56 protein-coding genes (2 of these 56 running past the window's edge) are annotated in these 56,309 nt (G+C 70.7%); 23 read left to right on the top strand and 33 right to left on the bottom strand.

The features are described 5' to 3' along the window. The 15 genes from ACZ69I_RS13565 to ACZ69I_RS13495 form a co-directional block, all read right to left on the bottom strand. Positions 1-180, bottom strand: the 5' portion of a protein-coding gene (locus ACZ69I_RS13565; RefSeq protein WP_470832207.1) for a BTAD domain-containing putative transcriptional regulator. It extends 2,889 nt beyond the left edge of the window; only the first 180 of its 3,069 coding nucleotides appear in the window; it begins with the start codon at positions 178-180; the stop codon falls past the left edge of the window. A 223-nt stretch (positions 181-403) separates the two neighbouring features. Further along, positions 404-1,183 carry a hypothetical protein gene (locus ACZ69I_RS13560; protein ID WP_470832205.1) on the bottom strand — a complete coding sequence of 260 codons (780 nt, stop codon included), beginning with the start codon at positions 1,181-1,183 and terminating at the stop codon, positions 404-406. 788 nt (positions 1,184-1,971) lie between these two features. Continuing rightward, the gene (locus tag ACZ69I_RS13555; RefSeq protein ID WP_470832204.1) at positions 1,972-3,345 is read right to left on the bottom strand and encodes a hypothetical protein; all 1,374 of its coding nucleotides are present in this window, start codon (positions 3,343-3,345) and stop codon (positions 1,972-1,974) included. Next, entirely contained in the window at positions 3,342-3,671 is a 330-nt protein-coding gene (locus ACZ69I_RS13550) for a hypothetical protein (protein ID WP_470832202.1), read from the bottom strand. The genes ACZ69I_RS13555 and ACZ69I_RS13550 overlap by 4 nt, the downstream gene beginning before the upstream one ends. Positions 3,672-3,701: 30 nt before the next feature. Next, positions 3,702-4,808, bottom strand: a complete 1,107-nt coding sequence (locus ACZ69I_RS13545; RefSeq protein WP_470832444.1) for a hypothetical protein — start codon at positions 4,806-4,808, stop codon at positions 3,702-3,704. Continuing rightward, positions 4,808-5,440: a hypothetical protein gene (locus ACZ69I_RS13540; protein ID WP_470832200.1), complete on the bottom strand. Its 633-nt coding sequence runs from the start codon at positions 5,438-5,440 to the stop codon at positions 4,808-4,810. Before ACZ69I_RS13540 ends, ACZ69I_RS13545 begins: the two co-directional genes overlap by 1 nt. Before the next feature lie 332 nt (positions 5,441-5,772). Then, positions 5,773-6,237: a TadE/TadG family type IV pilus assembly protein gene (locus tag ACZ69I_RS13535; protein ID WP_467670587.1), complete on the bottom strand. Its 465-nt coding sequence runs from the start codon at positions 6,235-6,237 to the stop codon at positions 5,773-5,775. Continuing rightward, positions 6,234-6,674, bottom strand: a complete 441-nt coding sequence (locus ACZ69I_RS13530; protein ID WP_389714918.1) for a TadE/TadG family type IV pilus assembly protein — start codon at positions 6,672-6,674, stop codon at positions 6,234-6,236. The genes ACZ69I_RS13535 and ACZ69I_RS13530 overlap by 4 nt, the downstream gene beginning before the upstream one ends. Continuing rightward, positions 6,674-7,108, bottom strand: a complete 435-nt coding sequence (locus tag ACZ69I_RS13525) for a TadE/TadG family type IV pilus assembly protein (RefSeq protein WP_467670589.1) — start codon at positions 7,106-7,108, stop codon at positions 6,674-6,676. Before ACZ69I_RS13525 ends, ACZ69I_RS13530 begins: the two co-directional genes overlap by 1 nt. An 84-nt stretch (positions 7,109-7,192) precedes the next feature. Further along, positions 7,193-7,438 carry a hypothetical protein gene (locus ACZ69I_RS13520; protein WP_361716953.1) on the bottom strand — a complete coding sequence of 82 codons (246 nt, stop codon included), beginning with the start codon at positions 7,436-7,438 and terminating at the stop codon, positions 7,193-7,195. Between the two features lie 102 nt (positions 7,439-7,540). Beyond that, positions 7,541-8,470: a type II secretion system F family protein gene (locus ACZ69I_RS13515; protein WP_470832197.1), complete on the bottom strand. Its 930-nt coding sequence runs from the start codon at positions 8,468-8,470 to the stop codon at positions 7,541-7,543. Beyond that, positions 8,467-9,516: a type II secretion system F family protein gene (locus ACZ69I_RS13510; RefSeq protein ID WP_467670593.1), complete on the bottom strand. Its 1,050-nt coding sequence runs from the start codon at positions 9,514-9,516 to the stop codon at positions 8,467-8,469. Before ACZ69I_RS13510 ends, ACZ69I_RS13515 begins: the two co-directional genes overlap by 4 nt. A gap of 7 nt (positions 9,517-9,523) precedes the next feature. Continuing rightward, entirely contained in the window at positions 9,524-10,834 is a 1,311-nt protein-coding gene (locus ACZ69I_RS13505; RefSeq protein WP_467670595.1) for a CpaF family protein, read from the bottom strand. Further along, complete coding sequence (locus ACZ69I_RS13500; RefSeq protein ID WP_470832194.1) at positions 10,831-11,667, bottom strand: hypothetical protein; 837 nt, start codon at positions 11,665-11,667, stop codon at positions 10,831-10,833. Before ACZ69I_RS13500 ends, ACZ69I_RS13505 begins: the two co-directional genes overlap by 4 nt. Before the next feature lie 17 nt (positions 11,668-11,684). Beyond that, positions 11,685-12,407, bottom strand: a complete 723-nt coding sequence (locus ACZ69I_RS13495; RefSeq protein ID WP_467670599.1) for a hypothetical protein — start codon at positions 12,405-12,407, stop codon at positions 11,685-11,687. Between the two features lie 817 nt (positions 12,408-13,224). Here ACZ69I_RS13495 and ACZ69I_RS13490 point away from each other — a divergent pair. Further along, a complete protein-coding gene (locus ACZ69I_RS13490; protein WP_470832193.1) occupies positions 13,225-14,103 on the top strand; it encodes a S1 family peptidase in 879 nt (292 codons plus the stop codon). A gap of 63 nt (positions 14,104-14,166) precedes the next feature. On the opposite strand, the gene ACZ69I_RS13485 is transcribed toward ACZ69I_RS13490, so the two are convergent. Further along, on the bottom strand, positions 14,167-14,673 hold the full coding sequence (locus tag ACZ69I_RS13485; protein ID WP_470832191.1) for a DinB family protein: 507 nt from the start codon (positions 14,671-14,673) through the stop codon (positions 14,167-14,169). Between the two features lie 325 nt (positions 14,674-14,998). Between ACZ69I_RS13485 and ACZ69I_RS13480 the strand changes: the two genes are divergently transcribed. The 10 genes from ACZ69I_RS13480 to ACZ69I_RS13435 all read left to right on the top strand — a co-directional run bounded on the left by ACZ69I_RS13480 (position 14,999) and on the right by ACZ69I_RS13435 (position 22,668). Then, on the top strand, positions 14,999-15,775 hold the full coding sequence (locus ACZ69I_RS13480) for a hypothetical protein (RefSeq protein ID WP_470832189.1): 777 nt from the start codon (positions 14,999-15,001) through the stop codon (positions 15,773-15,775). Between the two features lie 141 nt (positions 15,776-15,916). After that, positions 15,917-16,591 (top strand): hypothetical protein, encoded by a 675-nt coding sequence (locus tag ACZ69I_RS13475; RefSeq protein WP_470832187.1) that lies wholly within the window; start codon positions 15,917-15,919, stop codon positions 16,589-16,591. Next, a complete protein-coding gene (locus ACZ69I_RS13470; protein WP_470832186.1) occupies positions 16,588-17,694 on the top strand; it encodes a hypothetical protein in 1,107 nt (368 codons plus the stop codon). The genes ACZ69I_RS13475 and ACZ69I_RS13470 overlap by 4 nt, the downstream gene beginning before the upstream one ends. Before the next feature lie 269 nt (positions 17,695-17,963). Beyond that, positions 17,964-18,278 (top strand): hypothetical protein, encoded by a 315-nt coding sequence (locus ACZ69I_RS13465; RefSeq protein ID WP_467670611.1) that lies wholly within the window; start codon positions 17,964-17,966, stop codon positions 18,276-18,278. Further along, a complete protein-coding gene (locus tag ACZ69I_RS13460; RefSeq protein WP_470832183.1) occupies positions 18,275-19,498 on the top strand; it encodes a hypothetical protein in 1,224 nt (407 codons plus the stop codon). Before ACZ69I_RS13465 ends, ACZ69I_RS13460 begins: the two co-directional genes overlap by 4 nt. Positions 19,499-19,523: 25 nt before the next feature. After that, positions 19,524-20,108, top strand: a complete 585-nt coding sequence (locus ACZ69I_RS13455) for a hypothetical protein (protein ID WP_470832182.1) — start codon at positions 19,524-19,526, stop codon at positions 20,106-20,108. Beyond that, entirely contained in the window at positions 20,108-20,815 is a 708-nt protein-coding gene (locus tag ACZ69I_RS13450) for a hypothetical protein (RefSeq protein WP_470832180.1), read from the top strand. Before ACZ69I_RS13455 ends, ACZ69I_RS13450 begins: the two co-directional genes overlap by 1 nt. Further along, complete coding sequence (locus ACZ69I_RS13445) at positions 20,812-21,378, top strand: hypothetical protein (protein ID WP_470832178.1); 567 nt, start codon at positions 20,812-20,814, stop codon at positions 21,376-21,378. The genes ACZ69I_RS13450 and ACZ69I_RS13445 overlap by 4 nt, the downstream gene beginning before the upstream one ends. A gap of 95 nt (positions 21,379-21,473) precedes the next feature. Further along, entirely contained in the window at positions 21,474-22,079 is a 606-nt protein-coding gene (locus ACZ69I_RS13440; RefSeq protein WP_470832176.1) for a hypothetical protein, read from the top strand. A gap of 34 nt (positions 22,080-22,113) precedes the next feature. Beyond that, a complete protein-coding gene (locus tag ACZ69I_RS13435; protein WP_470832174.1) occupies positions 22,114-22,668 on the top strand; it encodes a hypothetical protein in 555 nt (184 codons plus the stop codon). 505 nt (positions 22,669-23,173) lie between these two features. Here the strand turns inward: ACZ69I_RS13435 and ACZ69I_RS13430 are convergent. The 5 genes from ACZ69I_RS13430 to ACZ69I_RS13410 form a co-directional block, all read right to left on the bottom strand. Further along, entirely contained in the window at positions 23,174-23,770 is a 597-nt protein-coding gene (locus ACZ69I_RS13430) for a hypothetical protein (protein ID WP_470832172.1), read from the bottom strand. Position 23,771: 1 nt separating this feature from the next. After that, entirely contained in the window at positions 23,772-24,455 is a 684-nt protein-coding gene (locus ACZ69I_RS13425) for a hypothetical protein (protein ID WP_470832170.1), read from the bottom strand. Further along, entirely contained in the window at positions 24,455-25,825 is a 1,371-nt protein-coding gene (locus tag ACZ69I_RS13420) for a hypothetical protein (RefSeq protein ID WP_470832168.1), read from the bottom strand. Before ACZ69I_RS13420 ends, ACZ69I_RS13425 begins: the two co-directional genes overlap by 1 nt. Further along, positions 25,825-26,130 carry a hypothetical protein gene (locus tag ACZ69I_RS13415; RefSeq protein ID WP_470832166.1) on the bottom strand — a complete coding sequence of 102 codons (306 nt, stop codon included), beginning with the start codon at positions 26,128-26,130 and terminating at the stop codon, positions 25,825-25,827. Before ACZ69I_RS13415 ends, ACZ69I_RS13420 begins: the two co-directional genes overlap by 1 nt. Before the next feature lie 145 nt (positions 26,131-26,275). Further along, on the bottom strand, positions 26,276-26,575 hold the full coding sequence (locus ACZ69I_RS13410) for a WXG100 family type VII secretion target (RefSeq protein ID WP_150185642.1): 300 nt from the start codon (positions 26,573-26,575) through the stop codon (positions 26,276-26,278). 269 nt (positions 26,576-26,844) lie between these two features. Here ACZ69I_RS13410 and ACZ69I_RS13405 point away from each other — a divergent pair, with 269 nt between their 5' ends. Together ACZ69I_RS13405 and ACZ69I_RS13400 are read left to right on the top strand one after the other, a co-directional pair. Beyond that, positions 26,845-31,593, top strand: coding sequence for an FtsK/SpoIIIE domain-containing protein (locus ACZ69I_RS13405; protein WP_470832163.1), 4,749 nt, complete (start codon positions 26,845-26,847; stop codon positions 31,591-31,593). A 99-nt stretch (positions 31,594-31,692) separates the two neighbouring features. Then, complete coding sequence (locus ACZ69I_RS13400; RefSeq protein WP_470832161.1) at positions 31,693-32,391, top strand: hypothetical protein; 699 nt, start codon at positions 31,693-31,695, stop codon at positions 32,389-32,391. Here the strand turns inward: ACZ69I_RS13400 and ACZ69I_RS13395 are convergent. After that, on the bottom strand, positions 32,375-34,078 hold the full coding sequence (locus ACZ69I_RS13395; RefSeq protein WP_470832160.1) for a serine/threonine-protein kinase: 1,704 nt from the start codon (positions 34,076-34,078) through the stop codon (positions 32,375-32,377). The genes ACZ69I_RS13400 and ACZ69I_RS13395 overlap by 17 nt on opposite strands. A gap of 366 nt (positions 34,079-34,444) precedes the next feature. Next, entirely contained in the window at positions 34,445-35,347 is a 903-nt protein-coding gene (locus ACZ69I_RS13390; RefSeq protein WP_470832158.1) for a menaquinone biosynthetic enzyme MqnA/MqnD family protein, read from the bottom strand. A 290-nt stretch (positions 35,348-35,637) separates the two neighbouring features. On the opposite strand from ACZ69I_RS13390, the gene ACZ69I_RS13385 reads away from it, so the two are divergent. Continuing rightward, entirely contained in the window at positions 35,638-35,841 is a 204-nt protein-coding gene (locus tag ACZ69I_RS13385) for a cold-shock protein (protein WP_006138897.1), read from the top strand. Positions 35,842-36,061: 220 nt separating this feature from the next. On the opposite strand, the gene ACZ69I_RS13380 is transcribed toward ACZ69I_RS13385, so the two are convergent. Then, complete coding sequence (locus ACZ69I_RS13380; protein WP_467670649.1) at positions 36,062-36,622, bottom strand: helix-turn-helix domain-containing protein; 561 nt, start codon at positions 36,620-36,622, stop codon at positions 36,062-36,064. Positions 36,623-36,718: 96 nt separating this feature from the next. Here ACZ69I_RS13380 and ACZ69I_RS13375 point away from each other — a divergent pair, with 96 nt between their 5' ends. Then, positions 36,719-37,492, top strand: a complete 774-nt coding sequence (locus ACZ69I_RS13375) for an AzlC family ABC transporter permease (protein ID WP_470832155.1) — start codon at positions 36,719-36,721, stop codon at positions 37,490-37,492. After that, a complete protein-coding gene (locus ACZ69I_RS13370; protein WP_467670653.1) occupies positions 37,489-37,803 on the top strand; it encodes an AzlD domain-containing protein in 315 nt (104 codons plus the stop codon). The genes ACZ69I_RS13375 and ACZ69I_RS13370 overlap by 4 nt, the downstream gene beginning before the upstream one ends. On the opposite strand, the gene ACZ69I_RS13365 is transcribed toward ACZ69I_RS13370, so the two are convergent. Continuing rightward, positions 37,769-39,586 carry an AMP-dependent synthetase/ligase gene (locus ACZ69I_RS13365; protein WP_470832153.1) on the bottom strand — a complete coding sequence of 606 codons (1,818 nt, stop codon included), beginning with the start codon at positions 39,584-39,586 and terminating at the stop codon, positions 37,769-37,771. The genes ACZ69I_RS13370 and ACZ69I_RS13365 overlap by 35 nt on opposite strands. Before the next feature lie 142 nt (positions 39,587-39,728). On the opposite strand from ACZ69I_RS13365, the gene ACZ69I_RS13360 reads away from it, so the two are divergent. Then, entirely contained in the window at positions 39,729-40,910 is a 1,182-nt protein-coding gene (locus ACZ69I_RS13360; protein WP_470832151.1) for an AraC family transcriptional regulator, read from the top strand. Here the strand turns inward: ACZ69I_RS13360 and ACZ69I_RS13355 are convergent. After that, positions 40,844-41,650: a tetratricopeptide repeat protein gene (locus ACZ69I_RS13355; RefSeq protein WP_470832149.1), complete on the bottom strand. Its 807-nt coding sequence runs from the start codon at positions 41,648-41,650 to the stop codon at positions 40,844-40,846. The two genes, ACZ69I_RS13360 and ACZ69I_RS13355, sit on opposite strands and share 67 nt — an antisense overlap. A 342-nt stretch (positions 41,651-41,992) precedes the next feature. Here ACZ69I_RS13355 and ACZ69I_RS13350 point away from each other — a divergent pair, with 342 nt between their 5' ends. The 3 genes from ACZ69I_RS13350 (at position 41,993) to ACZ69I_RS13340 (ending at position 44,516) form a co-directional block, all read left to right on the top strand. Then, positions 41,993-43,159 carry a lipase family protein gene (locus ACZ69I_RS13350; protein ID WP_470832147.1) on the top strand — a complete coding sequence of 389 codons (1,167 nt, stop codon included), beginning with the start codon at positions 41,993-41,995 and terminating at the stop codon, positions 43,157-43,159. 194 nt (positions 43,160-43,353) lie between these two features. Beyond that, positions 43,354-43,491, top strand: coding sequence for a hypothetical protein (locus ACZ69I_RS13345; protein ID WP_470832145.1), 138 nt, complete (start codon positions 43,354-43,356; stop codon positions 43,489-43,491). Continuing rightward, positions 43,488-44,516: a molybdopterin-dependent oxidoreductase gene (locus ACZ69I_RS13340; protein ID WP_470832144.1), complete on the top strand. Its 1,029-nt coding sequence runs from the start codon at positions 43,488-43,490 to the stop codon at positions 44,514-44,516. The genes ACZ69I_RS13345 and ACZ69I_RS13340 overlap by 4 nt, the downstream gene beginning before the upstream one ends. Here the strand turns inward: ACZ69I_RS13340 and ACZ69I_RS13335 are convergent. Beyond that, positions 44,503-45,963, bottom strand: coding sequence for an MFS transporter (locus tag ACZ69I_RS13335; RefSeq protein WP_470832142.1), 1,461 nt, complete (start codon positions 45,961-45,963; stop codon positions 44,503-44,505). The two genes, ACZ69I_RS13340 and ACZ69I_RS13335, sit on opposite strands and share 14 nt — an antisense overlap. Before the next feature lie 428 nt (positions 45,964-46,391). Here ACZ69I_RS13335 and ACZ69I_RS13330 point away from each other — a divergent pair, with 428 nt between their 5' ends. Next, positions 46,392-47,258, top strand: coding sequence for a helix-turn-helix transcriptional regulator (locus ACZ69I_RS13330; protein ID WP_470832141.1), 867 nt, complete (start codon positions 46,392-46,394; stop codon positions 47,256-47,258). A gap of 34 nt (positions 47,259-47,292) precedes the next feature. On the opposite strand, the gene ACZ69I_RS13325 is transcribed toward ACZ69I_RS13330, so the two are convergent. Both ACZ69I_RS13325 and ACZ69I_RS13320 read right to left on the bottom strand, forming a co-directional pair. Continuing rightward, positions 47,293-48,897, bottom strand: a complete 1,605-nt coding sequence (locus ACZ69I_RS13325) for an alpha/beta hydrolase (RefSeq protein ID WP_470832140.1) — start codon at positions 48,895-48,897, stop codon at positions 47,293-47,295. A gap of 118 nt (positions 48,898-49,015) precedes the next feature. Continuing rightward, positions 49,016-50,293 (bottom strand): acetyl-CoA C-acetyltransferase, encoded by a 1,278-nt coding sequence (locus ACZ69I_RS13320; RefSeq protein WP_470832138.1) that lies wholly within the window; start codon positions 50,291-50,293, stop codon positions 49,016-49,018. A 72-nt stretch (positions 50,294-50,365) separates the two neighbouring features. On the opposite strand from ACZ69I_RS13320, the gene ACZ69I_RS13315 reads away from it, so the two are divergent. Both ACZ69I_RS13315 and ACZ69I_RS13310 read left to right on the top strand, forming a co-directional pair. After that, entirely contained in the window at positions 50,366-51,679 is a 1,314-nt protein-coding gene (locus tag ACZ69I_RS13315; protein ID WP_470832137.1) for a 3-oxoacyl-ACP reductase, read from the top strand. A 185-nt stretch (positions 51,680-51,864) separates the two neighbouring features. Next, positions 51,865-52,764 (top strand): MaoC family dehydratase, encoded by a 900-nt coding sequence (locus ACZ69I_RS13310; protein WP_470832136.1) that lies wholly within the window; start codon positions 51,865-51,867, stop codon positions 52,762-52,764. Here ACZ69I_RS13310 and ACZ69I_RS13305 read toward each other — a convergent pair. The 4 genes from ACZ69I_RS13305 to mqnE all read right to left on the bottom strand — a co-directional run. After that, a complete protein-coding gene (locus ACZ69I_RS13305) occupies positions 52,700-53,326 on the bottom strand; it encodes a TetR/AcrR family transcriptional regulator (protein ID WP_470832442.1) in 627 nt (208 codons plus the stop codon). The genes ACZ69I_RS13310 and ACZ69I_RS13305 overlap by 65 nt on opposite strands. 170 nt (positions 53,327-53,496) lie before the next feature. Further along, the gene (locus ACZ69I_RS13300; RefSeq protein ID WP_470832135.1) at positions 53,497-54,876 is read right to left on the bottom strand and encodes a dicarboxylate/amino acid:cation symporter; all 1,380 of its coding nucleotides are present in this window, start codon (positions 54,874-54,876) and stop codon (positions 53,497-53,499) included. Between the two features lie 415 nt (positions 54,877-55,291). Further along, entirely contained in the window at positions 55,292-55,609 is a 318-nt protein-coding gene (locus ACZ69I_RS13295; protein WP_467670681.1) for a DUF4229 domain-containing protein, read from the bottom strand. A gap of 130 nt (positions 55,610-55,739) precedes the next feature. Continuing rightward, a protein-coding gene (mqnE, locus tag ACZ69I_RS13290) for an aminofutalosine synthase MqnE (RefSeq protein ID WP_467670683.1) crosses the window boundary here: on the bottom strand, positions 55,740-56,309 show its 3' end. It continues 594 nt past the right edge of the window; only the last 570 of its 1,164 coding nucleotides appear in the window; its start codon lies beyond the right edge, outside the window; its stop codon occupies positions 55,740-55,742.

The raw sequence follows: 56,309 nt of genomic DNA, 5'->3' as shown, positions 1-56,309 counted from the left end.
CACGAAGACCACGAGGGCCCCGGGCACGCCGACGAGGAGCACGGCCAGCGCGACGAAGGCGAGGAAGGCCTTGACGAAGTCCGCGAGACTGCGCCGCCGCCGGGGCAACGGCTGCGGCGTACGGTTCCGCGGGCCCTGCGGGTTCGGCGGGCTCGTCGAGCGTGAAGGGGTGCGCGCCATGGCGGGTGTCCTGGTGTCCTGTGGGGAGGAGTGGGTGGGGAGAGGGGTCGGTTGTGCGTACTGGGGTGATGTTACGGAAGGGGCCGAAGCACAAACAGAGGCGGACGCCAACCCCCCGCCCGGTTAGGCCCACCCCACCCCAAAGGCCCGTTTCACCCCCTGCAAGTCGGGGCCCGTCGCCGAGCCGTCCGAGCCCTGGGGTTACTTGGATCGGGGGGTGGCGTCACAGTTGCGGTACGGATGGGGACGGGCCCCCATCCGTACCGGTAAACGGGTCCTCGAAGCTGACCAGTTCGACAATGCCACGCAAGATGCGGCGGTAGTCCTCCCGGCGATGCACAGCCTGGGTGCTCAGAGTCTTCACAGCGAGACGTTCGCCGTCCGGATGAGGCAGGTGGGCATGGATCTGGAGCAGGGGGGCCACCGCAAGCCCGTCGGCCGCCACAGGCGTCCGTACGGACTCGGTCAGACTGACCGGCCCACAGGGGGCGTTTTCGATGTACTCGACGTGCCTGGGTTCATCCCCCTCGGGGGACGAGGCTGCCCGTGCTGCCGTGACGAACGGTGGAGCGATGGCGATGTCACGCCACGAGAGGGTCAGGAAGGACAGCAACAGAGGCTCACCCGTGCCCCTTGCTTCGGCCCTGCGGCCCTGCACGCCTCCGTCACTCCCAGGCAGGGCCCCGTCGCCGGTTTCGATGTCGATGTCGTCACGGTGCAAACCGATCGCGCAGTAGACGGTCCTCAACTCGCACAATATCGCCAGCATTTGTTGCGCCGATCCGATGTGCGCCATAAGAAGTTGCCGAGCCAGTTCATCGGGTGCCGTGTCCAGAATCGGGGCCAGCGCGGCATGGACTGAGCTGCTCCCGGACGTGTCCGAAAGGTTCCGCAGAGCATCCAGCGGAATGGCGGTGAATCCGGCGGGCTCACCGAACCAGATGTCGGCCTTCGGATCCCGGGCGGATGCATCGATAACGAAAAGCGAGGAGGTGTCCTGCACGCGGATTTCCCATACATGCGAGAGGAGGCGCCGAAGTCGCGCGACCCGGCGGCACGGTCCCGCACAGGCAGCGACTCTCAGTTCAGGGGGACGGAGCAGGCGGTGCCGCCGGCCCCGGCACCCGGGCACCTGCGTGACGAGCCCGCGCCAGGGCACCGGGACTGGCGTTCCAGTCCACTGGTGCAGCACGCCGGTCCACGGCATTCGTTTGGTACAAGAGGTGCAGGCGACGGGGCGCCGAGCCGCCGCGGCCCACGGCGACCACAGCGAGGAACCGAGGGTCACCTGCGAACCACAGAGGTTCGATCTCCGCCTTGCGCTCGGGCTTCGTATGGGGAGCACCGATCCGCCTGAACCACCAGTGGCTCCGATACGCGGATACAAAGGTCAGGGGGATGTTCTCCGTGACGGCGTCGGGGTTGGGGAGTTCGAACCACATGCGTTTGTCGGAGGCAGCCGGGTGCGGTGCAATACCCTTCGGCACGTCCCCGAGAAGTTGCCATTGATACGCTCTCAGCACTTTCCGCATACGCATCGAGGCGCGAAGAAAGGAACACTCCACCAGGGCCCGGAAGGGTGCATACAGCAGCACAGGGAACAGAACCCAGCCGACGGACACAGGAAGCCCGACGATCGCGAAGAGAGCCCCGAGTGCGAAACACACCCACCCCAACAATCTGAGCGCTCCCGCAATTATATTGCGATTCCAGGCCTTCCGAGTCTCCACCTGGCCCCATGCCACTTGATGTTCTGCCGCATGCATATCAACGGGTCCTTCCCGTGAGGGCCTATCGTCCAAAGACATGGCGAGCGACATCGATGATCCCGCCGCCATCGACACCGAGACGCGTGCCGTCAATACCGGTCACGGTTCCGCCCTTGATTCCATCGTCATCCGCGTCCATCATCTTCATCGCGAGGCCGAATCCGGCTGTCCCCACACCCAGCGACGCGGAAGTCATCTGGACGGCCTTGATGACGGGCTCGGCTCTGGCGCCTCTGACGGTCGTGGCGAGAAGCGAATTCCCCAGCCCTGTAAGGACCTTCGCCTCGTCCACCGCGCACGAGCCGACCTGAGCGATACGCCGCCCCAAAGGCATGATTTCCCCGGCTTCGCCGACAGCCTGGAAGGCAGTCCGAGACCCCTTCCACACCGCCCCCACTCCGGGGGCCGTCCCCAGCACGTCGCCGCCCACCGTCACCAGATTGCTCCAGAAGTCCTGGTCGAGCTCCCCTTTGATGACGCCGTCCCAGAGCGACGCCCGCAGTTCCGCGTCACCGAACACCCGCAACGCCAGAGCCCCCGCGCTGAGCACGGCGGCCGTCAGCAACAACACGGCTGCAGCTGTCCCTCCCGACACCACGAACAGTGCCACCAGCCCCACACCGGCCGAGACCGTGCCAAGGATGTCGGGGAGGTTTTCCTCGACCCAGGCCATCGCCCTTTCCAGCCAGCCCGACTCCTGCGGGGCGAGCCTGTCCGTGGCGTCGCGAATCCTCGAGGCCCGACGGCCCGCCTTCTCTTCATGCTCGAAGGCCAGTTGCCTCGCCCTGCCAAGAATGTGTTCGAGTGCGGCCTCTGCGTCCTCGACCCGGGCGTTGGCGCGGGTCATGGCCTTCTTCGCGGCTTCGTGCTCCGGTCCCTTCTTGTCGGCCGGATGCGGGGCATCCTCGGACGCTCGTGCCGCGCCTTCCGCCTTGCGCAGGGCTTCGCGTGCGTCCTTCGCGTCGCGTTCCAGTCGCTTCGCACGGCGCCGGAAGTCCTCCAGGTCGCCGTGCCAACGGTCGAGTTGGCGAGCCGCCTTGGTGATCGATCGGGCAGCATTCTGCAGGTTCTTCGCCAGCGGCCCGTCCTGCAACTGCTCGCGCCAGGCAACAGCCGCGTCGCCCTCCCAATAGCTGCCGGCCATCAGCTCGGTGACGGTTCCGTGCGTGTCGTCCAAGACCTTCGCGCAGCGGACCAGCTTCTTGTGCAGAGCTCTGACCACGTCGCAGTCCCCGGGGGCCGGATTGAAGCCCAGAGCCGGGTAGTCCGGATTTTTGACGTCCCCGCCCGGGGCGGGCACTGCTGGAGGAGACTTCAGGCCTTCCGGCAGCCGGGCATTTCTGGCGGCAGGAGAGTGCGCGAACGAGCCTTCTTCCTGGCCCGGTGTCATCGTCATCTCTCGACCCTGCCGCTCTTCCGCTCGGCCCTCTCACGGGACTTCCTCATCGTCTCTTCGAGTGCCATGTCGACCTCGAAGTAGCTCTCCTTGTTCTTTCTGATGATCTTTGCGAGGTCCTCGGCCTGCTCGCCGATCTGTTCCGTCCCGTACTTCCAGTTGTCCTGGAATTCCGCACACGCACTGTCCAGGTCATCCGTCCCCAGGCCCGACACCGTGGCTTCGGACAACGCTTTTCGCAGACCCTTCAGCGCGTCGTTCGACTTGCTCAGCAACCTGACGAACGTGTCCAGTTCGGTCCCGTCGACCCTCAGTCGCTCCGCCATACACCCCTCGATCTCAGCCTGGAGTCGTCGTCATCGGTTGACGGTCTGGATCTCCTGAACATGAATGCTTCGAGAGTTCTCGAACGTGCCGTCCGGGAGGTCGCCCTTCGCTCCCCCTGAACCGGCCCAGGAAATGTCCCAGGTAACGGACGCCTTCAGCTCGTACGGCCGACCGGCCGTCGCGCGGAGATACGCGACCCCACAGGGCGGATCCTGATGCGAAGCGCCCTTCACGTACGGCATTCCGATGCTGCCGTCGCCACCGATCTGGCAGTCTCCGGAGGCCGGATATCTCTCCGCTTCCGCGGTGCCCGGCTCAAGATGCAGGGCGACCGGCTTGGCCGTGGTCACCGCCCACAGGCCGGTTCCGGGGAGGTCGGCACGGACCGTGACGGTCTTGAACGTGCCCTTGTCCAACCACATCCAAGTGGGCAGGTTAACCGTCGACTTGCGCTCCGGCTTCACCTTGATCTCGGTGCCCGGAACCTTGATCTTGTCGTACGCGAAAGCGGCGAGGGTTTCGGGCGTGGGGGCGTTCTCGTCCTCGGGAATCGTGCCCGCCTTCTGCCAGAACATGATGCGGCCGCAATCCCATGCCTCGGAATCCTGGTATCTGCCCTTGCGGACCGTGCTGCGCCAGAACATGCCCTGTTTACCCAGGTTGTAGTTCTTGTACCCGCCCGCTCCGGCGCCTTCGGTTCTGTTCAGGCTCAGGCCAGAGGTGCCGTTCGACGATTTCGCCTTCTCGTAGTGGTCCACCCACAGCCCATTGCTCCACCACGTGTGGGCGTTCACCAGCCCGCCTTGTCCCGACGTGACGGCGTCCTTGAGCTGCTTCGGAGAGAACACGGGCTCGTACCAGCACGCCGGGGGCCGCCAATGGGGATCGACCGGCTTGAGCCCGCCCGGTGACGCCTTCGCCGTGCGGCCGCCTGAATAGGCGAGCCTGATTCTCGTGTCGGACACCGACGCCATCAGCTCTCCGTCCGCGGCCTTCCCACTGGGGCCGGGCCGCGGTGTACTCGACTGCTTGTCCTCGTCACCGCCCCAGGCATGGGCCGCCGGAGTCATGAAAGCCATCGCGAACAACGGCGTCGCCAGAAGTCCGGTCGTCCCACGAAGACGGCGCCCTGTCATCAGCACGCGCCCCGCTCCGTCTCAGCCGTCGTCGTCTTCCACACGCCTTGCTCTGTCTTGTCGAGGCGCGTCCGGTATTGGAGACGAGGGTTGGTGCCCTGCGGGGTGCCGGCTTCCTTACCGGTCTTCCGGTCCCTGGTGCGGCCGTGGCTCTCGTCGACGCAGTAGAAGAGGACCCCGAATCCCTCATTACTGATGTGTACCTGAGGGTTGAATACCCGGCCCCTGCCCACGAGCGTGTGGCCCTCGTCCACGAAGCCCCGGATCCACTTGCGTGCCGACTTCAGGGAAGCACCCGAGTTGTAGAACTCGACGGCATCCGAGTCGGGGTCGCCTGCGACGATCGCGGCGTACTCGGCGCGAAGCTCTTCCTTGCCGTCATCCAGGATTCTCTGCAGCTCGGGATCACTGTTCATCCAGCCCTCGAAGCTGACCTGGAAGGACTCGGGGAGATTGATCACCGGCCGCTCGGCCCCACCGCGCGACGACGGAGACGCCGACGCACCACCACCCTCATCAGCCCCCACAATCCCCCCACCCCCACCCGAACCACCCGACCCACCACAAGCCACCACTATCGAAGCCGCAGAAACAGTGAGGGCGGCCATGGCAATGCGGGCGCGGCGGATCACTCGGGCTCCTGATGAGGTGTAGGCGCTGGAGGCGAGGCCAAGCTATCCACACCAGGCCCACCGGGCAGGGGCGTCCGGGCCCTTGCGGCGGCCCCCGTGCTGTCGGAGCGAGAGCGTGAGGCGTCTCAGGAGGGGAGGCACAGGTGGGGTACAGCCGTCGCTCCGCGGGCCGTGGTGGCCCGGTGGCCTCCCTGGCATACGCGAAAACCCATCATCAATACGTGTGATGAGCCGAGCGGCCCGAGACCGTCCCCCAGGAGGGAGGGGGGAGAAGAAGGAGAGGGGAAGAGGGGAAGAGGGGAAGAGGGGAAGGAGCGGGAGGAGACACGAGGTCACCCCACCTCGTTCTCCGCCACCGCCCTCCCCTTCACCGTCACGTCGCCCCCGTAGAACAACCCCGTGAACACCGGGCTGTACGTCATCTGCACCTCGACCTCGACCTCCTGCGGATTCGCCCGCACGCAGCGCGTGTTTCCGACGTCCGCGCCCTTCAGGCCCGCCTCTTCCACGTAGGCCCGTACCCGGGCTCCGCAGTTCTCGAAGTTGATGGGGGCGCCCTTCGCGCCGTCGTAGATGTCCTCGAGTTCCAGGTCCTGCGCGGCGTAGCGCGCGGCCTGTTCCGCGATGTCGGCGGCGCGTTCCCGTTTGGAGATGGAGAGGCCGCCGTCGATGACGAACGCCGCGAGGGCGAGGAAGACGATCGCGAAGATGATGACCGCGCCGGCGCCCGAGCCCCGGTCGTCGAGGCGGGCGCGGCGGGACGCGATCCAGGCGCGTACGACGGAGTGACGTCTCACGCCGACCTCCGGTACGGGTCGAGCGGCGAGCTGAAGGAGGCCTCCAGCGTCGTCGGGATGTCGAGGCCGAGCATGGCGAGGCCCCTGACCTCGCAGCTGACCTCGACGGTGAAGAAGGGGTCGACCTTCTCGTTGAATCCGTCGCTCTTCTGGACGACGTGGACCGGGCCCGAGCAGACGTCGGCCAGGTCGGCCCGCGCGGCCTTGCGCGCCTCGGACATCGCCGTGCCGTGGTCCTTCTGGATCGAGCCCGCGCGGGCGGCGTCGCGCGCCGCCCCGTCGATGGCGCCCCGGCCGTCGACGAGCTGGCCGAAGGCGACCAGGACCAGGATGAACAGGATCATCACCGGCGCGAGGATCACCACCTCGACGGTCGACAGACCGCGGTCGTCGCGGCGTCGGGCGCCGGTGGGCGCTGCGCCCCGTACGTTCCGCATCAGCCGTTGTCCTCCACGAACCGCTCCACCGGCCCCGACGACCGCGCGTGCACGGTCAGGTCGAGTCCCGGGAAGACCGTGGGGACCCGCGCCTCAATCTCCACGCCGACCGTGTTCTGCTCCGGCTGGATGGTCTTCACGTCCGGTCCGAGCACCAGCTTCGGGCCGAGCTGGCGGATGTACGCGTCGGCCACGTCACGGGCCTCGCCCCGCCAGCCGCCCGCGTTCTCGTCGGCGGTGGCGCGCGCCTTGCGCGCGCCCGCCTGAGCGGCGGCCTGGGCGACATGGTCCGCGAAGAAGTACAGCGCGAACTGCACCGTCGCGAAGATCATGAAGAACAGCACCGGCGTGAGCAGCACGAACTCGATCGCGGTCATGCCGGATTCGCCGCGGGCGGAGGCGGCCTCCACCCTGCGGCGTACGAATCCACGCATTCCCCGCACCCGAACCCCGTCGCCTTTCACCGTGTCGCAAGCCGCCGACCGTCAGTTGTCAGTCACCCGTCCTCCCCGAGGAGGTCAGCAGGTGCTGCCCGCGTCCGCGCCCTCGATGCAGTCGCTCACCTTGTCGGCGCCGCCCTTCAGCGCGGCGTTGATGACGGCCGCCACCACGCCGACGATCGCCACGACGACCGCCGAGATGATGACCCATTCGACCGCCGACGCACCGCGGTCGAGCTCGCCGGAGCGGGCGCGCTGGACGCGGCCCTTCAGGAAGGTCACGAGGAAGTCGACAGCCGGGTGACTGAAGTTCCGTCCGTTCATGATGAGTTGTCCTCTCAGAAGTGGTGGGGGGAGGAGGCGCCGGGCCCCGTTTCGTCCGGCGCCGTCGGAGCGCTCGCCGCGCCCGGAGCAGGCGCGGCGCCGCTAGACCTGGAACACACGCATCGCCGCCGGGAAGATGAGGAAGACCAGGAAGCCCGCGCACAGCAGCAGCTGCGCGACCAGCATCGACTGGGACTTCTCGCCCGCACTGCCCTCGATCTCGGCCAGTTCGCGGTGTCGCATCGTCTCCGCGCGGGAGGCGAGGGACTCGCGCACCTTCGCGCCGTCGTCCGCCACCAGCGCCAGGGACGCCGACAGGTCCTTCAGCTCTTCCACGCCCAGTTCCTCACCGAGCGAGCCGAGGGCCTGCCACTGGCTGACGCCGGTGATGCGGGCGTCGGCCAGAGCGCTTCGGATGCGTTGCGTCGCCCATCCGTCGGAGACTTCCGCCGCCGCCATGAGCGCCTCGGGCAGACCGCGGCCGCCCGCAAGGCTCATCGACACCAGGTCCAGATAGGCGCCGATGACACGGCGCAGGTCGCGCCGCTTCTCCGCCGCGTCCCTGCGTACTTCCAGGTCGGGCAGGAAGAAGAAGAGCACGCCGAACATCAGCGCGAGCCACACCGGGATGATCGGGCTGCGGCCGACGCCGAGCGTGTAGATGATCGCGAAGAGGAACGGGCCGAAGAACACACCCGCCGCGGCGAGCAGCACCTTCGTGGCGAGGAACTTCTCCCAGCTGCGGTCGAGGACCGCGAGGTCGGCCCGGAGCGAGCCCTGCTCCCAGCCCTGCTGGAGGTAGAAGTCGGCGACGCGCGCGCCCACGCGGGAGCGCATCGAGCCGAGCCTGCCGGGGCGCTCGGTGTCCGTGGTGGCCCGCTGCGACTCGTACGCGGCGCCGCGCGCCCGCATCGCGTCGATGCGCGCGACCGTCGCGACGGCGCTGCGCTTCGACGGCATCAGGGCGCGTACGAGGGCGAAGACGCCGAGGCCGAGGATGGCGCCGATCAGTACCGGCATCGTCAGGCTCATCGCCGTACCCCCTCGGACGGGTTGGTGTAGCCCGGCAGGCCCTGCTGGGCCGGGCCCGGCCTGCCGAACTGCGGTGCCTGCTCGGGGCCGCCCGCTACGGGCGCGCCGCCGGGGCCCCGGGGGCGTACGAACTGCACGCCCGGCTCGTCCTTGACCAGGAAGCGGTCCGGCGTCTCCACCGTCGACAGCTTCCGCAGCCACCAGAAGCCCAGCGCGAACAGGGCGCAGACCATGGCGAGCACGAGCTGGCCGACGGGCGTGCCGTACGGCTCGACGAACTCGCGGTTGAAGATGGAAAGGCCGAGCACGAAGGCGATGGAGACCGCGACCACGATCTGCACCGAGCGGCGGGTCGAGGCGCGCTGCGCCATGACGCGCTGGCGCATGTCGACCTCTTCGCGCGCCGACTTGGCGAGCGCGCCGAGCACCTGGCGCAGGCCGGGGCCGCGCAGCTTGGCGTTGAGGATGAGGGCGGCGACGATGATGTCCGCCGAGGCGTCGTCGATCTCGTCGGCCAGGATCTGGAGTGCTTCGGGGAGCGGCGTGCGTGCGCGGAGGCGGTCCACGAGGGCGTCCAGGTGCGGGCGGAGCACGGGCGCGGCGGCTCGCGCGGACGCGGGAATCGCCTGTTCCAGGCCGACCGCGCCCGCGATGGTGTCGCGCAGCGACTCCGTCCAGGCGGCGAGGGCCTCGACGCGCTTCATCTGGGCGCGTTCCTCGGCGGCGCCGCCGAAGAGCTTGTCCCAGAAGAAGACGAGGATGCCGGAGGCGATGCCCGCCACCGCCCAGCGGGTGAGGAGCAGGACGACGAGGCCCACGCCGATCGCGGCCGAGCCGCGCCGCCCGATGAAGCGGATCAGTTCGCTCGCGCGCTCGCTCGCCCGGTGCTTCTCGTGGGCGGGCTTGACGGGCAGCCCGCGGATCGCCACGGCGAGCAGCGCCAGGCCGCCGCCGGCGGCGACGCCGCAGCCCAGTGCGTACAGGACGGGCAGCGAGAAGACGCCGCCCATGGCGCCGAGCCCGTCGAGAGCGGCAAGTGTGTTCATGTCGTGCTCACCCCCATTGCCCGGCGGGGCGGTAGCCGAACGCGGCCAGGTCGTCCATGCAGGCGATCGGCGCGTGCGCGACGACGCGGCCGTCCGGCGCCTCCGCGAAGACCTCGCTGGACAGGACGCGGCCGTCGACGCCGTTGACCTCGCGGACCGAGGTCACCATGCGCTGGAGCTTGCCGCCGGACTGGTAGTTGTTGCGCCGCTGGATGAAGACGACGAAGTTGACCGCGCCCGCGACCAGCATCTGGCTCGCCTCGATGGGGAGGCGTTCGGAGGCCTGGAGCGCGTAGGTGGAAATGCGGTTGAAGACCTCGCTGGAGCTGTTGGCGTGGATCGTGGAGAGCGAGCCGTCGTTGCCCTGCGACATCGCGTTCAGCATCGTCACGATCTCGTCGCCGAGGACCTCGCCGACGATGACGCGGGAGGGGTTCATACGGAGCGAACGGCGCACCAGCTCCGCCATCGCGATCTCGCCCTGGCCCTCGGAGTTGGGCAGGCGCTCCTCGAAGGCCACCACGTTCGGGTGCAGGTCGGCGAACTGGTCGAGGCCGAGCTCCAGGGCGCGCTCCACGGTCACCAGGCGCTCGTGCGGCGGGATCTCGTTGGCGAGGGCGCGCAGCAGCGTCGTCTTTCCGGCGTTCGTCGCGCCCGCGATCATGATGTTCTTGCGGGCCCGGACCGCGCAGGCCAGGAAGTGGCCGATCTCCGGCGTGATGGTGCCGTTGCCGACGAGGTCGGACATGAAGACCTTGCCCATGCGGGCGCGGCGGATGGAGAGCGCGGGGCGGCGCGTGACGTCCATGACGGCGGACAGGCGCGAGCCGTCGGGCAGCCGCAGGTCGAGCTGCGGGTTGGCGGAGTCGAAGGGGCGCGACGACAGACCCGAGTACGCGCCGAGGACCTGGATGAGCTCGACGAGTTCCTCGTCGGTCTCGGCGACCGGGTCGGCCTTGGCCTCGCGGCCGTCGGCGTATCCGACGAAGACCTGGTCGCAGCCGTTGATGTCGATGTTCTCGACCTCGGGGTCGTCGAGCAGCGGCTGGAGCCGTCCGACGCCGAAGAGCGCGGCGTGCACGGCGGCCGCGTACTGCTCCTCGGTCTCCGCGTCGAGGGGGGTGCGCCCGGCGTTGATCTCCGCGCGCGCGTACTCCTCCAGGATCTGCGCGATGACGGCGCGGGCGTAGTGCCGCTCGTCCTCGCCCGACATCGGGGTGACGCCGGAGACCTGGTCGAGACGGCGCTGCTCGGCGATGCGGTCACCGGCGTCCTGCCGGAACCGCTTGACGAGCTGGTGATCGACGGGTGCGCTCATCGGGCCTGTCCCGGCTGCTGCGCCACGGGGTTGGTCCAGGCGGCGCCGTACTGCTGGTACAGGTCGACGGTCACCTTGCGCGCGGAGCGGATGAGCAGCGACTTGTCGAGGCGGCCGCGCCTGCGTCCGGCCAACTGGTCGGCGCCCGCCGGGTCGTCGGCGAGGGTGCCCACGACGCGGGCGCCGGTCTGCGCGGCCATCAGCATGTCGTTGACCTGGTGGACGAGTTTCGCGGAGGTCGCCGGGTCCGCGATCAGGAGTACGCCGATGAGGGGCTGGGCCAGCGAGGCCGCGCCGCGCGCACCGCCGTGCAGCTTGGTCGCGAGGGCCGCCGCGCGGTCCCGGACGCGCGCGATGGCCTCGGGCTCGGTGCGCGAGACGAGCAGCACGAGCGCCGCGTGCGGGAAGAGTTCGACGGCCGGGGTGTCGCCGCTGATCCGCCCGCAGTCCGCTATGACGTCGGCGGGTGCCTGCGGCGAGTCGGCGAGCTGGGAGAACGCGCGGCCGAGGGTGGGCCAGAGCCCGGCGAGACCGGCGGCCTGCTCGGCGATGCCCAGCCCGACGAGCACTTCGAGTCCACCGCTCAACGGCTGCGTGTGGTCCCAGAGCTGGTCGGGCACGAGGCCGCGGCGGGCGGTGGCGGCGATGCTCAGCATGCCGGTGTTGGGGTTGAGCGGGCCGCCGTGCGCGGCGGCGCTGCGGTAGACCAGGTCGCCGCCCGCGGGATCGGTCTCGGCCACCAGTACGCGGCGCGGCCAGACGGCGGCGAGCGCGACGGCGGCGGTGGTGACGCCGGGGGAACCCTTGTCCGCGGCGAGTGCGATGAGCGCCATGTCTCTTCTGCTCGCCTTTAGTTGGTGTCGTCGGAGACGCGGGCGACAACGACCTTGCCCTCGGAAGCGGCGCTGGCCAGGGCGGCGGCCTCCTCCTGCGGGACGAGGAGGGTGATGTTCTGGTTGCCGGTGCTGACGGTCGCGTCGCTCTTGTCCGCGATGGTGAACACCTTCGCGTCGGCGACCAGCGGGGTGCCGGAGGACGAGGAACCGCTGCCGGTCGACCCCTTGCCGGTGGACGTACCGGAGACGACCGGGTAGGCGGCGACGGTGTCGCCCGCCTTCAGGTCGGAGGGGTACTGGCCCTCCTTCAGGGAGAGGCCCACGCTGGCCTTGCCGGCGGGCAGGCCGGTCTTCCTCGCGAACATCTCGCCGACGACGACGGCGCCCGCGGGGATGGCGCTCTTGGCCTTCAGCTTCGCGAGGACGCCGCGCTGCTCCCACTTCACGTAGTTGATACCGCTGTCGTCGGAGACCATCACGTGGTCGATGTTCTTGCCCTCGGCGGGCGACTCGCCCGCCGCGATGGGCGCGGTCACCCGCACGACCTCGATACGGTCACCGGCGCGCAGCACGAGCACGGTGGCGCCGAGCGCGCCGACGAGGATGAGGAGCACGGCGAGTGCGGCAAGTGCCGGTTTGCGCTCGCGAGGCGGCGCGGGAAGGCGCTCACCGACCGCTGGCTGAGCCGGCGCGGCGGAACGGCTGTTGCCCGCCCCCGTACGCTCCTGGATCTTCACGCAACTGCTCCCCGCACACCCAAGAAGATTCGGTCAATTTTGATCATTTGCGACACCGGCGACTCTCTCGCCTGTCCCGGGCGGGCTATTCAGCCTCAGACCCAGTGTCAAGTCATCGCACCGTATCAGCAGCACATAAGCCCCTCAAGGCGCGTTAAAGATCGCGAAGCTCACACCCCTCATCGTTATCCACACGCAATCCGCACCCCTCGGTTCTGACGCCGTTCCGATGTCGCGTCCAGGACTTGGGGGATGGGGAATGTGTGCGTACGCGAATCGGGACACTTTGCGCAACTGGCGCCGCACGACGGTGGAACGGCGTGATCCGTCGACCCCCAGGGGGACGCCAGTAGGGGCCGGGGCGGTTCCCTCGGGCAGGTCGGGGCGACGGGGAGTGCCGTGACCCGCCCCCACGCCTGCCGGACCCGCCCCCACGCCCGTCGGACCCACCCCCACGGGACGCGCCCCACTCCTCCCCACAACCCACGCAATTCCGGCCGCCGCTGAGCCCCTCGTACGGATGGAGGCGCCCCGCCGGAAAACCGGCGACTGCCGGAATGAACCCTCTCCGCACCATTCACCTCTCCCCTTTCGACGTGATCGACGTGATCGACGTGATCGACGTGCTCGACGCGACGCGAGAGGATCCGCACGAATTTGTTGAACTGCTAATCAAATGCCGTACGTAACGGCCTTGTTGGCGGGCCACTCGGTCCGGGCCTCTCGTGCACAGAGCGGCGCACCCACCCCGCCCCACAGCGACCACGGCGCGCCGCGATTCCGCAATTCCTGCCGTACGAAAGAGAAGCAACCCCCCATGAATGCCAAGAGAACCCCCACGCGCACCCGCAAGGCCCCCGCCGCCGCCCTCGCCGCGACCGCCGCCGCCCTCGCGATGGTCGCCACCTCCGCCCCCGCCGCGCACGCGATCATCGGCGGCACCGCGGTCCCGAACGACGCCTACCCCTTCATGACGGCGATCCTGTCGAAGGGCCCGGGCAGTGCGCTCGACCGGCAGTTCTGCGGCGCCAGCCTCGTCACCCCGGACACCGTCGTGACGGCGGCGCACTGCCTGGTCGACGACGCGGGCAAGCCGGTCAAGCCCAAGTCCCTCCAGGTGGCCGTCGGCCGCACGGTCCTCTCCGCGAAGCAGGGCCAGATACGCGGCATCGCCAAGGGCGGCGTGGTCGTGCACCCGCGCTACCTCAAGGGCAAGGAGGCGTACGACGTGGCCTTCCTCCAGCTGGCGAAGCCGGTCCGCGGCATCCCGGCGGTGGCGCTGCCCACGCAGGGCACGGACGCGCTGATCCGACCGGGCCAGAAGGCGATCGTCGCGGGCTGGGGCAACACGGACACGGAGATGACCCACACCCCGGACCGCCTGCGTGAGGTGAAGGTCCCGATCCTCTCCCACGCCGAATGCGGGACGAGCTACAAGGAGTACGACGCGAAGGTCAACTTCTGCGCCGGCGTGGAGACGAAGGACTCCTGCCAGGGTGACAGCGGCGGCCCCATCTTCCGCAAGGTCCCCGGCCGTGAGGCCCCGATCCTGATCGGCGTCGTCTCGTACGGCGAAGGCTGCGGCGGACAGGGCGCACCCGGCGTCTACACGTCGCTGAGCTCGTCGAAGCTGTGGAATACGCTGGACGAGTCGCCGTCGGGCAAGAAGATCAAGCGAGCGATGAACCGGCGCTGAGACAGGGGCCTTGGGCCTCGGGCCGGGGGCGCTCGGACACCACGTCCCGGCGCCCCGGGCCCGTTACTCCCCGACGGCTCCGTCGATCCGCTCCCTGAGCAGGTCGGCGTGGCCGTTGTGGCGGGCGTACTCCTCGATCATGTGCGTGAGGACGTAGCGCGCCGAGTACGTGTCTCCGCGGAAGTCGACCGTGGCATCGAGGGAGTCCAGGGCATCCACGATGGCGCGGGAGCGGGCGCATTCGGCGTGCCAGATCTCGAATGCCTCGTCCGGATCGGCGTCCTCCACATCGAAGTCGGCATGCTCGCCGGGGACGCGGCCCTGCCAGTTGGCCCTGACGGACTCGCGGTTCAGGACAGTGCGGAACCAGCTCCGCTCGACCTCGGCCAGGTGCCGGACGAGCCCGAGCAGCGACATGTCGGAGGGCGCCACGGCCCGCTCCTTGAGCTGCTCGGCGGTCAGCCCCGCGCACTTCATGGCGAGGGTGTCGCGCTGGTACTGCAGGAAGGCGGTCAGCGAGACGCGTTCGTCGGCGGCGGCGTGCGGGGGTTCGATCCTGTGAGCGGGCATCGGGCCATCATGTCCGGATCGGGGCGGACGCGCTCGTCATGACGGGGCGTGGAGGTCGGGGGCCGCTACTCGCGGGGGCGACGGCCTGATCTCCCGCACGGCCCCCGACCGACGGACTGACCGCAGACCGACGGACCGACCCGCAGACCGACGGACCGACCCGCACGACATCGGCCATCACCCAGGGCGCGGGGGCCGACAGGTGCCTGCCGCCGCTCCGGCACCGCCAGTAGAGTGCGGGCCCGTACAGCCCCACCCGTCACTCACCTCACAGCCGTCGCGCGAGCCACCGACTGTCCGGGGCGCGGCACAACGAGCCGTCCGCGTGCGGCTGCAGACTGGAGACCTCCTCATGATGCGGATCCGCACCGGCCTGGTCGCTTCCGTCCTCACCGTCCTGTCCGTGGCGGCGCTCGGCGCCTGCTCGGACTCCGACGCGCCGGAAGACGGTCCGGGCACCAAGTCGACGTCCAAGCCGCCGTCCGCCGCGTCGAAGAAGGAGGCCGCGGACCCGGCGGCCGACCTGAACCGCGCCGCCCTGACCAAGAGCGACGTGAGCGGCTACCGGGTCAGCAAGCCCGAGCAGAAGTACGCGTTCGCCAAGTCCAGGGGTGAGATAAAGGCCGACAAGTCGGCGTGCGCCCCGCTCGCGTACGCGATGAACCAGTTCGCCCCCGGCGCCCCGCGAGCCGAACTCACCCGCGTCGCCTCGCCCGGAGGCGACTCGGTGGGTGCCTTCACCTACGTCACGCTCGCCACGTACGCGGGCGGCGCGGCGAAGACCACCCTGGCCGAACTCACCGAGGCCGTCGGCGCCTGCGCCGGGGGCTTCACCGCGAAGGCGGCCAAGAACAGCACGGCGTACGACGCGGTCTCCCGCGACGACGCCCCCGCCCGGACCGGCGCCGACGAGTCGACCGCCTTCCGCGCCACGACGAAGTTCAACGGCGCCTCCCACACCGTGCGCACCCAGGTCGTCCGCCACGGCGACACCCTCGCCGTGTACTTCGCGGTGGACGGCATGGCCCTCGCCCAGGGCCGTCCCGGAGACGCGAAGGTCGCCGAGGCGGTCGCGAAGGCGCAGAGCGCGAAGCTGGGCTGAGCCGCCTCCCCGTCGCGTCACGACCCGGTGACAGTCCGCTGAAATCTGGCATCTTGTCCCGCTATCGAATCTGGCGGAACCAAAACCCCGTGGTTAACGTCGGCCTGCTGGAGACATCCCTCGTCCCACCGGGAGCCGACCGTGAACCGCCGCACCATGCCTGTCGCCACCGCGCTCGCCGCGACCGCAGCCCTGCTTCTGACGGCTTGCGGCAGCGGGGACGACGGCGACTCCAAGAGCAAGGACAAGATCGCCGGGGCCGATCAGGACACCGGTGAGCCGGAGAAGTCGACGAAGCCGTCCGGCGCGCCCGCCAAGGCGAAGCCGGACGGCGTGGACGTGTCACTGCCGAAGAGCATGAACCTGGTCTTCGACTGGGACAGGCCGAAGGACGAGAACGAGGCGGCGGCGATGGATGATGCCGCGAACTTCTTCCGTGCCATCTACCGGGGCGTCGACAAGCGCACGTCCAAGGAAGGCGCCGTCGCCACCTACGCCACAGGCGACGGGCTCCACTACGCGAAGACCCAGATCGACAGCTGGATCGACGGCGGCTGGACGGCGGACGGCACCCTGCGTCATTACCGTGCGACCACGAGGTCCGCGACGAACGGCAAGTCGGTCGAGGTCGCGTTCTGCGCGGACGCGAGCAAATTCTACGGCAAAGAGACCAAGACCGGGAAGATCCTGAAGACCGAGAAGAGTCTCAAGGACTTCGACTATTACAAGATCGTGATGGTCAAGTACCCCACGGGCAGCGACCTTTGGCAGGCGTCGAAGGTCTTCGTCGAGACGAGGGCGGAAAAGTGCCAGTGAACAGATCACTTCGCCCGGCGAACAGATCACTTCGCCCGGTTTTCACCACTGCCGTTCTTACGCTCGCCCTCAGCACTCTCGTCCTCACCGGACCCGCCCATGCGGGCAAGCCCGTGGGGTCCGGCAAGGGCGCCGGCACGGAGGAGAGTGGCGGCGGAGACGGCAAATCCGGCATCTACGCCGCCGCCCAAGTCCACTACTCCGGATCCGTAGCCAAGGGTGGCAGCGGCCGCGGCAACATCGCCTCCACCGACGTCAACTGGGCGCCCCCGCCCTGCTGGTACGCCCCGGCCTACGGCGCCAAGCAGTTCAAGAAGAAGATGTCCAAGGAGCTCAAGGAGGCCGCGAACGCGCCCGGAATGGCCGGTCACGCGGGCGCGGCGATCAATCAGCTGCAGCGGCACTACGAGGACGACTACGGCTGGACCGACACCCCCGGCTACAAGGACTACAACGTCGACAAGGACGGCGAGGGAATGTTCTGGGCCGCCGTCGAGAACCCCGACGAGCCGGACTACCTGAAGCGGACCTCGTGCAGTGACATCCCCTTCTGGGTCGAGAACGGCGAGCCCCCGCCGCCCCAGCACGAGGAAGCCATCAAGCCGGAGATGCTCGCAGCCCTCGCCTACCAGCACATGGAACTGCCCAAGACCAAGGTCTCCCTCGCGCCCGACGGCACCACCAAGGTGAACCTGCCCACCTGGGCCTGGCTCGACAAGGCCGCCTTCGACGACGTCCGGGCGACCGCCGCGATCAACGTCCCCGGCTTCCACATCGAGGCGACGACGACCGCGAAGCCCAAGGCGCTCACGCTCGACGCGGGCACCGAGGACGCCAGCATGCTTCCCGCCGACGGCGAGTGCCCCATCGTCGACGGCAGGATCGGGGAGCCCTACGCGAAGGGCAAGTCGAAGGAGACCCCGCCCTGCGGCATCGTCTACCACCGGTCGAGCGGCGGCAGGACGCTCCCGCTCAAGGCCGCGCTCACCTGGGAGATCAGCTGGACGGGCACGGGACAGACCGCCCCCGTCGAGATGCCGGACGGCACGATCGAGGTGACGCAGGAGGTCACGGTCGAGGAGGTGCAGTCCGTCAACCGCTGACCGGTGCCGGGCCGGCGCCCCGTACCACCGGCCGTGCCGCGGGCGCCCGGCTCGAACTCGGCGCGATGCCGGCCCGCCATCCGTGCCCCAGTCCTGCACGACTCGTGGATTTCACGTCACAGGGCAGTGACATTCCGTCCGTATACGACGGATTGACACGATTTCGGAACTGGTGACGGCGAGAACCCTACCGTTATCGTCGATCCGCAGTGGGGCGGCGAACGTCGTACCGGAGCGAAACCGAATCACACCGTGCACGGGGGAATCTGATGAGTGGGAGAACACGCGCCGATCTGGGCGTGATCAGGGAATGCTCGGAGTCGCTGTTCAGGATCCATCGCGAGTTCAAGGACAACAGCAACCCGGCGGACGGGTTCGACGACGCGCTCGGCAGCGAAAAGCTTCGCGACGTTTTCGATGATTTCTCGGAAACCTGGAAGAAGACGCGCAAGAAACTCATGAAGGACATCGAGCAGCTCGCCAAGTTCACGGACACCGCGGCCGACACGTACGACAAAGTGGACCACGAACTCGCCGAGGCCCTCCGCAAGGCCCGCAAGGACGCCAAGAAGGGGAAGAAGTGACTGCGCGCCCGAGCGACTGGGAACCTCTGCACATGGGCGACCCCGTACCGGGTGACCCGTACGAAGTCGCGCGGCTGGGCAAGAAGCTGCGGAACATGGCCGACGAGATCGACAAGCAGGCCCGGAACATCGAGGCCCTGGCGTCCGTGGAGAGCTGGGACAGCGAGGCCGGCCGCGCGTTCCACGAGATCGCCGACGGGACCTCCGGGCGTCTGAAGCGGTCGTTCGAGCGTTCCGACGAGGCGGCCAAGGCCCTCGGCACCAAGGTCGTCGAGGGTGAGTCCAAGGAGTACGCCAGCGAACTCCACCGCGCCCAGAAGATCGCGGACAAGGCGCTCAAGGACTACCGCGAGGTGGAGGGCGACCTCGGGGACACGGACACGCCTCTCAAGCCGACGGGGACGAAGACGCCGTCGGACGCGTCCGACACCGAGCGCGAGCGGGCGGCCAAGAAGCGGTCGGCGGCGCTGAGCACCATGAGCGACTGCCGGGGCGAGATCTACCGCGCGATAGAGATCCGTGACGACGCCGCGAAAGCCGCCGCGAAGCACATCAAGAACATCATTCACCATGACGGGGTACGTGACCCCGGCGGATTCATGAACTGGCTGGCGGACTGGGCCGACAGATTCTCCAATCTCTCGGCCATCTTCTCCATCCTGGCCGTCATATGTGCCTTCGTACCGCCGCTCCAGGTCCTGTTGCCGGTATTCACCGCCCTCGCCGTCATCACCAGTGCCGCCGCTCTGGCCGGGCACGCCTACGACATGACCGCGCGGGGCGGAAAGCTCAATCTGCTGAAGCTCGGTCTCGACGCTCTGGGCGTCATGCCCGGAGTCGGGGCCCTCAAGGGTTTCAGCGCGTTGAAGGGCCTCAAGGGCCTGTCCAAGCTGCGGGGCATCCGGTTCAGCGGTTCGGGTGCCGGGGCGGGCGTCACGGACAAGTTCTTCAACGGAATCGCCGTGAAGGGCGTCAACGCCCTGCTCAAGAAGGCGGGCAAGCCCGTCCTGTCGGGCGAGCGGATCACCGCGGGCATCAAGACCGGAAGTCTCGGCAGCGCGCTGTACAAGATCTTCACCGGCAAGGACGGTGCGGCCACCGGAGACCCGGGCGACCCCGCGCCGAAGCCGCAGGGCACCATTCCGCCCACCCCGCGGCCCTCGCCCCAGCCGTCGCCGACCCCGTCACCCAAGCCGTTCCACACCGCGCTCGCCCACTAGCCGTCAGCGAAGGAGCACGATTCACATGCCCGACGAGGAAGACAGCAACCGCGAACCCGGGCCGTGGGAGTACAGGGCCCGCGAGGGAATCATCAGAAAGATGATTCCCGGTGACGTCCTCGCCGCGGTACCGGCTGCCCGGGAAGCCGCCGAGGCCGAGGGGCGCAGGCTCCAGTTCGACTTCTTCGACGACGAAGCGGTCCTGAAGATGCTCCGCCTCCGCCACATCGACGAGACCCAACTGCACCGCGCGGGCAAGCGGTTGGCCTTTCCCACGGCCATCATCCTCTTCGGGCTCTTCGCCTACTGGGGGGCCTACGTCCAGTACTGGGAGTCCACCCGCAACCAGAAGCTCTACTACGTGGCGGCGGGTGTCGTCCTCGCCGGCCTCGTGGTGTTCTTCGTCGGAACGCTGATCCGGCAGTGGGGAAACCGCCCCCGGCAGAAGGTCCGCGCCAGGGCGGCGGCCTATCGCAAGGTCGCCCACATCGCCGCCGAGAACGGCGGTGACGTTCCCGCCTTCTACCCCCACTACGGGCCCTACCCCTTCGCCGCGAACTTCCACGCGGACGCCGACGAGCTGGAACTGCCGGACAGGAACAGGTTCTGATGAGTGTGGTCATACCCGAGGGCGGGCCGTCCGAGGCCTCCGGCACGACCGCCCCCGCCGACGGGGAACCGATCAACGTCCGCTGGGTCATGCCCGAGGGATTCTTCGAACTCCCCACGGAAGCCGAGTCCATCGACGACCTCGCCGACCAGCTCCTCCGGCTGGCCGAGGACATCATTCCCAAGGGCACCCCGGACATGCAGTACCGGTGGGCCGCCATGTGCGTCGCCTCGTACGACGAACTGGTCGAAGCGGGCGTCCAGTACGCGGGCTTCGTCATCACCGAGGTCGACGGCACGCGCTGCACCGCGAACGTGAACCTCTCGCTCGTCGACCTGGCCGAGGAGGCGAGGGTCAGCCCGGTCCACAACACCGCGCAGGCCCTGCGCGCGCTGGGCCACGGCGATGTGGACGAGATCGAGCTGCCCTGCGGCCCGGCCGTCTCGTGGGTCGGTACGCGCCAAGCGGTCATCGAGGCGGCCATCGCCCCCTCCGGGCAGGACGAGCCGTTCTGGACGTCGTTCATCAACGTCCAGGTACCGCTCTCCAACGGCACGGCGGTCGTCCTGGAGATGACCACCCCGACCCAGGAGGGCTGGGACGTCTTCTCCTCGATGTTCGCCGGTATCGCGAAGAGCCTGACGCTGTTCGACACCGAGGGCAATCCCATGAACACACGCGGAAAGCTGCTGGAGATCCCCGGGTGACCGAGACCGCCCCCTCGCACCCGCACGACGAGCCCCCCGAGGACTACCGGCTGCTGGTCCCCCGCGACTGGTTCCGCGTCGACCTCACGCTCGACCACTGGCGGCCGCAGCTCAAGACGTTCGTCGACCGGCAGGCCGCCGGACGCCACCTGTCCGCGGAGGCGCGGCAGGGCCTCTGGACCACGCTGCGCAACACCGCCGAGAGCGGGGTCTCCCAGGGGTCCCTGGAGCTGTTCCTGAGATCGGAGTCGACCACGGAGGTGGCGACGCCGGCCACCCTACTGGTGTCCCTGCTCGCGATGCCGGGAGACCTGTACGCCACCCCGGACGACTGGGCACGCTCCCTCGCCGACCGCAGGGGCAGCGGCGCCGAGGTGACCCTCATCGACCTCCCCGCAGGCCGCACGGTCCGCGTCGCCACGGCGACGGCCCTGGACCTCTTCGTCCACATGCCGGGCAGGGCGGGCTACCTGCTGCTCGCGTTCACCGTCCCGCTGAGCGGCGTCGCCAGCCCCATGGGCAAACTGTGCGAGGCGATGGCGCGGTCGCTTCGGTGGGTGTGAGGGGGTGGTGGGCCGCCTGGGGGGGCCCGGGTGCCCCTTGGAGAACCAATGACGGCCTGGAGGGCGTCAGCGTCTGAACTCCGCTGGAGGACCGAGTGACCGTCATCTTCTCCCTCGACACGGACAGCAACGCCACCGTCTGGCCCGCCATGCCGATTCTCGGCGAAGGACGGGGAGCCGCGCGCGAGCGCAAGAAGTGGGCGCGGCGCACCTCGGAACTTCTCTGGGGGCTCGTCGACGCTGAACCGGTCGACAAGAAGCAGGTCAAGATGCTGGCCTTCGAGCTCGACTCGGCGGCCGAGCTGATCCCCAAGACCGTGCCGGTGCACCAGATCTTCCTCTACGTTCCCGACCCTCGGCGCGAGTTCCTGACCTTTCTCGTGCATGCGGGGCCGAGTGAGGGCGACGTCGACACGACCCTGGACGAGCTCGTCCAGAAGAACGAGCCGGGCGCCGCCCAGGACCCGGAGGTCATCGACTTCGACACCGAGCGGCTGGGGCGCGGCAAGCGTTCGATCCGCTACTTCGTCGCGTCCAAGGCCGAGGCGATGTGCTGCTCGGTGAATTACGCGTGGCGCCTCGAGTCCCTGGGCATCGACGTCATCGTGCGCACGCTCGGCGAGGACATCGGGTGGATCACGTCGAACATCGAGGAGTTCGACGCGTTCGCTCGGAGTCTGTTCGTCAACCTCGAGCGGTGAAGCAGCGGTCGTGGCGTGCCAGGCCATCCCAGCTGTGAACCACCGCACTCTTCCCGTTGCTGCCGCGCTTTTCGTGGCCACGGCGCTGTCGCTGACGGCCTGTGGCAGTGGCTTCGACGCGAACGAGCCGATCAAGGGGGCCGAGCAGGGTGACGCCGGCAGCACGCCGAGTCCCAGAGCATCCCGAAGCGCATCGGCCGAGGTCGCGGACTTCGGCCTTCCCCGCGACGTCAAGGTCCACATCACCCCGGACAAGACCGGCGACAAGGCCAAGGACGCGATCCTGCGCGCGCAGGCGGAAGTGCTGATGGCACGTCAACGCGTCTTCGTCGACCTCGACCCCAAGTCCACGTTCCTCTCGACGTACTTCACGGGCAAGGCCGAAGCGTTCTACACACAGCAGTTGCTGCAGTTGCAGCAGGCGAAGAAGCGCGGAAAGACCATCTCCGGGACGTATCGCTACTACGACCGCAAGACGCCCACTCCGAACGACTACACGCGCTACGACACCGTGCTCAGGAAGGCGAACGGCGGCGTGTGGCAGCTGCAGAACCTCAGCGCCCGCCCCGACGCCAAGGAATGCCGGTGAGGAACTCTCAGCGGCGGCTGCTCCCCGTCTCGTGCGGGGCCGCCCTCATCTCCCCCCCTGTCCATCCAGGCCGCGACGGCCGGAGACGGGCTCGGGAAGGCGCCGGAGGGGAGCGTGGAGCAAGGAGGCGGCTCCGGCGGAGGCTCCGTCTCGGCCCAGGTGCAGTTCGCCACGAATTTCAAGGAGGAGAAGGGCGCGACCTACATCCAGCCCACTGACCCCTCCTGGAAGCCTCCCGTGTGCTGGACGCAGCCGAAGTTCAGCCCGGAGCAGTACAAGAAAGACATGAAGAAGACTTCCCCGGTCGATCCTGAAACAGGAAAGACCCTCCCGGGTTGGGACAACGGGCCCAGATCACCTGGAAGGTGACGTGGACGGACTCCGCGAACCCTGCCGGGCCTCCCCGGAAACCCGGGCTCCCCGACGGCCTGTCGTCCTTCGAACAGGACGTCACCGTGAGGGAAGTTCAGTCCGTCAATCGCTGACCCGCGACCGTCGAGTCGGCCTACTCCCAGTGGAGCGTCCCGGCCACGGTGTCGAAGAGCTCCACCATCTGTCGCGCCAGACCCTCCATGGGAGTGGAGAAGGTGAGGTTCAGCCACTGCCTGCTCGCGGGGATCGGAACGTGGTACGTCACGGTGGTCGTCGCGAGCGTGTTGCCCATCTGACGCTCGGGGTCAGCGGCTTCGGTCTTCTCGGTGCGTACCGCGTCGCCCGCGGCGTCCAGTGTCCGCACCTCGGCGGGGCGACCCGTGTCCGCGAGCCGGCGCGCCAGATCGTGGGCCGTGCTGCAGCCCGGCCAGCCGTCGGGAAGCAGGCTCACGAGCAGCGACGACGCCAGTGGCAGACCCTCGACGGTCAGCAGCGAGATGTACAGCTCGACACCGCCCTCGCGGTGGGCCGCCTTCGCCTGCTTCTGCAGGTCCCGCATCAGGCGTTCCTTGAGTACGGGCGCGTTGTCGATGCCCTCGAACTGCCGGTCGGCCAGTGCGGCGATGCCGCGGTCGCGCTCGTCGGGGTCGAGGTGCAGCTGGAACCAGCCGGCGGGCACGAAGATCGTGTAGTCGCTGGGCGGGGTGTCCCATTCGGTGCGGAGAGGCATGTCAGAACTCGCCAGGGGGTTCGGGGGCATGGTCCGTGCCGGGCCCCGGGGCGACGGGCACCATGTGCATGGTGGGCATGAGGCGGTCCACGAGGTCCGTCAGCTCATCCGTACGTTCGAAGTTGAGCCATCGCGCCTCGGCCACGAAGATCTCCTCCCTGCCGTCCGGCCAGACCCCGTACTGGAGCGACTCACTGAGTTTCTTGCCCCAGCCGAAGCGTCGCTTCTCGACGAGTACCGTCTGTACGCGGACCGCAGGGCCGATCGGCAACTGCACGCCGGACACCTGCGGCTCGCCCTTCGGCTCGGCATAGGGCCACTTCAGCAGCTGGGGCAGGTATTCCTGCGGCGAAGGTCGCTGGACATCGTCCTCCCCGAAGGCGAAGACCGAGAAGTCGGCCATCAGAATTCCGCCCTCCGTGTATGCGGCCATGGCCAGCACAGGGCCGGATTCGTATGCCGTAAGCGCCCGGTTCTCCAGCTCTTCCCGAAGCGAGGCCTTGCTGACCCCCAGTTGCAGCGGGTCAAACTGCTCCACGAGGTCCGCAGCGATCTTTCGGGCCTCCGCCCGTGTCCCTTCCTGGAGGGTCAGCGGAAGCCAGCCGTCGTCGAAGTCAAAATCGACGAGGTAATCCTCCTCGGGATCAGGAGCACCCTCCGCTGTTTCCCTCTGCGCTCGCTCCATCAGCTCACCTCATCAATCAGGAGACCACCGGCCGTGACTCCACTGCCAGCCACGTTCAAGGCTGTCGCCCGACGCGCCAGTCCGTTGACCTCGTATCCCGGCCCGAGGGACTTGCTCAGGTGCTTCAGTTCCTTCAGGTCTGAGGCGACGGAGGCGTCGGAGAGGGACATCGACTTGACCGCTCCCTTGATCGCGCTGCCATTTCCACGGTCCCGCAGTGACTGCCTGGCTTCACGGTAGCCGCCCTTGAAGGCATCCGACCAAGCAGCCTTATGGAATACCTCGGTGACCGGCTCCCGGATCGACTTCGTAATGTCACCCTTCTGAAGCCCCTGGATATGCCTCGCGTCACGGTTGTACTTGTGTCGGTTGCGCTTGGTCTGCCGAGCGGTGCTCTTACCACTCTTGGCTGTTCGCATGCGACTCAGCAGCCCCTTGGCATACCGCCCACTGACCTTGGACATCGCCTTGCCCGCGCCCATCATCAACAGCCCCACCGCAGCCGTGGCGAGCGCTGTCCACGACTCGTCGCCCATTCCGACCTGGATCGCGGTGCAGGCGATGTTGACCAGCGTGGCCAGCATGGATACGGCGCCCAGGAAGCCCGCCAATCCCTGACCGACGACAGGGATCCAGCCGACCGCCAAGGCAGCGATACCGGCCCACTTGGAGATGTGCTCCGTCCAGTACGCCACTGTGTTCACGACTTGGGCGAAGTCGTCCCAGAATCCGTCCTTGAGCGCATCGTCGGAGATGACGTCGTCGATGGCGTCACGCGCCCTGCGCGCCGCGTCGTCGCGGATGCTCTGCGCCTTCTGGAGCTTGTCCCTGGCCGCTTCCAGGGATTTCCCGGCGACCTCCGCCCGGCCCTCCAGCTTCTTCTTGCGCCCCTCGTCGTCGTCCTTGGCGCCGCCGCCCTTCCCGGTTTCCCCGGTCAGGCCGTCGAGGCTCTTCTTGGCGGCGCTCTTTTCGGCCTCGGCCTCCCGCGCCTCCTGCCGGGCGATCTCCGCGATGCGCTGGGCACGGTGGAGTTCCGTGGCGTAACTGCCGGGCTGCGCCGATGCGTTCGACTCGTAGTCGGGACCGTGATCCACGATGCGGTCGCCGACCGCGTCGGCCACGGTCTCGTAGCGCTTGTGCGCGGCTTCCAGACGGCCGCGACACTTCTTGGCCTTCTCCCGGAACTCTTTACCGGCGTCGCTGTCCCAGGACTTCACCTCGGACGCCGCCTTGAGATGACGAACCTGGCGTTCGAGCTCGTCTGCCGTCCTGCGGAGCTTGCGGCCCAGTTGTTCCAGTCGGTCCGGATCGCCGGGAACCGGGTCCTGATAGGCCAACGGCTGCCAGTCCTTGGGGCGCGCGCCGGCCATCAGGGCTTCTTCTTGTCGGCGTCACGGAGGGCCTTGGCCAGCTCGCTGTCGATCGTCTCGTATGCCTTCGCGGCGGCCTTCGCGATGTCGCCGAGGCGCTTGATCTCGTCGCCGAGTTCCTCGCGGTGACTGTCCCAGTTGTCCACGAAGTCCCCGAACTGCCAGGCCAGGTCGTGTTCACCGAAGTCGTCCTCGTACTGCCCCTTGAGCTTCCCGAGAGCGTCGAACGCTTCCTTGATCTTGCCAAGCCCGACGCCCATCTCGCGGATGACGTTCAGGTCGTCGATCCTCGAGTACTCCCCCACGAGGCATCTCCTCCGTGCGCCGTAGTCTTCCGTCGCTCGTCACTTCCGCACTGCCGCTCACGGTTCCCCGGCGTCTCCGAGGGCCGTGAACCGAGGCAGGGGCGGCGGATGCGTCCGCCGCCCCAGACCACTCAAGCCGAGTCGGCTACTTCCGCGCAGCCTTACCCAGCTCATCATCAATCTGCTCGTACTTGTCCGCGGCATTGGTCAGGTAGTCGCCCATGCCGTCCAGACCGTCGATGGTCTTCTTCGCGCCCTCGACGAACTCGTCGAAGTTCTCGTCGAACGCCTTCGAGGCGCTCTTGGTGACGAAGCCCGTCTCGACGAGGTGCTTGATGTACTTCTTCAGGCCGTCGAGCTTCTCGTTGAGCTTGTCCTTCTCCTTGACCACGTGCTTGGCCGCGTCACGCATGTCCTGATATGTGACATCAAGGTCCTTGGCCATGAGGCTCTCTCCCATACAACTCGCCGCAGGGCCAACCCCCGTGGCTCCCTCAACGCGGATCATGTGATCTTCCGCTCTTGCGCCAGCAGCTTACGGGTGGGGCTGGTGGGATCACAGCCCGGTTCAGTCACAGCTCTGCTATGAGCGACTGCGAAGTGGTGCGAAGCCGTGCACGCGGTTTGCCGGTGGGGGCGGGAGCGGGCCGTTGCCGGTGGGAAGGGGGGAGCGGATATCGTCAGGCGCATTGTTCAGCTCCGGGGAGGACGATCGTGCGCCTGACTCTGACCGTCGTCGATCCGTTCGGCGGGGGCTCCGCCGACGTGGTTCTCGACGCCGATCCCGAGTCCACCGTGCAGGACATCGCGGTGGAACTGGCCCGGCAGACCGGCCGCAGCGGCGCGCAGATCATTCCGATCGGACAGGGGCAGCAGGTGCCGGGCGGTGGCGCGCCGGTGATCTACGTCGACGGGTACGCCGTCGATCCCACCGCGACCGTCGTCACCTCGCCGCTGCGCGAGGGCGCCGTCGTCAGCCTCGACGACCCCGCGGGGTGCCTGCCGGGAGAGCCCTCGGGGCTGGTCGAGCTGCGCGTGGCGAGCGGGGCCGCCGCGGGCTCCGTGCACCGGCTCGGCATCGGGCGGTACGACATCGGCAGCGGGCCCGCCGCGTACATCCGTGTCGACGATCCGGAGATGCCGGCCCGCGCCCTGACGTTGTCAGTTGCAACCGACGGCACCTGCCGGGCCACCCTGCACGGGGAGGCGGAGGACAAGGAGGGCGTCACCCTCGACGGTGAGCCCTTCGGGGTGGAGAAGGAGGAGCCCGAGCCGGCCGGGACGCCCGCGCCCGAGGGCGAGTCCAAGAAGGACAGGAAGGCCCGGGAGAAGCGGGACAAGCAGGAGAGGCGGGAGTGGAAGGAGGCGCGGGCCAAGGCTCGGGCGGCAGGGCGGCGCGACACCGTCCCGTGGCCGCTCGGCGCGCAGATCGCCGTCGGCAACACCCTCCTCGAACTCGTCCGCTACACGCCCCCGAACGCCGCCCTCAAGTGGTCCGAGGACGGCGCGGGGCTCGACTACAACCGGCCCCCGCGGCTGCGCCCGCCCGAGCGGCAGACCACCTTCCGGCTGCCCGCCCCGCCCCGCGAGTTCGAGGCGCGGCCGCTGCCGTGGCTGATGGCGCTGTTCCCGCTGGTCGGCGCCGTCGTGGCAGCGATGATCTTCAATCGCTGGTACTACCTGATCATGGCGGGGCTCAGCCCGATCATGCTCTTCGGCAACTACTTCATGGACAAGAAGCACGGGCGCAAGTCCCATGCGAAGCAGGTCAAGGAGTACAAGGAGACGAAGGCGCGGATCGAGAAGGACGCGCAGGACGCGCTGGTCGCCGAGCGGCTCGACCGGCGCAACGCCGTGCCCGACCCCGCCGCCGTGCTCGCGCTCGGCACCGGGCCCCGTACGCGGCTGTGGGAGCGGCGGCGGACCGACGGCGACCACCTGCTCCTGCGGTTCGGGACCGGCCAGTTGCCCTCCGAGGTCGTGCTCGACGACCCTGAGAAGGACGAGCACCGGCGGCAGGTGACCTGGAAGATAGAGGACGCGCCCGTCGCGCTGCCGCTGAAGGGGCTCGGGGTCATCGGCATAGCCGGGCCCGACGACTCCGCCACCGCGCTCGGGCGCTGGGCCGTCGCGCAGACCGCGACGCTGCACAGCCCGATGGACGTGCAGTTCTACGTACTCACCGAGAACACGGCCAAGGACAGCTGGGACTGGGTGCGGTGGCTGCCGCACGCCCGGCCGTCGGGCGGGCAGGACGTCAACGTCCTCATCGGCACGGACGCCGAGACCGTCGGCGCCCGCATCGGTGAGCTGACGCAGATCCTCGACGCGCGCGTGAAGGCCGCCGAGGACAACAAGGGCCAGGGCGCGAACTTCTCCGACCCGGACATCGTCGTGGTGTGGGACGGCTCGCGGCGGCTGCGGTCGCTGCCCGGCGTGGTGCGGCTGCTGCGCGAGGGGCCCGCGGTGCACATGTACGCGCTCTGCCTCGACACCGAGGAGCGGTTCCTGCCCGGTGAGTGCCAGGCCTTCGTGGTCGCCGAACCGAAGCCGGACCCCCACGCGTACGCGGATGGGGCGGGCATGCCGGTGTCCCCCGGCGTGCCGGACGCGCCCGCCCGGCCCCCGCAGGCCCCCGGCGGCTTCCCGTCCTTCCAGGCCTGGCACCACACCGCGCCCGACACCCGCCGGGCCGGCGCCCCGCGCGAGCTGCGGCTGCGCGTCGAAATGTCGGGCGCGGAGCGGCTGCGCGACGTACGGCCCGACTTCGTGACCCCCGCCTGGTGCCTGCGCCTGGCGCGGGCGGTCTCGCCCCTGCGCGACATCAGCGGGGAGACCGAGGACTCCGCGCTGCCGGGGTCCAGCAGGCTCCTGGACGTGCTGCAGCTCGAGCCGCCGACGTCCGCCGCGATCACCGCGCGCTGGCAGGCGGGCGGCCAGTCGACGATGGCCGTCATCGGCGAGTCGTACGACGGTGCCTTCGGCATCGACATGCGCAAGGACGGCCCGCACGGTCTGATCGCGGGTACCACCGGTTCCGGCAAGTCGGAGCTGCTGCAGACGATCGTGGCGGCGCTGGCCGTGGCCAACACCCCGGAGAACATGACGTTCGTCCTCGTCGACTACAAGGGCGGCTCCGCGTTCAAGGACTGTGTGAAGCTGCCGCACACCGTCGGCATGGTCACCGACCTCGACGCGCACCTCGTCGAGCGCGCCCTCGAATCGCTCGGCGCCGAGCTGAAGCGGCGCGAGCACATCCTCGCCGACGCCGACGCCAAGGACATCGAGGACTACCAGGACCTGGTGCGGCGCGACCCGTCGCACGCGCCCGTGCCGCGACTCCTCATCGTCATCGACGAGTTCGCCTCCATGGTGCGTGACCTGCCCGACTTCGTGACGGGTCTGGTCAACATCGCCCAGCGAGGCCGTTCGCTCGGCATCCACCTGCTGCTCGCCACGCAGCGGCCCTCCGGTGTCGTGTCGCCCGAGATCCGCGCCAACACCAACCTCCGCATCGCGCTGCGCGTGACCGACGGCGGCGAGTCGAGCGACGTCATCGACTCCCCCGAGGCCGGGCACATCTCCAAGAGCACCCCGGGCCGGGCGTACGTGCGGCTCGGGCACGCCTCCCTCGTGCCCTTCCAGTCGGGACGCGTCGGCGGCCGTCGCCCCGGCGCCGCCGACCCCGCCCTCCTCGCCCCCTGGGTCGACACCCTGGACTGGTCCGAGCTCGGCCGAGCCTCGCTGGTGAAGCCGAAGACCCAGGCCCGCGAGGAGGAGGAGATCACCGACCTGAAGGTCCTGGTCGACGAGATCATCGAGGCCAACCGCACGCTCGGCATCCCCGCCCAGCACAGCCCGTGGCTGCCCGCGCTCGGCGAGACCCTGCTGCTCGACGAGATCCCGGTGCCCGCGCCGCGCACGGCGCCCGGCGCGCTCACACCCGCCGCGTACGGCGTCGAGGACCTGCCCGCCGACCAGGCGCGCCGCCCGGTCGTCGTGGACTTCGCGAGCTTCGGCCACCTGATGATCGGCGGCGCCCCGCGCTCCGGCCGCTCGCAGGTCCTGCGGACCATCGCGGGCTCCCTGGCCCGCACGCACTCCTGCGCCGACGTCCACATGTACGGCATCGACTGCGGCAACGGCGCGCTGAACGCGCTGACCCGGCTGCCGCACTGCGGCGCCGTCGTCGGGCGCAACCAGACCGAGCGCGTGGTGCGCCTCATCAACCGCCTCAAGGGTGAACTCACCCGCCGCCAGGACCTGTTGGCCGACAAGGGGTACGCGGACATCGGCGAGCAGCGGGCCGACGCAGCCGTGGACGAGCGCCTTCCGCACCTGGTCGTGCTGCTCGACCGCTGGGAGGGCTGGCTGCCCACGCTCGGCGAGCTCGACCACGGTTCGCTGACCGACGAGATCACCACGATCATGCGAGAGGGCGCGAGCGTCGGCATCCACATGGTCATGACGGGTGACCGGCAGATCCTGGTGGGCCGCATCTCCTCCCTCACCGAGGACAAGTACGGCCTGCGCCTCGCGGACCGCTCCGACTTCTCGATGCTCGGCATCCCGGCCCGCAAGGTCCCCGAGGAGATCGCGCCCGGTCGCGCCTTCCGGAACGAGAGCGGCACGGAGACGCAGTTCGCGCTGCTCTCCGAGGACTCCACGGGCCAGGGGCAGGCCGCGGCGATCGCCGCGATCGGCGAGCGGGCCGCGGCCCGCGACGCTGACGTACCGCGCGGCCTGCGCCCGTTCCGCGTCGACACGCTGCCGAGCCGGGTCTCCTTCGAAGAGGCGTGGGAGCTGCGCGACCCGGACGCCTCGCGCTCCAAGCTGTGGGCGCTGGTAGGCATCGGCGGTGACGAGGTCATGGGCTACGGGCCCGACCTGGCGCAGGGCGTGCCCGCGTTCGTCATCGCGGGCCCGGCCAAGTCGGGGCGCTCGACGGTCCTGATGAACATGGCGCGCTCGTTCCGCTCGCAGGGCGTACGGCTCGTCGTCGCCGCCCCGCGCCAGTCCCCGCTGCGGGAACTGGAGGGCACCGAGGGCGTGTTGAAGGTCTTCACCGGGGACGACATCGACGAGGACGAGTTCGAGGAGCTCATCGACGAGGCGGACGCGTCCCGCGAGGAGCCGGTCGTCGTCCTCATCGACGACGCGGAGATGCTGGAGGACGCGGACGCGGCGAGCCAGTTCAAGCGGATCGTCCAGCGCGGCGCCGATCAGGGCCTCGCCCTGGTGCTCGCCGGTGACGAGGAGGACGTCTGCAGCGGCTTCTCGGGCTGGCAGGTCGACGTGAAGAAGGGCCGCCGCGGCATCCTGCTCTCCCCGCAGGACAGCTCCAGCGGCGACCTGATCGGGCTGCGGATCTCGCGCAGCCTGGTCGGCGGACCGATCACCCCCGGCAAGGGCATGCTGCACCTCGGCAACGGTGAACTGGCGACGCTGACGACGCCGTTGTAAGCGTTCGGGTGGTTGTCAGCGTCCGGATGGTCGTCAGCGTTCGGATGGCTGTCAGCGCGCGGGCAGTCGTCAGCATCCAGGTACAGGAGCGGGGGTCTCGTGGGCGGTTCGGCGAAGAAGGCACGGCGGCGTGCCGCGGGGCCCGCGCTGCGGTACGCGCACGTGCCGGGGGCGCGGACGGCGGGCCGTCAGCCGGGCAGGCGGAAGCGGTCGGAGAAGGGTGAGGAGGGTGAGGAGGGTGAGGAGAACAACTGGCTCTTCGGCACCCTGATGTGCCTCACCGTGCTCGTGGTGGTGGTCCTGTTCGCCCTGGCGGGCATGGCCTGGAACGCGACGCTGTGGGGCGAGGTCGCGCCCGCCTGGCCCGGCGGCGGCTACGGCTTCGCGGTCACCATCGGGCTCCTCACCCCGCCCGCCGCGGCCGCGGTCATCGCCCCGCTCAGCCGGGCGAACTGGAAGAAAGAACCGCTCCGTTCGACCGGGTGGGCGGCCGCGGCGCTGCCGGGCGTGGCGCTGTCGTGTCTGCTGCTCCTGCTCGACCTCGGGGCGAGCCGCCCCAAGCGCCGCCGCAGGAGGCCGGACTGCTTCGAGCGCGGCGGGGCCTGCTGGGTCCACGAGCAGTACCCCTACCTGTGGGCGCCCGGGATCGCGGCGGCCTTGCTCTGCGCGGCGGCGGGCGGCTGGCTCGCCTACCTGTACGTCAGGAGGCGGCGCGCCCGCCGCGCACCGGCGGAGCGCAGCTCACCGGAGCTCAGCCCACCAGGGCTCGGTGCGCCGGAGCTCAGTTCACCGGAGTGAGCCGCGCCTTCGGGTCCCCCGCCCCCGGATCGTCCGACGTGTACGCGAGGCTCCCGCCGTCCGGCCGGAGGTAGACCGTGTGCGCGGTCTGGGAACACTGGCCGCCGTTGTTCTCCGCCCCCTTGCCCGTCGCCACGACTTCCTTCTCCGTGGCCGACTTGAGGGTCAGGACGTCCGTGCACGTGTTGCCGATCGGGTCGTGCTGCACCACCGTGCCGAGCCGTTGCCCCGGCTTCGTCTGGCGCAGGGTGACCGTGAACGTGCCGAGGGGGACCGTGCCGCCGCTCGCGTCGGCCTTGCCGCGCCACGTGCCGAGGTAGGCCCCGGGGACCTTGCCGCCGTCCGCGGAGTCACCCGGCTCGCTGGGCGCCGTGGTCGCCGCCGGGGGCTGCTCCCCCGCGTCCTGCGACGTGTCGTTGTCGTCCGGCAGCATCCCGAAGACGAAGACCGAGCCGACGGTGACGGCGGCCAGCGCCCCGGCCACGGCGAGCGCGACCGTACAACTCACTCTGCGCCCGCGGCCGTTCGCGCCCTCCGGTGCGGACGTCGCGGCCACGGAGACGGAGAACCTGCCCGGCGGGCGGGTGTCCGCCCGGGACTCGGCGCGGGGCTCCGGCACGGGGGCGGGCGCCTGCGGGGGCGGGGGCCGGTCCGCGAACCCGGCGGAGGCCACGTACGAGGGGTCCGGAGGTCCGAACTCCCCCTGGGCGGCGGCGGACTCGAACGCCACGGGGCCGGAGGGCGCGTCCACCGGCGCGGGTCCGACGGCCGCTCCCGCCCCCGCCCCCGCTCCCGTGTCCAGGTCGAGCAGCCGCACCGCACGCCTGCTCACCCGCTCCACCACGGGCCCCGGCAGCCATCCGGCGGCCACGAGCCGGGCCGCGCCCTCGGGGGCCAGGCGGCGGGCGAGGTCGCCGGGCGCGGGCCGGGCGGCCGGGTCCTTGGCGAGGCAGGCGGCCGCGACGTCCCGCAACTCGCCGGTCAGGGCGCCCAGTTCGGGCTCCTCGTGGACGACCTTGTAGAGCAGGGCGGCCGACGAGTCACCGGGGAAAGGTGACTCCCCCGTCGCCCCGTACACCAGGACCGCGCCCAGCGAGAAGACGTCGGCCGCGCCCGTGACGGTCTTGCCGAGGATCTGCTCGGGCGGCATGTAGCCGGGCGAGCCGATGGAGACGCCGGTGGAGGTGAGCGAGGCCGTGCCGTCCGTGGCGCGGGCGATGCCGAAGTCGATGAGGCGCGGCCCGTCGAGCGTGAGCAGGACGTTCGACGGCTTCACGTCGCGGTGGACGAGCCCCAGCGCGTGCACGTGCGCCAGCGCCTCGGCGAGACCGGCGCCGAGGACGCGTACGGAGTGTCCGGGCAGCGGCGCGCCCTCGCGCACCGCATCCGTGAGCGAGGGCCCGGCCGCGTACCCCGTGGCGACCCACGGCACGGGCGCCTCCGGGTCCGCGTCCAGGACGGGCGCCGTCCAGTCGCCGCCGACCCGGCGCGCGGCGTCGACCTCGCGGCGGAAGCGGGCGCGGAACTCCTCGTCGAGCGCGAAGTGCGGGTGGACGATCTTCACGGCGACCGTGCGGCCGCCCGCGCTGCGGCCGAGGTAGACCCGGCCCATGCCGCCCGAGCCGAGCCGGCCGAGCAGCCGGTAGGGCCCGATCGCGGTGGGTTCGTCGGCTTCGAGCGGATGCATGACCTTGACCTCCCCCAGGCGTGCCGCCGGACACCTCGCGCGGGTCAGCACTGCGGATCAGCGTAGTGCGGAAGCCGGTGGGGAACGCCCCTGCCCGCGTTCCCCCCTCCCTGTGCGCAATGACCGTAAGTCCCGGATTCACCGGCAAGGTATGGGTATGGGCGGATAGCCCTGCCCGGCGGCAACGGCTATCCCGGCAATTACCGGAAGAGCCTGCCGTTCACCGTGGTGATGCCCGTACTCAATCCGGACGCAAAGAACTATTGCGGCGGCGGCGATATACCGGGCGGCCCGGAATGGACGCCTGGACGACGGACGGCGCCCCCGATTTCGTCAAGGCGAATTCCCGTACGTTCACGTCCCCGGTCAGGGACTCAGCAGTGCCACTTCCACGTCGGCGGGGAAGCCGGTCGTCGGGCCGACCCTGCGGGCGAACTCGGTGACGCCCGCCAGCTGCTCGCCGCCGAAGCGGAAGTCGAGCGTCGTGAAGTACCGCTCCAGGACGCCGGCGTCGAAGGACTCCCAGCGCGCGGCCTGCTCGGCCACCTTCGTCACTTCGTCCAGGGAGAGGTCGCGGGAGGAGAGGAACGCCTTGTGCACCTCGCGCACGACCTCCGGCTCGCGCGCCGCGTACTCGCGCCGCGCCGCCCAGACGGCGAAGACGAACGGCAGGCCCGTCCAGTCCTTCCACATCTGCCCGAGGTCGTAGACGTCCAGGCCGAGGCGCGGCCCGTCGATCAGGTTGGCGCGCAGCGCCGCGTCGCCGATGAGGACGGCGGCGTCCGCCTCCTGCATCATCAGCCCCAGGTCGGGCGGGCAGGTGTAGTAGTCGGGCCGCACGCCGTGCCGCTCGGCGAGCAGCAGCTGCGCGAGGCGTACGGAGGTCCGCGAGGTCGAGCCGAGCGCGACGCGGGCGCCGTCCAGCTGGTCCAGCGGCACCTGCGAGACGATCACGCAGGACATGACGGGGCCGTCGCAGCCGACCGCGAGGTCGGGGAAGGCGACGAGGTCGTCGGCGTTCTTCAGGAACTCCACGAGCGTGACGGGCGCGATGTCCAGCTCGCCCCTGACCAGCTGCTCGCTGAGCTTCTCGGGGGTGTCCTTGGTGAGCTCGAAGTCGAGGAGCGTCCCGGTCCGCGCGAGCCCCCAGTACAGGGGCAGGCAGTTCAGGAACTGGATGTGACCGACGCGCGGCCGGGGAATGCGGCGGGAGCCGTGTCGCTGTTCGGCGCCTGCCCCCGCGGAGGCGTCCAGGGGAGAATTGTCCACATCGGGGAGGCTAGCCCCCATCCGGTACGGTGCGGGTGCCGGGGCGCCGACGTGCCTCTCGTCAACCCCGTCGGGGGCCTCGTCAAACCTCCGGGTGACGTGATCTTGCCCCCTATTGCATTCCGCCGTCTGCGTGCTAAGCTCGCCGCAAGTTGCAGTTTGGTTTCCCTTGCAGTACAGAGCCTGCGGAGCATGTAACTCCGCGGGCTCTCGTCGTTTTCAGACTTATGCAGTTGTTTAAACAATCGCTGGTTCTGGAGCAGGGCAACCCTTTGGCCCAAGGAGGGCTTATGGCTACCGGAACCGTGAAGTGGTTCAACGCTGAAAAGGGCTTTGGCTTCATTGCCCAGGAAGGCGGCGGCCCGGACGTCTTCGTCCACTACTCCGCGATCAACGCGAACGGCTTCCGCTCCCTCGAGGAGAACCAGGCCGTTTCCTTCGACGTGACGCAGGGTCCGAAGGGCCCGCAGGCGGAGAACGTCACCCCGATGTAATCGGGCGCCTCACGTGAGTGGGGCGTGTGGTTGCTCCGGTGACCAGATCCGGAGATTGAGAGCAGTACCCAAGGAGCCCTGCTCCTCCGCGGTTGCGGGGGAGGCGGGGCTCCTGCCTTTTGCTGGCCCCTGGGCCTTGGGCGGCTGGGTGGGTTCGGGGGCTTTGCGTCGGGGGCTGCTGCGGGTTCGTTGGGGCTGAGCGCGCAGTTCCCCGCGGCCCCTACGTGTGTTGCATGATCAAGACGAAGGTCGTGGCGGGGGTCAGGGCCTCGTAGGCGTGGGGGACGTCGCCTCGGTAGGACATGTAGTCGCCGGGGGCCAGTTCGACCGACTCGCCCTGGGGGCCCGCCAGGAGGCGGCCCGTGCTGAGGATCAGGTGTTCCACCGAGCCGGGGATGTGCGGGGCGGACTCGCGCGCAGGGCCCGGCTCCAGCGCGCCGTGGTAGATGTCGCGCCGCACGCCGGTCGGGCCCGCCGAGAGCAGCGTGCCCGCGTAGGAGGAGTTCTCGGCGAGCATCGTCGGGCCCTCGCCCGCGCGGATCACCGTCACCGCGGGGGCGGGCGACTCCACGAGCACGCTGAACGGCACCCCGAGCGCGACCGCCAGGGCCCAGAGCGTCTCGATGCCGGGATTGCCGGTGGCCGCCTCCAGCTGGGACAGCGTGGACTTGGCGATCCCGGCGCGCTTGGCCAGTTCGGAGAGGGAGAGTCCGGCCTTGGTGCGCTCGCGGCGCAGGGCCGCGGCGACCCATTCGCGCGGCATGCGGGACCCGTCGGTCATCTGTGCTTCTCCTCGGCTTTCTCCCCGTTGCGTTCGGCAGAGCGGGCCGATCGTTCGGCTTGACGAACGACGCCCGCTCCGCTCATCCTACGACGCATGCGTTCGCCACACCGAACAGACAGCCCACCGCACCGAACGGGACGGGCGGGCGGGGGCCTCGTGCGCGTCTCCGACCTGCCGCCCGGCGTCCTGCGCGACATCGCACTCGTCTGGCTCGCCGACGCCGTCGTCGGCGTCTCCTTCGGCGCCATCGCCGTCTCGGGCGGGCTCCCCCTGTGGGTCCCCGTGGTCATGTCGCTGCTCGTCTACGCGGGCTCCGCCCAGTTCAGCGCGGTCGGCATCCTCACCGCGGGCGGCGGCCCGGTGGCCGCGGCCGCCACCGGGCTGCTGCTCAACTCCCGCACGGCGGCGTTCAGCCTGGCCCTCGCCGACGACCTCGGCCGGTCCTGGCCCGCCCGGCTGATCGGCGCCCACCTCGTCACGGACGAGACCGCCGCGTTCGTCCTCGCCCAGGAGGGCCGCGCCGGGCGCAGGGCGGCCTTCTGGATATCCGGCATCGGCCTGTTCGTCGCGTGGAACCTCAGCGTGCTCGTCGGGGCCCTCGCCGGGTCCGCACTCGGTGACACCGACCGGTTCGGGCTCGACGCCGCGTTCCCCGCGGTGCTGCTGGCCCTGGTGCTTCCCGCGCTGCGCGCCGACAGCACGGCACGGCGGGCCTCGGCGGCCGGCGCCGTCATCGCGGTCGTCGCCGCCCCGCTGCTGCCCGCGGGCGTGCCGGTGCTGCTCGCCCTCCTCGGGCTGCTCGCCGCGCGGCGCGGGCCCCGCCGCCCCCGCCGCCCCCGTCCCGCCTCGACGAGGAGTGCCTCGTGAACGCCACGCTCGCCTGTGTCCTCGCCCTCGCCGCGGGCACCTACGTCTTCCGCCTCGCCGGGCCCGTCCTGCACGGCCGCGTCGAACTCTCCGCCCGTGTCCAGGAGTTGCTGACCGTCGGCGCCACGGTGCTGCTCGTCGCGCTGCTCGCCACCGGCGCGCTCACCGAGGGGCAGGACTTCGCGGGGTGGGCCAGGCCCGCCGGAGTGCTGGCGGGCGGTGTGCTCGCCTGGCGCAGGGCGCCGTTCGCCGTGGTCGTGGTGGGCGCGGCGGCGACTACGGCGCTGTTGCGTCTCGCGGGGCTTTCGTAGCGCCCGCCGCCGGGCCCCTCCCCGCGGGCCCGCCCCGCTCGTACAGCTCCTCCACCACCCCCGCGTACCGCTCCGTCACCGCCTTCCTGCGCACCTTCAGGCTCGGCGTGAGCAGGCCGTCCGCCACCGTGAAGTCCTCGTCGAGGACGGCGAACGCACGGATGCGGGCGGGGCGCGAGACGGCCGCGTTGGCGGCCTCCACGGCCTCCCGGACCAGTGCCCGTACGCGCGGGTCGCGGGAGGCGGGCTCCGTCAGCGTCACCCCTTCCCGCGCCGCCCAGCCGGTCACCTCCTCCGCGTCGAGCGTGACGAGGGCGACCGGGTAGGGGCGGCGGTCGCCGACCATCACGGCGCGGGAGACGAACCGCGAGCTCTGGATGGCGAGTTCGCTCAGCGAGGGGGTGAGGTTCTTGCCGCCGGAGGTGATGATGAGGTCTTTCTTGCGGCCGGTGATCGTGAGGAAGCCGTCCGCGTCGAGCTCCCCCAGATCGCCCGTGTGCAGCCAGCCGTCCTCGTCGAGGGCGTCGCCGGTGGCCCGCGGATTGTTGTGGTAGCCGGGGAAGACCATGGCGCCCCGGGCGAGGACCTCACCGTCGTCGGCGATGCGCAGCTCGACGCCGTCCACGGGGCGGCCGACGGTCCCGTAGCGCACGGAGCCCGGGTGGTTGAGGGTGAGGACGCCCGCCGACTCCGTCATCCCGTACCCCTCGTAGACCGCGATGCCGCAGGCCCGCAGGAAGTCGACGGTGTCCGGCGCGATGGGCGCGCCGCCGGTCAGCGCCCACCGCACGCGCCCGCCGAGCGCCTGCCTGACCAGGGCGTAGAGCGCCTTGTCGGCGGCCTCGTACGCGTCCCGGAGCTCCTCGGGCAGCACCCCGTCCGCCGCGAGGACCCCGATGCGGACGGCCTCGTCGAACCGTGCGCGGCCGCCCTCCTGCGCCTCGGCGAGGGACAGCACCACCGACCGCACCTTCTCGAACAGCCGCGGCACGGACGGCAGATGCGTGGGCCGCGCCTCGGCCAGCTCGGCGACGACGTCCTCGACGCGCCCGCCGAAGAAGGTGAGGGTGGCGCCCCCGATGAGTGTCGTGAACTCGATGAGCTGGGCGAGGAGATGGGCGAGCGGCAGGTAGAGGTACGTCGAGTCGCCGGGGCCCCCGTCGACCAGCGGCACGGACGCGGCCTGCACGGCGAGCAGGTTGCCGTGCGTGAGCAGACAGCCCTTGGGCGGGCCGGTGGTCCCCGAGGTGTAGATGATGGTGGCCAGGTCCTCGCCGCCACGCGTCGCGGCGCGCGTCAACAGCTTCTCCAGCGACCCGAGTTCGGCCGGTTCGCGGGTCATGAGGACCACGTGCCGCACGCCGGGCAGCCGCCCCCGCAGCCGTTCGATCTTCGCCGCCTGCGCCTCGTCCTCGCAGATCACCACCGAGGCCCCCGAGTCCGCCACGACCCAGGCGACCTCCTCGTCGCCCGCCGTCGGGTAGACCGGCACCACCACCGCGCCCGCCGCCAGCACACCGAAGTGCGTCCAGGTCCACTCCGGACGGGTCTCGGCGAGGACCGCGACGCGGTCGTCCGGGCGGACCCCGAGCGCGAGCAGGCCCCGGCCGACCCGGCGCGCGGCGTCCCGCAGCCCGGTGTACGACAGCTCGGCCCACGCTCCCTCGCGCCGGAAGCGCAGCGCGGGCAGCTCGCCGTGGCGCTCCCCCGCCCACTCGGCCAGCAGGGCCAGCGTGCCGGGCAGTTCGGCCGGATCCTTCGGGTCCTTGCGTGTCTGCTGCATGAGTACGACGCTAGGGAGCGCGCCCGGCCCCCGGGATGACGGGAAACGTCAGCACCACTGACCGGGGCGCTCAGGCGGGCGGACGGGGTTCCGGGCCCCACGCGGTGTTCTGGGTCGGCCCTCCCGGCGCTAACGTCGTGACATGGCCAGGCGGACGATCACCGTGCACCATGTGCGGGCCGTGCTGCGCGGCGCCGAACGGCGCGGCGTCGACACCGTGCCGCTGCTGCGGGGAGCGCAGATCCCTCCGCTGCTCCTCGGCGACGACCGGGCCCGGGTCACGGCCCCCCAGTTCACCCGGCTGTTCCGGGAGTTGTACCGCGCCACACAGGACGAGTTCCTCGGCCTCGGCGCCGCCGTCAGCAGACCGGGCACGTTCGCGATGATGTGCCGGGCGGCGCTGGGCTGCCACGACCTCGGCGCCGCCGTGCAGCGGGGCACCACCTTCTACGGCCTGTTCCCCGGCGGCCCCGACCTCGTCCTGGAACGCCGCGGCGACGAGGCGGTGTTCGGCGTCCGCAACGACCTCGAACAGGACTACTTCCTCGCCGAGTGCCTCGTCATCATCTGGCACCGCCTGTGCAGCTGGCTGATCGGCCGCCGCATCCCGCTGCGCTGGGCCGAGTTCGGGCACCCGCCGCCCCCGCACAAGGACGAGTACGAGGTGCTCTTCGGCTGCCCCGTACGGTTCGGCGCCGAGCGCACCGGCGCGGGGTTCGACGCGCACTGGCTGGACGCGCCGCTGATCAGGGACGAGGACGCGCTGGACGAGATGCTGCGCCGGGCACCCTTCGAGCTGCTCACCCGCCGCGAGTACGGCACCACCGTCGCCGAGCAGGTGCGCCGCGTCCTCGCCCGCGCGCTGCGCACCTCGCCGCGGCTGCCCTCGCTCGGCGAGATCGCGGCGCGGCTCGCGGTGAGCCCGGCGACGCTGCGCCGCCGCCTCGCCCAGGAGGCCACGTCGTACCAGCAGTTGAAGGACGCGGTGCGGCGCGACGCGGCAATCGCCGGTCTGGTGGAGGGCCGCGAGCCGATCGCGGAACTCGCCGCGCGGCTCGGCTTCTCCGAGGACACGGCCTTTCACCGGGCGTTCCGGCGGTGGACGGGGACGACGCCGGGCGCGTACCGGACGGAGACGACGCCGGGCGCGTACCGGACGGTGACGGAGCGGCCCGGCGGGGGGCGTGGGCGGAACCCTGACCCGCCGCCGCCCTCGGCCCCCTCTCCCCTTCCGCCTCCCTCTCCGCCTCCCCCTCCCTACGGCTCCTCGTCGTCCGTCTCGTCGGGGGACGGGGCGTCCGCCGGGTCCGTGCCCCACGGCTGAGCCCCCGACTCCTCGAACACCGTGCCGTTGACGACCGCGCCGTCGGCTTCCCCCTCGCCTCCCCGCGCCCCTTCCCCCTCGCGCCTGCCGAGCCGCCGGCTGGTGCGGCCGAGCGCGATCAGCACCGTGATCAGCGAGGTGGAGTTGCCCTCGATGCGCCGCGTGTACCGCACGGCCTCCTCGTAGGCGGCGTGCGCCTGCGGCAGCATCTCCTGCGCGTCGTAGGCGTCGCCCATGCCCTTGAGCACGGAGGCGTACCAGCCGGGGTCGCTCTCGCCGTCGACGAGGGCGAGCACGGCCTGCCGGGCGGCGACCCCGTCCGCGAAGGCGCCCTCGACGCCCAGGTGCCCCAACTCCTCGTAGATGATCGCCATGTTGTGCAGGACCGCCGCACGGCGCGCGGTGTCCTCGATCCGGACGGCCTCGGCGGCGAGCCGCTCCAGGACGTCCCGCGCCTCGGTCCGTTCGCCCAGCGCGACCAGGGTGTTGGCGAGCGCGGTCATCGTGGTGGCGAGGTCACTCGGATTGTCCGCGCGCTGCTTGTACGAGACGGCCTGCCGGAAGTGCTCGGCGGCCTCCTTGAAGTCGCGGGCGTCACGGTAGGTGTCGGCGATGTCGTGCAGGATGATGCCGTAGATGCCCGGCGACTCCTCGGGGTCCGCCAGGCCGCGGGCCTCGTGGAAGCAGGCCAGCGCCTGTTCGAGGCGGGTGGGCCGGGGCTGGCTGGTCTCTTCCGGCATGAGGGTCCTCCGATCGGAGTCGGGTGGCGGAGTCCCGCCGGCGCCGCTCTCGTCCGCGCGGGCGACCGCTGCCGCTCCCGTCCACGCGCACCGGGGCCCGTGGCTCCCCCGCTGTGAACGTAGCGCCGGGGCGGCGCCCTGAACACCTGCGAGCCGGGGTCAACGAAGGTGAGCGTCCCGGTCAGCCCCGAACTTACTCACAGGTCACTACGGTCGTTTCCGGAACACCCCCGGAGCACCGCCGGGGCACCCCTGGAACACCCCGGGAGCCCCGGGACCTCCGGAGAATCCCAGGAGCCCCCCGCAACACCCCCCACCCCCGAGGACAGTTGGGAGAGCCGCATGCACACACGCACCGGCGTCAGAGCGTGGGCCGTGGTGGCCGCGCTCGGCCTGTCGGCCGTCACCCCGCTCACCGTGGCGCACGCCGACGGGAGCACGGCCGCGGCCGGATCCCCCGGCGACGTCGTGAGCTCCGCGCCGAGCAGCTTCCACCCCCTGCCGGGCCAGCCGACGAACACCAAGGCCTGGAAGATCCACTACCGCTCGACCACGGCCACGGGTGAGCCGAACACCGTCTCCGGCACGGTCATCGTGCCGCAGGACGGCCACAAGGGACCGCGCCCCCTGATCACGTACGCCGTCGGGACCGTCGGCGTCGCCGACCGCTGCGCGCCCAGCGCGGGCTTCCCCTACGGGACCGCCGTGGAGGCCAATCTCATCCAGCAGCTCACCCTGCGGGGCTGGGCGGTGGCGGTCACCGACTACGAGGGCCTCGGCACCCCCGGCGACCACACCTACACGGTGGGCCGCGCCGAGGGCCAGGCCATGCTGGACGCCGCCCGCGCCGCGATCCGGCTGCCCGAGGCGGGCCTCGGCACGGACACGCCCGTCGGCATCATGGGCTACTCGCAGGGCGGCCAGGCCTCTTCGTGGGCGGCCGAACTGCACGGCTCGTACGCACCCGACCTCGCCGTCAAGGGCACGGCGACCGGCGGCGTCCCCGGGGACCTGCTGAAGGTCGCGAAGTTCAACGACGGCTCGTACGGGTCCGGGCTGATCTTCATGGCGGCGATCGGCCAGAACGCGGCCTTCCCCGAGCTGAAGCTCGACTCCTATCTGAACCCGGTGGGCAAGGCGCTCGTCGGCGCGATGAAGAGCTCCTGCGTCGCGGACGGCGCCGTGCTCGGCTCCTTCAAGACGATCGCGTCGATGACCACGAAGAACCCCCTCGACCAACCCGACTGGCAGCAGCGCCTGAACGAGTCGCGGGTCGGCACGGTCAAACCGGACGCGCCCGTCTACCAGTACCACGCGCTCGCCGACGAGCTCATCCCCTACGGCGTGGGCAAGCAGGTCCGCGAGGACTGGTGCGCCCGGGGCGCGAACGTGGAGTGGCACACCGTGCCGGTCGGCGAGCACGTCAGCGGTGTGATCACGCAGTCGCCGTTCGCGGCCCAGTGGCTGGCGGACCGGTTCGCGGGGAAGCCGGTGCGGGGCAACTGCTGAGCTCCCCGCCCGGACTGCCTTCCCGGACTGCCTTCCCGGACTCCCTGCCCGAACTGCCTTCCCGGACTCCCTTCTTGAACTCCCCGCCCCGCCGGGAAAAAGAAGTGGGCAGCAGTACGTCGTCCCCCTAGGATCTTGAGGTTTGCAGAATTTCGACTTCTGCGGTGCTTCGAGAACCGGGGGGACTTCTCGTCATGCTGATCACACCTACGGCCCTGGCCCTGCTGACCCTGTTCGTCCTGGCGATGAAGGCGTCCGACACGATGCCGCACCGCGGGACGGCGGAGCCGGACATCGAGGCGGAGGGGCCCGGACAGGGAGCCGCCCGATGACCGCACCGTCTCCGCAGCCCGCGCCCAGGCCCAGGCCCAGGCCCACGGACGGAGCCCGCGCGCCGCTGACGCCACCGCCGGGTGACCCCTCCCTGGCCGACCCCGCGCCCGGCCCCGACTTCGTCACCCCGGTCGACCGCGTCTTCGTCCGCGCCCACCTGGGCCTGCCGGAGATCGACCCCGCGGACTGGACGCTGACGGTGGAGGGCCTGGTGGCGCGCCCCCTGCGCCTGGACCTTGCGGCCGTGCTCGCCCTGCCCCCGCGCCAACTGACGGCTGTCCACGAGTGCTTCGGCAGCCCGTTGCGTCCCGACACACCGACGCGCGCGGTGACGAACGTGGAGTGGACGGGCCTGCCCCTGGCCGCGCTCCTGGACCGCGCGGGCCCGCTGCCCACCGCCCGGCACGTGGTCTTCCAGGGCGCGGACACGGGCACCTTCCGCGGCGAGGAAGGCCTCTCGTACGTGAAGGACCTGCCCCTCGACACGGTGCGTCGCGTCGGCTTCCTGGCCCACGGCATGAACGGCGAGCCGCTGCGCCCCCGGCACGGCTACCCGCTGCGGCTCGTGGTCCCCCGCATGTTCGGCACGAACTCGGTGAAGTGGCTGACCCGGATCGTGCTGACGGACGAGCGGCCGGAGCACATGTTCACGACGACGTTCTACACACGGACCCCGCCGGGCGCTTCCGTGCCGGAGCCGGTGCGCGAGGTCGACGTCAACAGCAGGATCCTCTCCCCCGCGCCCGGGGACGAACTGCGGCGCGGCGCCCTGACGTTCAGGGGCCGCGCCTGGTCGACGTCGGAAGTCGTCCGCCTCGACGTCTCCCTCGACGGCGGCCCTTGGGAACCGGCCACGCTCGACGTCCCGGGGTCCGACCCCGCCTGGCAGGGCTTCTCCCTGCGCCGCAGGATCGCGCCGGGCCCGCACACGATCCGCGCCCGCGCGACGGACGCGGCGGGCCGCGTGCAGCCACCACCCGGCTCACGCAACTCGGTCCATGAGGTGGCGTTCACGGTGCGGTAGGGCGTCCGTCCCGGGGGAGAAGCCACGCGGCGAGGGCCGTGGTGGTGCACAGGAGTGCGCCCACCGCCACGAGGCCCGTGTGCATGCCCGCGAGCGAGAACCCGGAGTCGTCGCCGGAGCCGCCCCCGCCGCCCGCGAGGAGCGCGCCGAAGAGGGCGACGGACATCGCTCCGCCGGTCTGGCGAAGGGAGTTGAGGAGTCCGGACGCCGTTCCCGCGCGCTCGCCGGGGACGCTGTCCATGAGCTGGGCGGTCAGCGCCGGGACGCAGAAGGCGCCACCCAGGCCGGTCGGTACGAGCAGGAGAAGGACGAGCCACAACGGGGTGTCCGCGCCCAGTGGGACGAGCGCGAACATCGCGAGGGCGAGGACCGCCTGCCCGAGCACGATGACCCGGCGCCGTCCGAACCGCTCGGCGGCGCGGGGCGAGACGAGATTGGTCCCCGTGATGAACACGGCGAGCGGCACGAACATCAGGCCCGCCTCGACGCCCGACATGCCGCGCAGCTGCTGGTAGTAGAGGCCGAGGAGGAAGGTCACGCCGTAGAACCCGGCGTTCACCGCGAAGCCGACCGCGAGGGCGACCCCGACCTGCCGCTGCCGCAGCAGACCGAGCGGGACCATGGGCGCGGCGTGCCGCTTCTCGGCGGCGTGGAAGGCGAACCCGGAACCGAGGGCCACGGCGAAGGCGGCGAGCACGGGCGCGCTCGTCCACCCCAGGTGCCCGCCCTCGATGACCGCGAACGCGAGCCCGGCGAGGGTGAGGACGGCGGTCGTCTGACCCGCGAGGTCGAGCGGCGCGGGACGGCGGGGCGAGCGGGCGGTACGGGCGAGCAGCGCGAGGATCACGGCGCCCACGGGCAGGTTGAGCAGGAAGACGGCCCGCCATCCGGCGCTCTCCGTGAGGATGCCGCCGAGCACCGGCCCGACCGCGACGGCGGCGGAACCGCCCACCGTCCACAGCGCGATGGCACGGGCGCGGCGGCGCGGGTCGTCGTAGGCCTGCCGGATCAGCGCGAGCGAGGCGGGCATGACGATCGCCGCGCCCGCGCCCTGCGCGACGCGCGCCGCGATCAGCGGGCCGATGCCCGGCGCGAGGGCGCAGGCCAGCGAGGCGAGGGTGAAGAGCCCGACACCCCACACGTACGCGCGCCGCGCCCCCGCCCGGTCGGCGAGCGCCCCCGCGGACAGCATCAGCGCGGCGAACATGAGGGTGTACGCGTCCACGACCCACTGCAGCCCCGCCATGCCGCCGTGCAGGGTGGCGCGGATGTCGGGCAGCGCGATGTTCACGGCGGTGACGTCGATGGTGATGACGGTGAAGCCGAGGAGCGAGGCGAGGAGGGCGGGGGCGGCGGAGGAGGGGCGCGGGGTGTCGGCCCGGTTCCGGACGGGGGGAGCGGAGGGAGCTGAGGGAGGGGGAGAAGGGGACAGCACGGTGGCAGGCATGGGGCTCCTACGGGGAGGGTGACGTCGCGGAGCGACGGGGTGGTGGGGGTCGGGTGGTGCGGAGCAACGGGCGGGTGGGCGGGGAAAGCCGCCGCGGAGCGGCGAAGAACAGCCGCGGAGCGGCGGAGCACCCCCGTCGCGGAGCGGCGAAGGCCCGTCGCGGAGCGACGAGGAGGAACGGCACGGACGGCGACGAGGAACGACAGGGAGCGGCGGCGAGGAGGAACGGCACGGACGGCGGCCGGCACCGGCCACCGCACCGCGGCCCGGTGACATCGCACCCCCTGGGTCACGGTGGCCGGGCCACCCGCACACCCCCACTCTCCCGGGCGGCAGCCCCCCGTGGGAGGCCGCACCTCACCGGGGTCCCGCGTTCCTGGCCCTGACACGGCCCCCCACGCCGGACGCCGACCAGGGACAATGACCGGATGACGGACAGTACGGCGCCAGCCCCCGCACCCACAGCCAAGGCCACCGGCACCGAGCTGGGCCGCTACCTCCGCGCCCGGCGCGCCAGGGTCACCCCGGCCGAGGCGGGCCTCCCCGCGGGCACCGGCCTGCGCCGCACCCCGGGCCTGCGCCGCGAGGAGCTCGCCACACTGGCCGGTGTGAGCGTCGACTACTACACGCGTCTGGAGCGCGGCCGCGAGACGAACCCGTCCCCCGCCGTCATCGACGCCCTGGCCCGCGCCCTGCGCCTGACGGGCGACGCCCACGACCGCCTGCGCGACCTGGCCGAGCTGGCCTCGGGCCGCCTCACGGAACCGCATCCCACGGCCGACCACACGGTCCGCGAGTCCACCCTGCGCATGCTGGAGGCGCTGGCCCCACTGCCCGCGTACGTGGTGAGCAGGCACAGCTACATGCTGGCGGCCAACGCCCCCGGCAAGGCGCTGCTCCCCGGCCTGTGGGACTGGCCGGACGAGCAGCGCAACGTCGTGCGCTACCTCTTCCTGCACCCCGTGGGCCGGGTCCTTTACCGGCCCTGGGAGGAGACGGTCGCCAAGTCGGTGTCGCACCTGCGGGCGATCGCCGGTACGGACACCGACTCGCCCCGGCTGACGAATCTGGTCGGCGAACTCCTCCTGAAGTCACCGGACTTCGCCCGCATCTGGGAGCGGTACGACGTGAGCGAGCGCGGTGGCGGCACCAAGTCGTTCGCGCACCCGAAGGTCGGCGCGATGACCCTCACGTACGAGGTGATGAAGCTGGCGCGGTCGGGCGACCAGCGCATGGTGGTCTACCAGGCCCCGCCGGACACCCCGGACGAGAAGGCGATGCTCGACCTGACCTGACGCAGTCCCGCTCGGCACCGCCCCACCGTCCGCCTCACTCCGCCGCGCAGGAACTCCCGGTCTTCGGCGTCTCCCCGTACAGCAGGAACCCGTTCACCTTGTCCTGCACGCACGTGGAGCCGAGGTAACCGGTGTGCCCGTCACCCTTGTTGTCCAGGACGACGGCCTGCGAGCCGAGCCTGCGCGCGGTCTCCTCCGTCCACCGGTACGGCGTGGCCGGGTCGCCCCGCGTGCCGACCAGCAGCAACTTGGGCGTGCGTACGTCCCGTACGTCCTCACGGATGTAGCTGGTCCCCGCGGGCCTGCCGAAGCACAGCAGCACCGGCATCAGCATCGACTTGCCGAAGACCGGCGAGGCCTCCTCGAACTGCTTCTGGAGCTTGCCGACTTCCTTCTCGATGTGCGCGGCGTCGGGCCGGTCGGGGTCGTCGGCGCAGTTCACGGCCATGAGGGCGGCGGACATGTTGTCCGGGGGCACCTCCTGCCCGGCACCGGCCGCACGGAGCGGCCGGGGCACCGGAAGCCCGCCGCCCGGCAGCACCCCGCCCGGCAGCCCGCCGCTCATCCGGATCAGCGCCCGCGGGTCCCCGTCGGCGAGCAGCGCCCCCAGGGCCTGCGAGAGCGCGGGCCAGGCCTGCCTGCTGTACAGGGCCTGGCTCAGCACGCCGACGACGTCCTGCCCGGTGAACTGCTGGCCGCTCATGGACTGGAGCGGCATCGCGTCCATCTGCTGAACGATTTTGACCATGCTCTGCCGTGCCGTGCGGGAGTCGGTGCCGAAGACACATCCGGCGTTCCCCGTGCACCAGGTCAGGAAGTTGTCGAGGGCGGTCTGGCGCCCCTCGGCGGTCGCGAGGGACTGTGCGGCGACGGGCTCGGTCAGCGTGTCCACGCCGTCGAGGGTCATCCGGCCGACCTTCTCGGGGAACTGGGCGGCGTAGACGGCCCCGAGCCGCGTCCCGTAGGAGAACCCCAGGTAGTTCAGCTTCTTGTCGCCGAGTGCCTGCCGCATGACGTCCATGTCGCGCGAGACGTTGACGGTCCCCATGTGCGGCAGGACGGGCCCGGACTCGGCCTCGCACTTCTTGGCGACCTTGCGCAGCTCCCGCAGCACGGCGGCCGCGTCGTCGGAGTCCTCCGTGGTGGGGTCGGCGTTCCCCTCCGCGTCGCCGCAGCTGACCGGCTCGCTCTGGCCGACGCCGCGCGGGTCGAAGGAGACGATGTCGTAGTCCTTGCTCAGGAAGCTGAACTCCTTCTGCGCGCCGGCGAGCGCGGAGACACCGGGGCCGCCGGGGCCGCCGAAGTTCAGCAGCAGGGAGCCGCGGGGCTTGCCGCTCGCGCTGGACTTCATCCGGATCATCGCGACGTCGACGCTCCCCGCGGCGGGCTTCGCGTAGTCGAGCGGCACGCTCACGTGCCCGCACCGGACGTCCTTGGCCCCTTCCGTGGCCTCGGCCACGGCCTCGGTGTCGCCCTTGCACGCGGCCCACTTGATCTTCTGCGTGTAGTAGCGCGACAGATCGGGCCGCCCGCCGCCGTCGTCGGCGGCGGTGCCGGTGGCGGCCGAGGCCACGCCCGGCACACCCGTTCCCACGACGACCAGCACGGTGACACCGGCTATCGCACAGGCTCCACGCACGGCTACCTCCCAGGTGTAGCCCCTCGCTCACCCTAAGCGCGGCCCGCGGCCCTCGCCCGTTCAGCGCAAGCTCACCGTACGCACCCAGCTGTCACTCCACGTGACGACCGCCCCCTCGTCAGTCCCGCTCCAGGATCGCCGTGACCCCCTGCCCGCCCGCCGCACAGATGGAGATCAGCCCGCGGCCGGGCCGCCCCCGCTCGGCGAGGAGCTTGGCGAGGGTGGCGACGATGCGCGCGCCGGTCGCCGCGAACGGGTGGCCGGTGGCGAGCGACGACCCGGCGACGTTCAGCCGCGCCCGGTCCACGACGCCGAGCCCCTGCTTCTCCCAGGCGGCGAGCGTGGCGAGCACCTGCGAGGCAAAGGCCTCGTGCACCTCCACGAAGTCGAAGTCGCCCAGTCCGAGACCGGCCCGCTCCAGCATCCGGGGCACGGCGTACGCGGGCGCCATCAGCAGCCCGTCGTCGCCCCCGGCGACATCGCCGCGCACGAAGTCGACCGCGGCGCTCTCGCACGCGGTGAGGTACGCGAGCGGTTCGAGTCCGCGCCCGGCGGCCCACTCCTCGCTGCTCAGCAGGGCGACGGCGGCGCCGTCCGTCAGCGGGGTGGAGTTGCCCGCGGTCATGGTCGCGCCTGGTGCGCCGGTCCCGAACACGGGCTTCAGCCGGGCCAGCTTCTCCACCGTCGACCCCGGCCGCAGGTTCTGGTCCCGCCCGACCCCGCGGAACGGTACGACGAGATCGTCCAGGAAGCCCCGCTCGTACGCGGCCGCGAGCCGCTGGTGGCTGAGGGCCGCGAGCTCGTCCTGCGCCTCGCGCGTGATGCCCCACTTCCGCGCGGTCACCGCGGCGTGCTCGCCCATCGAGAGCCCGGTGCGGGGCTCGGCGTTGCGCGGGATGTCCGGTACGAGGTGGCGGGGCCGCACCCGGCCCAGGGCGCGCAGCCGCCCGCCCGCGGACGTGGCACGCCGCGCCGCGAGCAGGATCCGCCGCAGTTCGTCGTTGACCCCGAGCGGGGCGTCGCTCGCGGTGTCGGATCCCCCGGCGATCCCCGACTCCAGCTGCCCGAGCATGACCTTGTTGGCGACGGCGACGACGGCCTGGAGCCCGGTCCCGCACGCCTGTTGGAGGTCGTACGCGGGTGTACGGGAGTCCAGGGCGGAGCCGAGCACGACCTCACGGGCGAGGTTGAAGTCGCGGCTGTGCTTGAGGACGGCACCGGCGACGAACTCCCCCACGTCTCCCGCGCCTTGGAGGTCGTACCTCCCGACCAGGCCGTCGAGGGCGGCGCCCAGCATGTCCTGGTTCGAGGCGGTGGCGTAGGGCCCGTCGGAGCGGGCGAAAGGAATGCGGCTGCCGCCGACGACGGCGACGCGGCGCACAGAGGGACGACTCATGTCTCGACCAGCTCCTGACCCTTGAGTAACCTTACTCCGAAGTAAATTTACGACCGAGCTGGGAGTTGGACAATGGCCGACCGCTACCTGACCTTCGCCGCCACCGGACCCGGCCGCTTCCTCACCCGCCGCCTGGGCCTGCCCCAACCGGCCCGGCTGCGCCGCCACACCCCGGAACAGCCCTCCCTGGGCGGCGAGTTGCTTCTGCTCACGGCGGGCAAGTCCACCTACCGGGCCGACCTGCCCACCCTCCTCAAGTCGGCAGGCCACGCCGTCGCCCCAACCGCCGTACGACCCACAGCAGTTGTGCTCGACGCCACAGCGGTCGCCGACGTCGAGACCCTCTCCGAAGTGCACGCCGCCCTTCATCCCGTGGTCCGCGAGGTCGCGGAGAACGGCCGCGTCGTGGTCCTCGGCAGCCCGCCCGACCCGGCCGACCACCACCAGGCCGCCGCCCAGCAGGCGCTCGAAGGCTTCATACGCTCCCTCGCCAAGGAACTCGGCCGCGGCCGCACCGCCACACTCGTCCGCGTCACCGGTCCGATCGCCACCGCCGAGCCGACCCTGCGCTTCCTGCTCTCCCCCAAGTCCGCCTACGTCACCGGCCAGGTCATCGAGACCGGCCCCGCCGAGACGCTCGCCGCCCCCGCCGACTGGGACCGGCCCCTGGCCGGGCGCACCGCCCTGGTGACGGGCGCGGCACGCGGCATCGGCGCGGCGGTCGCGGAGGTCCTGACCCGCGACGGCGCCACGGTCGTCCTCCTCGACGTTCCCTCGGCCCAGCAGGACCTGGTCCGGGTGGCCGACCGGCTCGGCGGCTCGGCGCTGCCGCTCGACATCACGGCGCCCGACGCCGGTGAACGCATCACCGCGGCGCTGCCGGACGGCCGCCTCGACATCCTCGTCCACAACGCGGGCATCACCCGCGACCGCAAGCTCGCCAACATGGCGCGGGACCGCTGGACTTCGGTCCTCGACGTCAACCTCGCCGCGGTCCTCGCCACGACGGACGCGCTGCTCAAGGCCGGTGCGTTCAGCCCCGGCGGCCGGATCGTCGCCACCGCCTCCATCGCCGGGATCGCTGGCAACGCGGGCCAGACGAACTACGCCGCGAGCAAGGCGGGCGTCGTCGGCCTCGTCCGCTCCCTCGCCCCGCGGGCGCTCGCGGAGCACGGGGTGACGGTCAACGCGGTGGCGCCCGGCTTCATCGAGACGAGGATGACGGCCGCGGTGCCGCTGCTCATCCGCGAGGCGGGGCGCCGCATGAACTCCCTCGGGCAGGGGGGCCTTCCGGTGGATGTGGCGGAGACGACGTCGTGGCTGGCGCAGGGGGGCGTGAACGGGCAGACGGTACGGGTGTGTGGGCAGAGTCTCTTGGGAGCGTGAACGTTGCACTGGGCTTGGGCGGAACAGGGCCGCCGCTCCGCGGCGGGTTTCTCCCATCCGCCCACCCGTTTGCCCCGCGACGCACAGCTGGAGTAGGGCAGAAGCTGATCCGCTCGCCCGTTTATCCCGCGGCGCCGTCAGCAGTGCGTTTCCTCGGACCAGCCGTCACCTCACTAAGGACGACCATGCGCACCCCGCTCCCCGCCCTCCTGCTTCGCGGCGCCCTCGCCTCGCCCTTCAAGCGGCCCGGCGTCCGGGCCCTCGTCCAGGGCCCCCTCACCGCCGCACCCGTCGTCCCCGACCCCCGCCACCTCGCGGCCTACAACGCGGTCTGCGGGTTCCCGGACGGTACCGGTGTGCTGCCCCTGACCTATCCGCACGTCCTCGCGTTCCCGCTGACCATGCGCCTCATGGCCGCCCGCGACTTCCCGCTCCCCCTCCTCGGCCTCGTGCACACGTCCATCGAGATCACCCGGCACCGGCCCCTGCCCTCGACCCAGGAGCTGCGACTCTCCGTGCGGGCAGCGAAGTTGGCACCCCATCGGCGCGGCACCGAAGCGACCCTCACCATCGAGGCCGCCTCCCGGGACGGCGAACTCCTCTGGGAGTCCAGCAGCACCTATCTGGCCCGGCACCGGCGCCAGCATCAGCAGCACGGCACACGTCAACGGTCCGCCGAAGCCCCCGCTCCCTCCTCGGCCGGCACGCGCTGGCGGCTGGCCGCCGACCTGGGGCGCCGCTACGCCTCCGTCAGCGGCGACCGCAACCCCATCCACCTGCACCCGCTCACCGCCCGCCCCTTCGGCTTCCCCCGCGCCATCGCCCACGGCATGTGGACCGTCGCCCGCTGCACGGCGGAGCACGGGGACGGGGGCGCGGGAGCCGCCCACCTCACGGCGGAGTTCAAGGCGCCCGTCCCCCTCCCGTCCACGGTCACGTACACCGCGACGCACACCGCGCACGGCGGCTCCGCCTTCGAACTCCGTTCCGCCACCGGCAGACCACACCTCACCGGCACCGTCACGCGGGAACCCAGCGCCGCCCCTCCATCAGGCCCCCAAGGCCCGCCCACGCGAAGTTCATGAGCGTGGCCGCCGCCTCCTTCGCGGAGACGGAGCCGTCCGCGTTGGCCCAGCCGGCAAGCGACTCCGCCGCGCCGACCAGCGCCTGCGCGAGCCCCGCGACCTCGCGGTCGGGCAGGGAGGGGTCGCCGTGCGCCGAGCGTGCCGCGTCCGCGATCAGTGACGTCACGAACGCGACGATCTCCTCCCGCATCGCGGCGACCTCGGCCGCGAACGGCTCCCCCTGCGTCCGCGCCTGGCTGTGCAGCACGGCCCAGCCGTCCGGCCGTTCGGCGGTGTGCGAGAAGAACGCCCGCAGCCCGTCCCACAGCTGCCGGTCCGCCAGCTCCCCGGCGACGGCGGCTCCGCTCGCCCCCTCCCGCACCGCGGCGACGAGCGCGGCGGCCTCGCGCCGGATGCACGCGCTGAAGAGCTCTTCCTTGGAGTTCAGATACAGATACACGAGCGGCTTGGAGACACCGGCGAGCTCCGCGATCTCGTCCATGGACGCGGCCCGGTACCCCCGCTGCCCGAACGTCCGCACCGCCGCGTCCAGCATCTGCCGCTCACGCACGGCCCGCGGCATTCTCTTCTGCCGCCGCTTCTCGCCCACCCCGGCCCCCGCCCTCTTCACGCTGTCCGTTCAGACGTCAGCGTACGGTCAACGGGCGCCGGGGCACGATTACCGGAGACGGCCGAAGCCCCGCCCCGGATCACTCCGGGGCGGGGCTTCGGTGGAACGAGGGGTTCCGGCGCTCAGGCTGCCGCCGCCACCGGGCGCGACGAGGACGGCGCCTTGTCGAAGTCGTCCTCCAGCTCGTCGAGCGGCGAGGCCGACGCGTTCGCGTACGCCTCGCGGTCGAGGATGTTCTCGCGGGCGGCGACGATCACGGGGACCAGCGCCTGTCCGGCCACGTTGGTCGCGGTGCGCATCATGTCGAGGACCGGGTCGATGGCCAGGAGCAGGCCCACGCCCTCCATCGGCAGGCCGAGCGTGGACAGGGTCAGCGTCAGCATGACCGTGGCGCCCGTGAGGCCCGCCGTGGCCGCCGAACCGACGACCGACACGAAGGCGATGAGCAGGTACTCCTTGATGCCCATGTGCACGTCGAAGATCTGCGCGACGAAGATCGCGGCGACCGCCGGGTAGATGGCGGCGCAGCCGTCCATCTTGGTCGTGGCGCCGAAGGGCACCGCGAACGACGTGTACTCCTTCGGGACGCCGAGGCGCTCGGTGACCTTCTGGGTGATCGGCATGGTGCCGACCGAGGAGCGGGAGACGAAGGCCAGCTGGATGGCGGGCCAGGCACCCTTGAAGAACTGGAGCGGGTTGACCTTGGCGACGAAGGCGAGCAGCAGCGGGTAGACGCCGAAGAGCACCAGGGCGCAGCCGACGTAGATGTCGGCGGTGAACGTCGCGTACTTGCTGATGAGGTTCCAGCCGTAGTCCGCGATGGCGAAGCCGATGAGGCCGATGGTGCCGATCGGGGAGAGCTTGATGACCCACCACAGCGCCTTCTGCAGGAGGGCGAGGACGGACTCGCTCAGCTCCAGGATCGGCTGGGCCTTGTCGCCGATCTTCAGCACGGCGATGCCGGCGACGGCGGCCATGAAGACGATCTGCAGGACGTTGAGCTGCGTGAACGGCGTGACGACATCCGTCGGGATGATGCCGGTGAGGAAGTCGATCCAGGAGCCCGCGTGGTCGGGGGCCTTGCCGTCCTTCGGGGTGAGGCCGGTGCCGGAGCCGGGGTTGGTGAGCAGGCCGATGGCGAGGCCGATGGCGACCGCGATCAACGACGTGATCATGAACCACAGCAGGGTGCGGGTGGCGAGCCGCGCGGCGTTGTTCACCTTCCGCAGGTTGGTGATCGACACCAGGATCGCGAAGAAGACGAGCGGGGCGACCGCCAGCTTCAGGAGCTGGATGAAGGTGTCGCCGACCTTGGAGAGGGTGGTGACGAGCCAGTCGACGTCCTGGTTGCGGGCGATCCAGCCGAGCAGGACGCCCAGGACCAGGCCGCCGAGGATCTGCGCCCAGAAGGGGATCTTGAGGAACTTGGGTATCCGGAAGCCCGTCTTGGGCTCCTCGGATCCGCTCGCCTGGTCGGCGGGCGTCGCGGAATTCGCGGACACGGACACACTCCGGTGAGGTAAGTCAGGGGGTGGGGGACGTACGGGAGCGGCGACCGCGAAGGGTCAGCAGTGCCGCTGCGGCGGGGGTCACGTTCAGATGTGACAGGCCGCGGACATGCAGCGGCAGAGGTCGACATGCAGGCGCGCCACGAGCGGGACGCTCATGGCGTGGTGGTGCGCTGCTGCTGTCTTCATGTCGAACACGTTAACACTCGCGCTTTGAGAACATCAAAGGTCTTGTTTGAGGTAAGCGGAATCCTCTGCCCCCACTTCACCTCGCGCCCCTGGCGTCGCCCCCGCCCCAACTCCCCCTCGACGCACGGAACCCCGGCCCCGGAGCGATGCGCTCCGGAACCGGGGTCCCGAGAAGTGTGTGACGAAGCTTACGAGGTCCGCGCCGTGCGGCCCCTTGCGCTCACGAGCCCTGTGCCTGCGTGTGCCCCGGGCCCTGCGAGCGCGCCGCGTCGTCCGCGTCGTCCTCCTGGGTGCGGTTGGCGTCCAGGTTCGCCTTGGCGCGGTCCACGCGGGCGACGACGTCCATCGAGGCGCGGTCGCGCTCCTTGCGCAGGGCCACGAAGCTGATGGGCGCGGAGATGACCAGCGAGAGCAGGAGCACCCACAGCAGGTTCGAGTCGCCGAGGCCGCGCGGCAGGATCTCGGAGTAGACGAGGCCCCAGACGACCAAGAAGCAACCCACGAAGATCCCGAGGCGCATCAGCGTGTAGCGGAGCATGTCAATCCACTCTTCCGTTCCGAAATGGGCCCGAGTAGGACGAGCCCCTCCAGTGAAGCATGCAAGGAGGCACGTCCGGCAAGGGGGTGAGGCCCTCGTACGGACCGTCGGCCGCTCTGGGAACCGGCTGTCAGACCCGCATGGCCTGCGGCGTCTCCCGCAGCATCGGGTCGGGGCCGTCGTACTCGCGGATCGACTCGTAGCGCGTGTTCCGCTCGACCGGGCGGAAGCCCGCCTCGCGGATCAGGTCGAGGAGGTCCTCGCGGGTCAGCTTGTTCGGGGTGCCGAAGTTGTCCGCGTCGTGCGTGATCTTGTACTCGACGACCGAGCCGTCCATGTCGTCCGCGCCGTGCTGCAGCGCGAGCTGGGTGGTCTGGAGGCCGTGCATGACCCAGAAGACCTTGACGTGCGGGACGTTGTCGAAGAGGAGCCGCGAGACCGCGAAGGTCTTCAGGGCCTCGGCGCCCGACGCCATGGTCGTGCGCGCCTGCAGCTTGTTGCGGACCTTGCCGTCCTGCATGTCGACGAAGTCGTGCTGGTAGCGCAGCGGGATGAAGACCTGGAAGCCGCCGGTCTCGTCCTGCAGCTCACGCAGGCGAAGGACGTGGTCGACGCGGTGGCGGCGCTCCTCGATGTGGCCGTACAGCATCGTGGAGGGGGTCTTCAGACCCTTCTCGTGCGCGAGGCGGTGGATGCGCGA

Source organism: Streptomyces sp. NPDC036815 (genome assembly GCF_055609205.1).
This window is presented reverse-complemented; position numbering and strand designations above follow the sequence as displayed.

Coding starts and splice junctions, on each gene's coding strand:
- ACZ69I_RS13555 (WP_470832204.1), bottom strand. CDS start 3,345: ATGACGATGACACCGGGCCAGGAAGAAGGCTCGTTCGCGCACTCTCCT.
- ACZ69I_RS13550 (WP_470832202.1), bottom strand. CDS start 3,671: ATGGCGGAGCGACTGAGGGTCGACGGGACCGAACTGGACACGTTCGTC.
- ACZ69I_RS13545 (WP_470832444.1), bottom strand. CDS start 4,808: ATGACAGGGCGCCGTCTTCGTGGGACGACCGGACTTCTGGCGACGCCG.
- ACZ69I_RS13530 (WP_389714918.1), bottom strand. CDS start 6,674: ATGCGGAACGTACGGGGCGCAGCGCCCACCGGCGCCCGACGCCGCGAC.
- ACZ69I_RS13525 (WP_467670589.1), bottom strand. CDS start 7,108: ATGCGTGGATTCGTACGCCGCAGGGTGGAGGCCGCCTCCGCCCGCGGC.
- ACZ69I_RS13520 (WP_361716953.1), bottom strand. CDS start 7,438: ATGAACGGACGGAACTTCAGTCACCCGGCTGTCGACTTCCTCGTGACC.
- ACZ69I_RS13515 (WP_470832197.1), bottom strand. CDS start 8,470: ATGAGCCTGACGATGCCGGTACTGATCGGCGCCATCCTCGGCCTCGGC.
- ACZ69I_RS13510 (WP_467670593.1), bottom strand. CDS start 9,516: ATGAACACACTTGCCGCTCTCGACGGGCTCGGCGCCATGGGCGGCGTC.
- ACZ69I_RS13505 (WP_467670595.1), bottom strand. CDS start 10,834: ATGAGCGCACCCGTCGATCACCAGCTCGTCAAGCGGTTCCGGCAGGAC.
- ACZ69I_RS13500 (WP_470832194.1), bottom strand. CDS start 11,667: ATGGCGCTCATCGCACTCGCCGCGGACAAGGGTTCCCCCGGCGTCACC.
- ACZ69I_RS13490 (WP_470832193.1), top strand. CDS start 13,225: ATGAATGCCAAGAGAACCCCCACGCGCACCCGCAAGGCCCCCGCCGCC.
- ACZ69I_RS13485 (WP_470832191.1), bottom strand. CDS start 14,673: ATGCCCGCTCACAGGATCGAACCCCCGCACGCCGCCGCCGACGAACGC.
- ACZ69I_RS13465 (WP_467670611.1), top strand. CDS start 17,964: ATGAGTGGGAGAACACGCGCCGATCTGGGCGTGATCAGGGAATGCTCG.
- ACZ69I_RS13455 (WP_470832182.1), top strand. CDS start 19,524: ATGCCCGACGAGGAAGACAGCAACCGCGAACCCGGGCCGTGGGAGTAC.
- ACZ69I_RS13450 (WP_470832180.1), top strand. CDS start 20,108: ATGAGTGTGGTCATACCCGAGGGCGGGCCGTCCGAGGCCTCCGGCACG.
- ACZ69I_RS13430 (WP_470832172.1), bottom strand. CDS start 23,770: ATGCCTCTCCGCACCGAATGGGACACCCCGCCCAGCGACTACACGATC.
- ACZ69I_RS13425 (WP_470832170.1), bottom strand. CDS start 24,455: ATGGAGCGAGCGCAGAGGGAAACAGCGGAGGGTGCTCCTGATCCCGAG.
- ACZ69I_RS13420 (WP_470832168.1), bottom strand. CDS start 25,825: ATGGCCGGCGCGCGCCCCAAGGACTGGCAGCCGTTGGCCTATCAGGAC.
- ACZ69I_RS13410 (WP_150185642.1), bottom strand. CDS start 26,575: ATGGCCAAGGACCTTGATGTCACATATCAGGACATGCGTGACGCGGCC.
- ACZ69I_RS13395 (WP_470832160.1), bottom strand. CDS start 34,078: ATGCATCCGCTCGAAGCCGACGAACCCACCGCGATCGGGCCCTACCGG.
- ACZ69I_RS13385 (WP_006138897.1), top strand. CDS start 35,638: ATGGCTACCGGAACCGTGAAGTGGTTCAACGCTGAAAAGGGCTTTGGC.
- ACZ69I_RS13380 (WP_467670649.1), bottom strand. CDS start 36,622: ATGACCGACGGGTCCCGCATGCCGCGCGAATGGGTCGCCGCGGCCCTG.
- ACZ69I_RS13375 (WP_470832155.1), top strand. CDS start 36,719: ATGCGTTCGCCACACCGAACAGACAGCCCACCGCACCGAACGGGACGG.
- ACZ69I_RS13365 (WP_470832153.1), bottom strand. CDS start 39,586: ATGCAGCAGACACGCAAGGACCCGAAGGATCCGGCCGAACTGCCCGGC.
- ACZ69I_RS13360 (WP_470832151.1), top strand. CDS start 39,729: ATGGCCAGGCGGACGATCACCGTGCACCATGTGCGGGCCGTGCTGCGC.
- ACZ69I_RS13355 (WP_470832149.1), bottom strand. CDS start 41,650: ATGCCGGAAGAGACCAGCCAGCCCCGGCCCACCCGCCTCGAACAGGCG.
- ACZ69I_RS13350 (WP_470832147.1), top strand. CDS start 41,993: ATGCACACACGCACCGGCGTCAGAGCGTGGGCCGTGGTGGCCGCGCTC.
- ACZ69I_RS13345 (WP_470832145.1), top strand. CDS start 43,354: ATGCTGATCACACCTACGGCCCTGGCCCTGCTGACCCTGTTCGTCCTG.
- ACZ69I_RS13340 (WP_470832144.1), top strand. CDS start 43,488: ATGACCGCACCGTCTCCGCAGCCCGCGCCCAGGCCCAGGCCCAGGCCC.
- ACZ69I_RS13335 (WP_470832142.1), bottom strand. CDS start 45,963: ATGCCTGCCACCGTGCTGTCCCCTTCTCCCCCTCCCTCAGCTCCCTCC.
- ACZ69I_RS13330 (WP_470832141.1), top strand. CDS start 46,392: ATGACGGACAGTACGGCGCCAGCCCCCGCACCCACAGCCAAGGCCACC.
- ACZ69I_RS13320 (WP_470832138.1), bottom strand. CDS start 50,293: ATGAGTCGTCCCTCTGTGCGCCGCGTCGCCGTCGTCGGCGGCAGCCGC.
- ACZ69I_RS13315 (WP_470832137.1), top strand. CDS start 50,366: ATGGCCGACCGCTACCTGACCTTCGCCGCCACCGGACCCGGCCGCTTC.
- ACZ69I_RS13310 (WP_470832136.1), top strand. CDS start 51,865: ATGCGCACCCCGCTCCCCGCCCTCCTGCTTCGCGGCGCCCTCGCCTCG.
- ACZ69I_RS13305 (WP_470832442.1), bottom strand. CDS start 53,326: ATGCCGCGGGCCGTGCGTGAGCGGCAGATGCTGGACGCGGCGGTGCGG.
- ACZ69I_RS13295 (WP_467670681.1), bottom strand. CDS start 55,609: ATGCTCCGCTACACGCTGATGCGCCTCGGGATCTTCGTGGGTTGCTTC.